Origin of the sequence: Alteraquisediminimonas sediminicola (assembly GCF_019740335.1) — a bacterium.
Taxonomy (GTDB): domain Bacteria; phylum Pseudomonadota; class Alphaproteobacteria; order Sphingomonadales; family Sphingomonadaceae; genus Alteraquisediminimonas; species Alteraquisediminimonas sediminicola.
In genome coordinates this window covers 1-57,286 of record NZ_JAHXZS010000006.1, presented here as the reverse complement: position 1 = coordinate 57,286, position 57,286 = coordinate 1, and the positions used below count along the sequence as shown (strand labels likewise).

Sequence of the window (57,286 nt, the reverse complement as noted above, 5' to 3'; positions counted from 1 at the left end):
CATTATTGCCGCTGTTGCCGCTGCTGCTGCCTATTTTGTTGGCGGGGCTATGTGTGGCATCGCCCGTTTGGGCAGCATCCCCCGCGCCGGAGCCGACATTGGGCGGCGCGCTTGCATCGCTATCGGGCGATGGCAAGCCGTTGAGCCTGTCGCTGCAATTGCTGTTGCTGATGGGGTTGCTCACGATCCTGCCGTCATTATTGCTGATGATGACGAGCTTCACCCGCATCCTTATCGTGCTGTCGATATTGCGTCAGGCCTTGGGCCTGCAACAGACGCCACCCAATCAGGTGTTGGTCGGCCTGTCGTTGTTTCTGTCGATGTTCGTGATGCAGCCGGTTATTTCCCGCATCAATATGCAGGCGCTGGGACCATATCAGGCGCAGCAAATCGGGATCGATAAGGCGGTGGCCGTGACGGGCCATGAATTGCACGGTTTCATGATGGCGCAGACGCGCCGGACAGATCTTGGGATGTTCGCCAAGATCGCCCATGCACAGCCCTTCGCATCGCCACAGGATGTGCCGTTTTCGATCCTCGTTCCGGCCTTTGTGACGAGCGAGTTGAAGACCGCCTTTCAGATCGGCTTTCTAATCTTTCTGCCGTTTCTGATTATCGATCTGGTGGTGGCGACAGCGCTGATGTCGCTCGGCATGATGATGTTGTCGCCGACGATCATTTCCATGCCGTTCAAGCTGCTGTTGTTCGTGCTGGTCGATGGCTGGGCGCTGACCATGGGGTCGCTCGCTGGCTCGTTTCAGGTGAGCTGAGATGGACACCGATTATTTCATCGGCATCGCGCAGCAGGCCTTATGGGTGCTGGCCTTGGCCTCTGTCCCGATCCTGTTGCCCGCGCTGATCGCGGGGGTGGTGCTGGGCATGGTTCAGGCAGCGACCTCGATCAACGAGACGACCCTGTCCTTTGTCCCCAAGCTGATTATCGTGGCCCTGTGCCTCGCCATTTTCGGGGGCAGCATTTTGGTGTTGTTGATGGATTTCACGCGGGAAATGTTCGACCGGATACCGGATCTGGCGCGTTGATCCCGCATAGCCTTGCCGCGTTGGAACCGATGCTATTGTCGCTGATGCTCGCATTGCTGCGGCCCGGCGCGGCGTTTCTGGCGGCACCTGTATTCGGCATGCCCGCCGTGCCGGTGGTGTTGCGCCTTGTCATTGCGGTGGCGCTTGGTCTGCCCGGCATGACATTGGCCGGTGTCGCGCCGCCCGCTGCCGGGATCGTGTCGGTCGCGGGGCTATTGTTCATCATGGGCGAGGTGGTCTGCGGCCTTGCCTTTGGCTTTGCCGTGCAGATCGGCTTTGCCGCTGCCCTGTTGGGGGGCGAGCTTGTCAGTAACAATATGGGGCTTGGCTTTGCATCGATGCATGATCCGATTGCGGGCCATTCCAGCCCGGCGGTCGCCCAGTTGATGACGATCCTTGCGACCTTTCTCTTTTTCGCGACCGATGGCCATCTCCAATTCGCGCGGATCATCACTGAGAGCTATCAAGCGGTGCCGCCGGGCGGCGCATGGCCCTCGCGCGATGCCTTGATGGGGCTGGTGCAATTTGGCGGGCTGGTGTTTTCGGCGGGCCTGTCGATTGCGTTGCCGGTCGGCTTTGCGTTGGTGCTGGTGCAGGTTATCATGGGGATTATTGGCCGGTCCGCCCCTTCGCTGAACCTGTTTGCCGTCGGCATGCCGGTGGCGTTGATCGCCGGGATCGTGCTGATGGCGGCGACATTGCCCGCGATGGCCGAAGGCATTTCCCGCACATTGACGGCGGCGCTTGAATTCGCCGCTCGCTTGGCGCGGGGCTGAATATGTCGGACGCGCCGGATAAGGATCAGCAAAGCGAAGCCCCTACCCAAAAACGCCGCGACGAGGCGGCGAAAGAGGGCGATGTCTTACAATCGAAAGAGCTTGGCATTGCCTTGGTGATGGCGGCGGCGGCGGGCTGGCTGGTGTTGCTGGGACCGGCTTTTGTCGATGCCTGCGCCCAATTGTTGCGTCAGGGCCTGTCGGTGCGGGCGGGGGATATTGCCCATTTCGCTCCCGGCACGCGGTTATTGCGGCTGGTTGGCCCGGTGATCTGGCCGTTGTTCGGATTGTTTTTGATGGCGCTGCTCGCGACGATTGCTGGCCCGCTATTGCTCGGTTCGGCTGGGTTTCGCGGTTCGGCCATTGGTTTCAAGGCCAGCCGGATAAACCCGATGAGCGGGCTGAAGCGCATGTTCGGCATGCATGGCCTGATGGAATTGGGCAAGGCTTTGGCCAAGACGCTGTTGCTGGGGGCCATTGGCTGGTGGTTCGTGTCGGATGCGATGCGGATGCTTCCCGCACTTGCGATGCAGGATTTGTCCGGCGCGATCCGGGTGATGGGGCAGATGCTGGCGCAGGTGGTGATGGCGCTGGTGATCGGCATCGTCCTGATCGCAGGCGTGGATGTCCCGATACAGATATTCCAGCGCATGGGCCGTTTGCGGATGTCGCGCGAACAGGTGAAGCAGGAAATGCGCGAAAGCGAGGGCGCGCCCGAATTGAAACAGGCGCAACGCCAACGCCAGCACGCGTTGTTGGCGGGATCGGCCCGTAAGGCGGTGGCTGAGGCGTCGGTCGTGCTGACCAACCCGACCCATTTCGCGGTGGCGCTGCGCTATCGCCCCGGCATTGATGCGGCCCCGGTCGTGGTCGCGCGCGGGCGGGGCGAGGTGGCGCTCGCCATCCGCGAACTGGCGCGCAAGGATCATATTCCGACGCTTGAATATCCGCAGCTCACCCGCGCCATTTATTTCACATCGCGCGCGGGACAGGTGATTTCGGAAGATTTGTTCCTCGCGGTGGCGACGATTTTGTCGTTCGTGTTCCGGCTGGATGCGGCGATGGGCGGCCCGATGCCGATGCCACAGGTCAATGTCCCCTCGGCCAAGCACTTCGACGAACATGGCCGGCCACAGGCCGGACGCTAAATCACGGCACGGCCTTGCTTGAATCGTTGACATCGCGCGCGACTTGGCTCATTGGACCGGCACACCATGCCATGCCGCATGCATGCGAGGCCCGATGGCGGAGTGGTGACGTAGCGGACTGCAAATCCGCGCACGCCGGTTCGATTCCGGCTCGGGCCTCCAGACACATTCTCCTTTTATATCAATAACTTGCGGCATGGAAACTTATCCCGGAGTTTCCGGCGCTTGCGCCGTTATCAGGCGGCTAATTTCCTCTCAAGAGGCTGAAAATATTGTAGAAATATGCACTTAAATGAGGTGGTTTCAGCCAGAGTCTCTGCGGCGAATTCTGCATCGACGGATTCGAATTCGAGCGGGGTGGTGGCGCGTAGTTAGACTGCCCCGAACCGACAGGCAGCGCTAACATAGTGGCCGTTCCCATACCTTAATTCAGTCCGTCGAATGCTGCTGAGCACGGAATCGCTCTCCCATTCAGAGGCTCAACCTAACAACTGCCATGCATTTAAATCTTGGCGCGATCACTGCGGGTCGCAGCATGGCGTCCAGCGCGATAGGCAAAGACCATTGCTGGCCCCAGCGTACCGCCACCGCCGCCATAGGTCATGCCCATCGGCGATGCCATTGTGTTGCCTACGGCATACAAGCCGGTCATCGGCTCCATGTCGACGCTGAGCACTTGCGCGTCGATGTCGGTCAGCGGGCCGCCCTTGGTCCCCAGAGCACCGCTCTTCACCTCGACGGCGATGTAAGGTCCCTCGCCGATAGCGCCCAGCGTGGCCTCCACCTTGCCCCTGAGATTGGGATCACCCCACCAGCGATCATAATAGCTCGCCCCGCGATGGAAATCGGGATCATGCCCAGCGGCCACGTTGCGGTTCCATGTCGCGACTGTCTCTTCCAGCGCATCAGCGGGTATCCCAAGCCGTTCCGACAATTCGGCCAGCGTATCGGCGCTCATCAACCAGTCGGGAATGCCGGCTGTGCCTTCAAGCGTATCGCCATAGCCGCCGGCGAAACCATATTTGCGGTAGAAATCGACATTGAAAATCACCCAGCACGGCAGGTTGGCGAAGCTGCAACTGCCGGTATCCTGCACGTGAAACGCCGCACCAAAGGCATTGTAGTTTGCCGCCTCATTCGTGAAGCGCTTGCCCGCGCGGTTGATCATGATCGATCCAGGGAATGTTCGCTCGGCGGTGAAGAGCTGTATGCCCACCGGCGTTGTCGGCACTTCCACAACGGGCATCCACCATGCCTCGCGCATATTTCCCAGCATCGCGCCGGCGCGCATGCACATCCTTAAGCCGTCGCCAGTATTTGTAGGCACGCTCACACTGATATTCAGGGGACCGCGCAGGAACGACCTGACAAGCTGGGTATCATTCTCAAAACCACCGGTAGCCAAGATGACGTTGCGCGTGGAGATGGTCCGGTGCTCGCCTTGCGTCTCGACGACGACGCCGCTCACCGCGCCATCGGTCATCACTAGCTCCACCGCCCGTGTGCTAACCACCGGCTCGATGCCGCGATCGAGACAGCCGCGCAGCAGGCGCCCGACGAGCGCCTGACCAAGGCCGCGCTCGTCATTGTCGATACGATGCTGGCGCAAGTCCATGTCCAGCGGTTGCGGTACCGCCTGACACAAAGTCGTCTCGCCCACAGTGATGTAATTATCCGGCCAATAGGGCGACACTGTCACTTTGTCCTTCCACCCGCCCAGTTCGCCATAGGGGAATGGCGGACATTCGAGCGTGCGCCCTCCCTCCCGGCTCGCGCCGGGCTGTTCGGGATGATAGTCGGGGAAATCGGGTACGCTGATGAAACGGACGGGCGAGCGTTGCTCCATAAACGCCACCATTTCAGGCCCCGTTTCAATGAAAGCCCGCGCCATTACAGGATCAATCAGCCCGTTCGACATCGACATCAGATAGGTGAACGCCGCTTCGGCGCTGTCGATCTTGCCAAGTTCGGCCATTTGCCGGTTGTTCGGAATCCAGATCTGGCCGCCTGACCACGCCGATGTGCCGCCTACCAGCTCAGACTTCTCAATGATGGATACCCGCGCACCGCATTCATGCGCGGTGATGGCGGCCGTCAACCCGGCAGCGCCGGTGCCCAGCACGACGATATCATATTCTTCCATGTGCTTATCCCTGTAGGAGATGGGGTGAGACGGTCCGAACGGACGGCTGTCGGCGGATGATCAGTGGATTGAAATTTGTCATACGGCGGCCATGCGCCGTGATACGCTTCTCAGGCGCGATGCGTTCCTGTGGCGGTCCGGCGAAGGTCATTCCTCTTTCCTCGACATTGATGGCTCACACCATCAAGACAATCGGACCGGCCGGGCTTATGCCCTATATCCGAATCTGTATTCGGATTGTTATCTGTTTGCTGAGAGGATCATAGCCTGATGGTTTGGATAGGGCGGTTGCAGCAAGCCCTTGCCCCAAGACGGAATTTGCTATGCAAGATCAGGCGATGGGATCATCCTTAGTCGCCTATTTCGGAAGCGCGCTTCAATCATGTCGACTGACCTCCGCCGGAAGCCCGGCACGAAAGCCCCCCACCTGCTGCCAGCAGAGGTAATCCTTTGGTCGCAGGCATCTGATTGGCTGTTGGCACCGCAACAGGACCGAAGTCGCCGGACCCTGAGCAAGATCTTGGAAGCGGCGATCACCCTGTTTTGTAATAAGGGCTTCACGCAGGCGACCATCGCTGCCATTTCCGAGGCATCGGGCGTATCGATAGGCACGATCTATGGCAGGTTCGAAGATAAGCAGGCGATCTTGCAGGCGATCCTGGCCGCATATTATCGCAGCCGCCGCGAACAATTTGACGACATGTTCTCCGAGGAATCGTGCCAAGGCTCTAGCCTTGAACAGGTGGTTGTATTTTACACCGATCTCATCTTTTCGGCGTTCAGGCAGGATGCCGCACTTATTCTTCTTGCTGACGCGGCGCGATCGAACAACGCGCAAATCGCGCAACAGGTCGGTGATCTCAACCGCCATGCGGCGATACGATTTGGCGATGTCCTACAGGCGCACGCGGATCAAATTCGGCAACCAGACATTCGGGCGGCGGCGATGCTCTATCATGACCTGATCAGTTGCCTTGCCCGCGTATCAATCCAACCAACCGGTCCGGTCGCATCATCATTCATTCTTACCGACCCGGCAATCGAGCATAAGATGGTAACAATGTTCCTAAATCATTTGCGCACACCGGATGGATCGGCGCTGTCGTCCTGAGCGCGTGTTTTCTAAGGCTGGGATGATTGCTATGATAACCGCAGGTGCGGGTGACAAAGACGAAAGGTAGCGTCCTGCGTGGATGGTGGGCAGCCACCAGTACTAGCACAAGCTCAAAAGCAGCTTATTTCGGGCATAATCGGTCATTCGAGCGCGCATTTTTGTCATGTAAGTATCTGAACGGATAATATAATAACAATTCCAACAGCGCATGTTCGATTCCGACTTGCCCCTCCAGACACATTCTCCTTTTATAACAATAACTTGCGGTATGGAGACTTATCCCGGAGTTTCCGGCGCTTGCGCCATTATGAGGCACCTAATTTTCTCTTAAGAGACTGAAGATATTGCAGTAATATACGCTTAAATGAGGTGATTTCAGCCAGAGTCTCTGTGGCGAATTCTGCATCGACGGATTTGGAATCGGGCGGCTTGATAGCGAGAAGTTTGACGGGACTAGGTCAGGATTTATCCGCCCAATCGCGTGAGCACCTTAGCGGCCGCAATCAGGGTAGTCATGTTCTGGACTGCTGTGGCGAGTTGCTCAATATCCTGGAGCTTCGCGGCAGTCTCTGTTGTAGATGAAGAGACCGCCAGCAAATGGTGGTCTTCCATGATCATGCCCACGACAGTGCATAGTCGGTCAGCCATATCCAGTAGTTCGTTCTCGAAAGGTGTTTCGTGCATGGGACGACACATGCTCGTGTCTGTGCGGAAGTCCATATGCAGCTTTTCAACGGATCGACTTTCGCGACTGGACTTCCTGATTGCTGAGGCTGAGGGCAGTCCGACTGCATCCGGGCGCCCTCTTTATATTCAAGGGTTGTCTTCATCTTTGCGCGAGTATCAGCGGCTGATATCCGCGGAGATCAGCGTGGCACTGCAGTCACTGCTGTTGATCATGCCGATCGCCTGCTGGACATTCATGCCACCAAAGCCGTTGCGAGCGCGGTATTGCATGGCGATCGCATGGCTCCCGTTCCCGTCGAGCGGTCCGATGCGGGTGGCCGCATGTTCGAACGAGTCGGGGTCCCGCAGCACGGCCTTTACCTGCTCGATCAGACTCCTGTTGCCACCATTCCAATCATTCAGGCAGTGCTGACCAAGTCGACGATCCTCTGCCTGCCGGACGACCTGTGCCGGGTCAGGCTCCTTTTTGCTGTCCGGCACAAGGGTACAATATGCCAGTGGCAGCAGGATGAGCGCGACCATGATGCCGGTCTTCGTGTTCACCCGTCGTTTGCGGATCTCGATCTCGGCATCGCTGAACGCGTACTGACAGTGCGGACAGATGGCCGCTTCAGCCGCGATAACCTTCCTGCACTCGGGACAAGGTAAATCCCACATTCGTCATCCCCCTTGCATCTGGCGCCTGTTACGCCAGCATTCCTGTTCCATTGCCGAAGCGCCACCACGGGATGCCGAGCCCATGATGGATCGCCGCTCGATCCCGGATCAGCGATCCCATACGATGGTGTAATGGCCGCTCCTGATCACGACGAGCGCCGTGTCCGGTACTGGCCGATAGGTATAGGTAGCGCCTCTGCCGCCGGGATAGGCGAGGAAATCAGCCCGCTTAAACCGCAGCGTCTCCATGGTGCCGCGAACATCCTCATGGATGGACTGGATATTGCGGTTGGCAAAGAACAGTCCGCCAGTAAACCTGATGTTGCGGCTGCCGGGCCCGAAGCTGGACACACTGATATCCTCTGACCAGAGGCCCTTGCTGTACAGTTTGGCCTGCAGCGTCCTCACACGCGGCAATGCCTCTGCCTGAAGGGCACTTGCACGCCGGGCATATTCGGCACGCAGGGCCTTGTCCTCGTCCGTCAGCGTGAACAGCTCTCCTTGCTGGTATATCTCGCCAGTCGCGACAAAGAGAGCGGCCGCCAACTTCACCGCGGACTTCGGATCACCCGCCAGTTCCAGTCGACCATCACGCTTCAGGCTCGCCACCTCCCTCGCCAGCACCGCGCGATAATTGGCATGGGCCGGCGGCACGTCGGATTTCAGGACCGCTGTACTGGACTGAGCAGGGATCGACTTACGCTGTGTTTGCCACGCCGGCGGCATGGTTGCGCCCGCACGAGGTGCCGGACTGCGACCCTGCATCACGACAAGTCCAATCACCGCGAGGATCAGCCATGCAAATCCCAGCAATCGGATGGCGACACTATAGGGCTTCGACAACAGCACCCACACGAACAGGAACGGGAAGACGGCAATGGCCATGACCAGCCATATATCGACCCGGGCGATCTCCTGGCCACCTTCCGACTGTTCATGGTCCATGCGCTTGATCCGATCAATTGTAGACAATAAGTAACAGGCATTGCGCTCGATACGGGTGCACAAGTCAAGTCAATTGTCACTTATCGTCTGTAGATTGATTGTCGACATCCACGCACTCCTCAGGCGTGGATATCAGACTTCGTCTTGCCGCCAATCTCAGGCGCCTTCGTCACCAGAAGGAATGGAGTCAGGAGCATCTGGCGTTCGAGGCCGGCATCCATCGCACCTATATCAGCGACCTCGAGCGCGGTGCCCGCAACCCGACAATCACCATTGTGGAAAAGCTTGCTACCTGCCTGCAGACATCCGCAGGGGAACTGCTGGACTGAGGAAGGATTAGGCAAGCATAAAGGTTGCCTGTTACTCCCGACCTGGTTCGGCCCCCCGACCGTATCGACTGGGCTCGCAACAAAGCCGCCGTTCACGACCCCAACTCGGCCCGTCGGAACCGGCCATTCGTTCACCAAGTTTTAGCGCGTCTGAGAGACCGACTGAGGTCGCCAGCAGTGGGGCAGCTCCCATTGGCCAGAAACAGGAACGCCTAACTCGTCAGTACAATCGCCAAGGGGGATTGTACGCCCTACCCACTTGAGGTGCATCACTTCCAAATATCAACTGTCGAACTGCTCTGCCCACACTGCACCAATAAGGCCGCCGACATCATGCCGCAAAAATAACTGAAGTCTCACTACCTCGCTTTGCCTGGCTCGTTACTGGGAGAACGGATATGAGATCTGTATGTACGTGTTTGTCGATGAATCCGGAAATACCGGTGCCCATCTTTTTGATGAGGCGCAGCCAGTCTTCCTGACGGTTGCGCTGATGACGCGTACCGACTTCGACGCTATCTACTCCAAGCCGATCGCCGACCTCTCGCGCAAAGTTGGGGATACCCAGCTCCACGCCGCCAAGCTCGGCGTGACGCGGATCGAAGAAATTGCCCGGCCACTCCACAAACTGCTGCAGCGCGCCGATCCGCGCTTCTTCGTCTCGCGAGTTGAAAAGCGCTACATCATCGCCACAAAGATGTTCGATCTGCTGTTCGATCCTGGCGAGAACCGCGCCGCGTCGCCGCATATCTATTTCATGCGCCCGCTCAGGATCACGTTCGCGGTAAAGTTCGCCGGGATCGTGACTAAAGTCATGGCGCGAGCTTTTTGGGCGTCGATGATGGAGACCAACGCCGACCGCGCGCGCGACGGCATGACCCAGTTCTGCGATGATGTTCTGGCGCTCCTACCCGGCGTCCAGGATAAAGGCTTCGTCGAGCGCATCAGCCCCGCCATCGAATGGGCTAGGGAAAACCCGGAAGCGATCTACTTCCATTCGGACGGTCGCATCGCTCGGCAGGGCCATCTGCCCAATCTCGTCGGGTTCGGCTATCTGATGGACGGTGTGGAGGCGCAGTCGCAGGCTTGGCGCCGGCCGGTGCGGCGCATTCGGCATGATCGACAGAGCGAGTTCGAAGCGGCGCTGCGCTGGTGGCATGATCTCTACGCCAATGCGTCGCCCGAGCGCGTGCCCTTGATGATGGGCGAGCTGTTCAAGGCGCAGCGCGCCGGCGGCAGTACCTTCGAGATATCGACCGCCGAAGCCAGTCCGGGCATTCAGGTCACCGACGTCGTCATGTGGCTGTTCAACCGGCTCCATCGCGAGAAGGAGATCGGCGCGGACTCCTTGCGTCTGATGCAATGGGTGTTTCGCCGCGCCCGCCAGAACGATTTCTCATTCGACGGTGTGCTCGGCGCGCTCGATGCGCGATACGTCCACATTATGACGGAGCCGATGGAAGAAGCTCGCCTCGACGCCGCGCGTGAGCAATTAGCGATAATCGATGCAACGACGAAGGGACGGGTCGAAGCCTATCGGGTCGAGAAGGCCGCGAGGCAGATCGAGGGCGACCAAGCCTGATCAGTACGGGAGGACGATGAAGCCGCTCGCGAGCGCAATCAACGCCCCGCGATCACCAGCCAAGCCAACCAGCGGCCCAGCTCCTCTAGGAACGCCCCGGTGAAGTGGTTGAAGGGTTTGTTGGTTCCGGCCATCAATCAAGCCCCTCGAAATAGTCGGCGAGCATCTGCTGCTCATCGAACTTGGCGTCTGCCCACAGCGTCGTGATCTTGCTCGCCGCGGGATTGCGGCGCCGCGAGCGGATCGCGATGACGGCGATCGTGATCGGCTCGCCGCCCTTCGTGGGCTCGGCGGTATAGGTGCCGGTGAGCACAACCGCGGCGTGGGTGCGCTCGAGCCTCTCGACGCAATCGAGCACGTCGCGCCACAGCCGACGCACCCGGAAATCACGATCGGGTTTCGGGCCGATCACCCCCTCACGCTCGGCCTGAACGACGCTCGCCAGATCGAGCCACTCACGCAGCTCGACGACATCGTCGGCTGCGTCGTCATCGAGATCGGAAGCGAACAGAAGGCTGAAGGTGGCGAGCGTCGTGCGCAGCTGCAGCTCGCTCTTGAACGGGGCGACTTTGACGGGGACGCGGTCCTCGGTCCAGGCGAATATCTCGACGAGGTTGGCGGCAGCCTCTTCTTGCGAGGGGCAGACGCGCTCGCGCAGAAACTCGTTTTCGGGCTTCCCCAGAGCGCGCGCCAGCTTGCGCAACTGCGCCGGCCGCACCTTCAGACCACGCTCTACTCGGGACACCGTGGCGAGCGACACGCCCGCCTCGGCGGCAAGCATATCCTACTTCCAGCCGTATAAGGCCCTTTGCAACTTCACGAAGTTCGCGATGGCGGCTTCGTCGAGGACGAAAGTTTCGCGGGAATCAACCGTATCCATGTCCTCAATATGATGGAAGCTCTGTACAAATTAGAGGGCGTTTCGCACGTCAGTTCGACGACATCGCCCCCGCCTTATAGATATTATACGCCTTGATCGGGCAGGTCGGCCAAGACGTCCTCGCGTGGACGCGAAGGTGGCGCGGCAACACTGCGTGCCAGCACACGCTCGGTGGCCGAGTGGCCCTTATGCTTGTCGGGCTTCGGCCGCATCCACTTCTTGTGATCCATCTCGAGCCCCATCGTCGCGAACAAAGCCGTCGCTCCACTAACCCACGCCGACGCCTCAAAACAGGCCTTAGGTTCAGGCCCCATCCCTAGCCGCAGAACGGCTGGTTTTGGACTCTATTCCTCGCGAGCACACAAGCGGCTATATAAGACTAGGCGTTATGGGTTAGTGGCGCGACCCGCGGCGGCCAAGCATTGGCTGCAGCTTACCAGCAAGCCAGTCCTCGACCGCTAGAACGATACGTCGCGCTGCCGCGTCCCCCGCATCTCCGGCAACTGCGGGAGGGTACTGCCATGCTCTCACTATGAGTCCGCCCTTCAGATGCAATGACCACTTGGCCAACGATAAGGCGTATGTACCAGTTGGTGCGCAGATAAGATGTTGCCTGAGACGATTGCGCAGCGTGCGCTTACGTTTGCTTGTTGCACAGGAACTTCCCACATAAAGCACGCACGAAACATGATTGTTATCCTGGGGGAGCTTGAGATCAGTGCGTTGTCTCGCATCATTGAATGCGCGTTTGAACGCCTCGGGATCAGCCTCCTCATCGAGGGCGAAGAGGTAGAGACACCGGTCTCGATCAATCCGACCGTCTGAGGCCAGTCTGTCGATTGCATCTTCTGCCTCGTCGGCGAGAGTTGCGAAACGAACACGTTCCTCGCCCAGATATCCGGGAATTGGTGCTGCAGCAATGAAGTCTGCAACCCTTCGCAATTCGGATGCAGTCTCATCTGCCCAGCATGCAATGTCAGGTATCACTGCCACGACGGACCCTCTTGCCAACCATGCTAGCCTTATGCTGGCAGGAGCCAACAGGGTGAATACATGTGCCTACAGTGAGAGTTGTAGCTGAGTTGCAGACGTTTATGCAGCGTTTTCCATTCGGCACCGGATTTAATCGCGAACATAGTCACTGTTGGAGGAAGATTTGGAACTCCCTAGAACCTGTCATGCATTTATGAGAAAACATCGGCGACCTCCACCACGGCGAATACCATGGCGCCGATTGCGGGGGACCATGGTAGTTTCAACGATCCGATTATCCCCGGTACGTTCATTTCGGCATCCGGCAAAAAATCGTGGACCAAGCTCGGTTGGAAAATGGGCCTCGACTATAAGCCTGTCGATAGCACCATGTTATATGGCTATTATGCGCGCGGCTTTAAATCCGGGGGCTTCACCGGTCGCATTGCGATTGCAGAGGATATTGGGCCGTTCAACCCTGAGACGCTGGATACGTTCGAAATTGGTCTCAAGACAGATCTGCTCGACCGTCGTCTGCGCGTGAATCTGGCGGGTTTCTATAACCTGTACAGTGATATGCAGGTGACGCAGAATATCACCTTTCCAAGCGGCGCGAACAGCGCGACGATTGTCAACGCAGGCAAGGCGAAGACAAAGGGCATCGAACTTGAAGTCACCGCTCTCCCCGTCGATAATCTGACTCTCACCGGGTCAATCGCATATCTCGACGCGAAATATACGAAATACGATACGCGTATCCTGGGTCCGTCCGGCTTGGTGGCAGTCAGCTATGCTGGCAATCGCCTGATGAACGCCCCTGAATGGAGTGGGGCTGCCAGCCTTAATTATGTGGTGCCGGTTGCAGGTGGCAATGCCGCCTTCTTCATTCAGGACACGTACGCCAGTTCGAAATACACCAACTTTACTGCCCTGCCGCAGGAAAAGGTGGGCAAGATCAATCTGGTCAACGCCAATATCTCTTGGACGCCAGCAGACGAGCAATGGTCTGTGAATGTCTATGGCCGCAATCTTTTCGACAAGAAATATTATGGTCAGAAGAGCTATTTCGCGCCTGCTTATGCCACGGCGGGCATGGGCAACCCCTTCGAATATGGGGTGACGTTCAAGTTTAACTGGTGATTTTCGACAAGGAGCGAGGGGGCGTCTGCGTCGCCTCGCTCCTTACGCGCAAGTGCTGGCCGAACTATTCAAAAAGGAGCAGGAACATGATCCGTCACGTCGTGATGATAAAATTCAAGAAGGACGCGAAGAAGGAAGACATCGCCACTTTCCTTGAGGAAGTGAAGAAACTCCCGCACCTGAATAAGGAAATCCGCGATTACAGCCACGGCATGTGCGTCCGTGAACCGCGCTACCATAGTGGCGACTTCGATTTCGCCAACTGCTGCGACATTGATAATTATGAAGCGATGGAGCGCTACATGTCGCATTGGGCGCATCTCCGCATGACCCCATTTCTGCCAGACATTCTGGAAAACATGATCTCGTTTGACTGGGAGATCGACTATTGGGGACCAGCATTTGACGAGGTAGCGGCCAAAGAAGAGGCCATCAAGGAAACGGCGCGGGTCCTGCCGATCCATAACGATGCGACCAAGGCCTATGTCCCGGAACTCCGCGGTCGCACCAAGGCGCAGGCACGCGACATGCTGGCCAAGGTCGGGCTCGAACTCGGTGAAGTCGAAGACATCATCGGCTCGGTCTGGGCGCCGGATCGCATCATGTTTGTGGCCCCGGATGTGAACACCGAAGTCGCCAAAGGTACCAAGGTCGACATCAAAATCACCGGCGACTGGCTGACTGGCCCCGCTGTGCCTGCAGATAAAACGGCCTGGTAATCACAATTTACATCATAGGAGAACCAAGATGAATGCACTAGAAAAACGCGTTAGAATGCTGGAAGATCGCGCGGCGCTTGAGGGTGTTCTGCTGCAATATTATTATGCCGTCGATACCTTGTCCGATGTGGATAGTCTGGTCGACTGCTTCACCCCGGATGCTATTTTCGATATCGAAGATCTGGGCCTCAAAGTCTATCATGGGCATTCTGAAATACGCACCTTCTTCGAAGGCGTCTTCGCGACAACACCTTATCATTGTCATCATGTGTCGAACTTCGACGTGACACGGCTTGAGGAAAATGAGGCATCTGCGCGTGGCTATGTCATCGGCAAGGCTGAGGGCGACAACGGCGTGAAGGTCCTCGTTCATTGCTGCTATAACATTGAATATGTGCGCACTGACGCTGGCTGGAAAATGCGCTTGTTCGACGAAGACTCTCTGGTGCCGATCGGGGATGAAGTGCGCGATCTTCACGGATAATTGTGATCTATTAGAGCGCGCTGCGTTGGCTTTAACGTAGCGCGCTCTGGTTTTTTGGTGTCGCGTCGATGATTACGCCGCGTTCAATCGCTGGCGGAAGGCGGCGGCGTAAAAGGGGATCATTTCGTCAACAATCATCTGGAGATCGCTTGATTTGCAGATGCCGCCGGATTGGCGATCAAGCATACCTGATTCCACCAGCACGCTGAGGATGCTCGAGTTCAGAAAGAAAACAGCCAATTGTAAACGGCGTTCGTCGGCATTGGGGAAAATCTTCCGGCACTCTTCGACAAACGCATATTGTACCCGATCATACACATCGATCATCGGTTTCAAGAAGTCATCATATTGGCTGTTGAACATCGCCAAGCCCATGAGCTTGGCGTAATTTTTCCAACCTAGGCCGCCGTGTATGGACTTGAGGACCATTGGCTCCATATAGCAGCGGATCAGGGTTTCGAGCGGCACCGGCGTATCGTTCGCGGCGATCTGGGCCTTGGCAATATCGTCAAGCGTGGTGGCGACCTGATCGTGAATTCGCCGGTCGATCACTTGACGAAACAATTCTTCCTTCGTGCCGAAATGATGCGTGATGAGGCTGACCGGTGCTTCCGCAGCCCGTGCGATATCGCGCATGCTTGCGCCCGCATATCCGCGTTCGGCAAACAGCATCTCCGACGCATTCAGAATGCGATCTGTGGAGGTTTGGTTTGCATCCGGATTTACTGATGTCGCCTTGACAACCATGCTCACTAACTGTCCGTTCATATCACGCAAGACCTAGCAACTGAGGCCAAATGCTGCAATCGCGTTATCAAGAACCTAGACAACTGCAATGCCGCACCGCTTCAGTAGCAGGTGTTTGCCTCAGGTCTGTTGCCAAAGATCCAGCTCGGCCGCAAAGAAGGCGGCGTGCAGCATTTCGATCACAAGCTCGCCCCCGCCCGCCCGTGCTTCACTTGAAGAGACCATGTAAGGCTAGAATGCCGGCGTAACCGCAGGCTCGGACCTCATGCCATATTATGATTTTATATCAATAACTTGATTCGTGGAAACTTATCCCGGAGTTTCCGGCGCTTGCGCCATTATGAGGTGCCTAATTTTCCCTCAAGTTACTGAAAATATTGTTGAAATACGGGCCTATTGACCGTATATTTGCGATCGCGGCTGACGATGCGCCGCTGCGTATCAAAATCCGCGCCGCCATCAATTTGCTGCTTTCGCAGTCGTCTGACGCGACCCTCAAACTCTTCCCGCATCAGTAAGCGATTCATCTAGCCTATTAGCTAGGCTGGCCACGGCCGCTCCGATGATAGCTTTCTGATTGATAGTTAGACTGCCGAATAACTGCAGCTGACATATGTATGCCCAAACGGGCAACATAGAATAGGAGAAGATGCATGTCTGATGCGATCAGGAGTTTCCGCCGAGAGGAACTTTCGCCCAAGCTCCAGCAGGACTGGGATTTTGTCTATAAACTTACCGGTCAGGCAGGATTCATCGAAAAGGGCGCTCATGCCCCTGAACTTCTTGATTTCACGATGGTAGATTTCTACGAGAAGATTTTCTACGCTGGTCGCGTTGACGTCAAGCTTAAGAATCTCGCACGATTGCGCATGAGCCTTGGACACGGTTGCCGTAGCTGCAACCTTGGCAATACCATCGGCGCCAAGGAAGCCGGGTACAGTGAGGAGGAGTTGAACGCTATCGAGGGCGATCGATCGATCTTCAGCGATATCGAAAACGCTGTTCTCGAATTGGCAGACGAATTTTTGATGACCAACATCCAGGGACATCTCGAGCCCGAGCTGTATGCCAAGCTGCACACATACTTCGATGATGCGCAAATCCTCGAGCTCGGCACTGTGATGAGCTATCTTGGCGGTCTGGCCAAAATGCTGTTTGTCTTCGACATGGCTGAAAAGGAAGATAGCTGCCCCTTCCGTCCGGCGGCGAGCAAGTTGGCCGAAGCCGCCGAATAATTTCTTTGGCAGTCATCCGGCGTGTCATGGTCGAAGCCTTGAATAGCGGCGGTGACACGTCCACGCGCACGCCTCGCGCACGCTTTTACACGGATATGGTGGATCGATGCGCCTATTTGAAGACCAGATCGTCCTCGTAACCGGCGCAGCTTCGGGGCTCGGTCTCGAGACGGCGTTGGCTTTCGCTCGCGAAGGCGCAGAAGTCGTCGTAAGCGATATCTCACAGGTGGGCATTGAGCGCGCTGCGGCCCACATCCAGGCGCAGGGTGGCCGTGCGACCGCCTGCGCCGCTGATGTTTCAGCCGCCAGTGAAGTTGATGCGTTGTTCAAGCTGATTTCGGAGAAATTCGGTCGACTCGACGTAGCTGTCAACGGAGCTGGTATAGGAGGCACGCCTAGCTCGATCCTCGAAGCGAACGAGGCAGAGTTCGACCGGGTCATCTCGGTCAACCTCAAGGGAGTTTGGCTGTGCATGCGAGGCGAGATACCGCTGATGCTGAGACAGGGGCGTGGGGTCATCATTAATATTGCATCGGCGCTGGGCCTGACCGCACTACCCAATAGCGGCGCATACGCAGCGGCCAAGCACGGCGTGGTAGGCCTGACTAAGGTGGCTGCGCTCGAAACAGCCGATAAAAGCATACGCATCAATGCCATCTGTCCAGGTGTGATCGACACGCCGATGAACAAATTTATTTTGGATGATGCCGAACTGTTGGCGCAGATGGAGCGCTTGCATCCGGTTGGACGTCTGGGGCGGCCGGAAGAGATCGCAACCGCCATCCTTTGGTTGTCGGACCCTCGCTCCACCTTCATCACGGGGGCTGCGATCCCGGTGGATGGAGGTTGGACCGCGCGCGGATAATGATTGCTCTAACGCTGAATCGCTAATTGCGCCCACCCTCAATGCACGCGGCTAGCGTCCTGCGTGGATGGTGGGCAGCCACCAGTACCAGCACAACCTCAAAAGCAGCTTATTTCGGGCATAATCATCCATTCGAGCGCGCATTTTTGTCATGTAAGTATCTGAACGGATAATATAATAACAATTTCAATTGCGCCGGTTTGTTTCCGGTTTGCTCATCCAAACATCTTATCCATTTATATCAAATGCTTGCGGCATGGAATTTTATCCTGGAGTTTCAGGCATTTGTGCCATTGTGAGTTGACTAATTCTATCTCAAGAGACTGATGGTATTGTAGGAATATGCGCTTAAATGAGGTGGCTTCGGCCAGAGTCTCTGTGCCGCATTCTGCATCGACGGATTCGAAGTCGGGCGGCTTGATGGCGCGCATTTATCCGCAAGGTATTTCAAGCGTGCAGTCCCGATTGCAGCGAGACTCACGCTCATGTCGCCAATGTGCTATCATGCCAAGATGAGTGCGTGCCCAACAGTTCAGGAGTATGCGCGATGGCCTATTGGAATTTGAAGGGGCGGGAGTTCGCCAATTGCAATTGCGATTACGGCTGCAACTGCCAGTTTGGCGGCCTGCCGGATAAGGGCAGATGCCAAGCCGTCTTTGGCATGGTTATCGATGAAGGTTTTCATGGCGAAACCGATCTGTCCGGCCTGAAAATCGCCGCTGTGTTCAGTTGGCCTGGGGCGATCCACGAGGGCAAGGGCGAATGTGCCGCTTTCGTGGATGAACAGGCGAATGAAGCGCAACGTCAATCGCTGCTGACGATCATGACCGGCGGTGATACGGACCCGATGGCGACAGTATTTGCAGTATTCGCATCGACGATCGAGACGATGCATGCACCGCAATTCACCCCGATCGAATTTGACGTTGATGTCGAGGGTCGCAAGGGCCATCTGCACATTGCCGATCATGTGGAGATGTCAGGTGAACCCATTCGGAGCCTGATTGATGGGTCTGAAGTGCGTGCGCAGATCCGACTGCCCGATGGCTTTGAATATGAAGTGGCTGAGGTCGGATCGGGCACCAGCAGATCGATTGCCCCGATGCAGCTTGAGCATAAGGCGAGCTATGGCCAGTTCGCACATTTGCATCTCGACAGTCACGGGGTCGTGAGAGGCTAATGCCTGCCGCGTTTGAGACTGCGCTCGGTCGGCATCGGGCGTGGTCGATCGCCGCAATGGCACTCCTGACGATTCTGGCATGGGTCTGGTTGATTGATGGTGCCGGGATGCGGATGAATTCCTTCGTTCCGCTTTTGCCGCCACCCAACCACCAAGCCACAATGCCGGGCATGGTGATGGCAGGTGCCGAAGCATGGACGGTTGGGCGCTTTGCACTGACCTTCTCGATGTGGTGGACCATGATGGTCGCGATGATGCTGCCCTCCGCCGCGCCGACGATCCTACTTTATGCCCGCGCGGCTAGGCATGGGAATGCAGAGATGCGGCCTGCCTCCTCAAGTTTTCTAGTCGGCTATTTCACTGCATGGGGCGCATTTTCGCTGTTGGCGACAAGCCTGCAAGCGATATTCGAACATGTCGGCTTGATCGACGCGATGCAGATGGCGTCGCAGAGTCGTTGGCTTTCCGCAACGATCCTGATCTCTGCCGGTGTGTACCAGATCAGTTCGATCAAAGATGTGTGTTTGCGCCATTGCCGTAATCCCGCCCAGTTTCTGAGCCGCCACTATCGTTCGGGACGGGTCGGCGCGGTGCTGATGGGAATGCTTCATGGAACTTATTGTATCGGCTGCTGTTGGCTATTGATGGCGCTGCTCTTTGTCGGTGGGGTGATGAATCTGGCGTGGATCGCGCTGCTCACGCTGATGGTAGCCGCTGAGAAGTTGCTGCCTCAAGGCCGTTTGGTAGCGCTAGCGGCCGGTTGGGCGTGCATGGCGTTGGGCGTAGCAATCCTGCTTAGTTGAATAAATCGTGAGATGAGTGCGTTTGTCGCAAGCTTGTCGATTAAGTCGCCTCTAGTCAGATTTGATGGAGCACGCTGGATATACCTGTGTCAGGCCGGATGCTTGCTCAGCAAGCATCAAACCGGACTATGGCCAGGCCTTCGCACACACCGCGATTTTCTGCAGATAAATCTCTTTTGCCGCGTTCAGACGAAAACCCTGACATTTCCCAACACGGTCGGGCGGCTATTCCGGGATATTATCCCTGTCCATGCGGTCATCCAGTTAATCGTCGTTATTTGCTTTATCTGGCCTATGAACAGGCCGTTCTCAGTGCGGCAACTTCCATTAGGGGTGGCCTATGACAACTGCGACATTGCACAAAGCTACTTGCGATTGTGGCTGGCGATGCTCCTCTGAGTATCAAATCATCACCTCCAGCATTTTGATATTTAGTTCTCGACTATCCGCAGGCGCAGGTCTCAAAGTCGAAAGGTAACGTCCTGCGTGTATGGTGGACCGCCACCAGTACTGGCTCAAGTTCAAAAGCCGCTTACTTCGGGTATAATCATCCATTCGAGCGCGCATTTGTGTCTTGTAAACTTGTCCCGGTGTTTCCGGCTATTGCGCCATTATGAGGCGGCTAATTGTCTATCAAGATACTGTAAATAATTTATAAATGATGGGGCCTCAGCCAGAGTCTCTGGGCGGCCTGATGGTTTGTAGTCGGTCAAACCCAATCCCAACTGCGCGTTGATCACTAAGATCTTAAACTGAGTGCGCGGTCGGAAATAGGATGGGGGGATTTCCAGGTGTCCAAGGTGCATGCCGGACCATGATCGTCGCAAACAGGTCCGAAGCGAGATGACGTTCTAGCCACAACTTTAGATGGGGCAGCGGTTGCGCGTCAAACCACGCATGATCCACAGCCGAAAACTGTCGAACGAAGGGGGCAAGCGCAAGGTCCGTCAACCCCCGTTTCGGTCCGCATAATTGGCCTGCACTAGCGATGCGTGCGTCAAGTTCATGCAGGAAAATGAGGGCTGCGTTCTTGTGCTGATCGGGGTCAGAGTCATGACGTTCAGGATATTTGTACCGGTCAAGATGATGCTTGAACGCGCTGTCGTTGGTATTGATCAACTCCGGATCATTCCGATCCAGCCAATTTTCCGGATCGTGCTGCGCAAGCGCCCAGCGCATAATATCGATACTCTGGTCGATCACCCGGCCGCTCGGGAGGACGAGCACTGGCACTGTGCCCTTGGGCGATGCCGCCAACATGGCCTCTGGCTTGTCCGAGAGCTTTATCTCTCGCAGTTCGCATTGAGTCCCGCTGATTGCCAAAGCAAGCCGCGCGCGCATCGCATAAGGACAGCGCCGGAAGCTATAGAGGATAGGGGGAGAATCACTGATCATGGCATGTTGAATTCGGACCAAATAGCATTTTTGCTGCTAAATCTCTCTATTCTTTCAGCGGGGATATGCCGCAAACATGCAGATCATGGACGTGATGATCCTAGCCTATGCGGAGGCAGCACGAGAAACATGCAACTGAACAGGCGGATGAACCCAATAGCGGCATAAACGAAACCTTCCGTGTGGACCGTCTTGTCGCGATCGCTGCTGCAATCTCGGCGTGCGCGCCAGATCGCTATGTTACCGTGCGTTGCCGCCAAATATACGAATTATAAGGGTTTCAGTTTTTGCCGGATTACCGTCGGCCGGTGTCTGGTGCGCCCACCGCATTCCGGCAACACGCAATTTACGCAAACGATTGTTGCAATCGATTGTTGTTGGTGCTAGTTGAAAATTGCAGACCCATCCAAGTCGAGTCGGGCTGTTCTTCAGGGAGGGGAGTTAAGCTATGCGCTTTCGCAATATTCTTATATGTTCAACCGCTGCAGCGGCGCTTTTGAGCGGATTTCCGGTTTTGGCTCAGGATGCGACGGATGGCAGCCAGTCGATCGCATCCCCGGACGCGGGAGAGATTGTCGTCACCGGCATTCGCGCCAGCATCGAGCGGGCGCAGGCCGTCAAGCAGAACAGCCTCAGCGTGGTCGAAGCGCTGTCGGCTGAAGACATTGGTAAGTTGCCGCAATCGAGCGTTGCCGATTCACTTGGCCGCCTGGCAGGTCTTGCCGGTGAGCGTCGCGCCGGTCGTGTCAGCGGCATTTCAGTGCGTGGCTTCCGCGAAGATTTTGTCGGCACGACGCTGAATGGTCGCGAACTGATCGGGATCGGCGACAACCGTGGCGTCGAATATGATCTTTATCCGTCGGAAATCATCGACAGTGCTGTGGTGTATAAGACGCCGAGCGCTGATCTGAGCGCCATGGGTGTCGGCGGCACGGTTGACATTCGCACTGTGCGTCCGCTCAGCCGCAAGCCCTCGCTGGTCGTCAATGGCAGCTTCGAGAAGAACGGTCAGAAGTCCAAGAACCCGGATTTCAAGGATCGCGGCTATCGCGCTGCGCTGTCGTTCACCGATCGCCTCGCAGACGATACGATCGGCGTGGCGCTGACGGCGGCCACCACTTCGTCGCCAACGCAGGACAAATTCTTCAGCGTCTGGGGCTATGACAAGGGTGCAATCTCATCAGGCCCGGATGCAGGCAAATATGCGCCGTCCGGTATCGACATCTCGTCGCGATCACGCGTGCTCAAGCGCACGACCGTTGCGGGCGTACTCGAATTCAAGCCGTCCGATCAGTTTAGCGTGTCTTTCGACGGCCTCTATATCGACTTTTCGGACAAGGGCATTTCGCGCGGCTTCATCGAAGCGTTGCCCATCGCGGCTGATGGCAGCACCGTGCTTGCCTCAAACGGCAATGCGGTGACTTCGGCCCGCACGACCGGCTTCAACTCGGTGCTACGCACGGACCCGCTCGACAAGACCGGCAAGCTCAAAACCTATGGCGCGAATCTGAAATATGATCCGACGGACAGCTTCCACTTAGTCCTCGACGCATCGCATGCGGACAGCCGCAAGCGTGACACCCGCGGCGAAAGCTATGCAGGTCTTGGACGCGCCGGCCTGCCCACACAGGGTGCGAATAACCTGCGCACCTATAATTACACCCCGAATGGGTTGGTCTTCTCCAACAGCTCGCAGTCCTACAGCGACTTTAACACCGTGCGTCTCGCTGGCCCGCAGTCATGGGGCGGCAGCCTTTCGCCGATCACCCAGTTGAATCAGACTGATGTGCTCGGCGTGAGCGGGGACCCGATCGGCTTTGCCCAGGCGCAAGACGGTTTCGTCAATACCGGCATTTTCGACGAGAAGCTGAACGCGCTCCGGTTCGAAGTCCAGAAGGACTTTGACACGGGCTTCGTGCGCCACATCAATGTCGGTGTGCGCTATTCCGACCATAAGAAGTCGAAGGTCAATCAGGGCTATTTCCTGACCGCGCAGACCTATCCGTTGGATGGGCCGGTGCCTGAAGATGCGCGTCGCGGCGTGGCCGATCTGGGTTGGGCTGGGCTGGGCAATGTCATTGCTTATGACGCGCTTGGCCTGATCAACAGTGGCTTTTACACCCGCTATGATGCGGCCAGCCTCGAACCCGATCGTCTGGGCGATACTTATGCGATCTCTGAAAAGATTTGGCAGCCCTTCGTGAAGGTGGATTTCGAAACCCAGCTTGGGGGCGTCCGCGTGTTCGGTAACGCTGGTCTGCAGGGTGTGTTCACCAAGCAGCAAGGGTCGGGCTTCAACTCGGTCATCGGTTCGAGCCAGCGTACGATCGCTGTGCCGATCACCGACGGCGCGAGCTATGGCAAGGCCTTGCCGAGCCTGAATCTCAACTTTGACCTCGACAACGGGCATACGGTGCGCCTTGCTGCGTCAAAGGTGATCAGCCGTCCGCGTATCGACTATCTCAATCCCGGCTCGTCGGTGAAGTTCCGCAACAATGTGGCCAATGTCACCAACACCGATCCGGAGCTTGGCCCATGGGTATCGACCTCGGGCAATGCGCGCCTGCGTCCTTATGAAGCAAATCAGGTCGACCTGTCGTATGAATTCTACTTTGCATCCGACGGGTTCCTCTCGGTTACCGGCTTCTACAAGGATCTGGTGAACTGGAACGTCGCTGCCACCACCATCCGCGACTTCACGCAGTTCTACATTCCGGGCTATCATCAGGCCGTCAGCAGCGACAGCACGACGACCTATACGCCGGCCACCTTCCAAGGCGTCAACACGACGTTCAGCGGCGGTCTGAAGGGCAGCGTGAAGGGTGTCGAACTGCAGGCCAGCCTGCCGTTCGGGCGGTTCGTGCCGGCACTGGAGGGCTTCGGCCTGCTCGGGTCCGCCGCGTTCACCGATGGGAAGCTTGATGACGATTCCGATATTCCGGGTCTGTCGAAGAAAGTCTACCAGCTGACCGGATATTTCGAGAAGAGTGGCTTTTCGGCGCGTGCATCTTTGAACAAGCGTTCGAAATGGGAGTCGGAAGATCGTGGCGGCAGCAACTCGATCGCGCCGGTCAATCGTGCCGGACAGACTCTCGTTGATGCGCAGATCGGTTATGATTTCAAGGATGCCGGCATCGACTTCCTGAGCGGGATGCGCATTTCGATCCAAGGCCAGAACCTGACCAACCAGAAGGACAAATACACCGACACCGAAAGCGGGCTGGTGACAAGGGTCGAGACGTTCGGGCGCAACTTCATGCTCAACGTGACATATTCGTTCTTTTAAGACCGCAACAACGTATAATAAGTTCCCCGCCGTCGGTGGCGGCGGGGAACAATAAAATATGATGGAGGGGCGTTCGATGAGACCGATCCATAAGGTCGTGATCCTTGGCGGAGGAACGGCAGGATGGATGTCGGCTGCCCTGATCTCCAAGGTGCTCGGCAGGCAGGTCGCCATCGAATTGGTCGAATCCGACGAGATCGGAATCATCGGCGTCGGCGAAGCCACAATTCCCCCGATCCAGCAAGTCAATGCCGTGCTTGGCATCGACGAGGCGGATTTTCTCCGCGAAACAAAAGCCACGATCAAGCTGGCTATCAGGTTCGAAAACTGGGGCCAGATCGGCGAATCCTATTATCACACGTTCGGCACTGCCGGACGGAACCTCGGTTTCTGCTCATTTCATCATTTCTGGACGCGCGCCCAGAAGCTGGGAATCCCGGGCAGCTATTGGGACTTCGACCTCAATTACCTCTGCGCGAAAAGCAATAAATTTGCGCCGACCAACGGCAATGACCCGATTTGGGATTTGCCATATGCCTATCATTTCGATTCAGGCCTTTATGGACAGTTCTTGCGCCGCTACGCCGAAAATCTCGGCGTCGTGCGCACGGAGGGCAAGGTGGCAGACGTGCAACGCGCCGCCAGCAACGGCGATATCATGGCGCTGGTTCTAGAGGATGGCCGTGTCGTTGCGGGCGATCTTTTCATCGATTGCTCGGGGGGGCGCGGTGTCCTGATCCAGCAGCACCTCGGTACCGGATTCGAGGATTGGGGACATTGGCTTCCCTGTGACCGCGCGATGGCCGTGCCATCGGCGCGATTTGAAAGCACGCTGCCGTTCACGCGCTCGATCGCGCATGGCGCGGGCTGGCAATGGCGTATCCCATTGCAGCATCGCAACGGGAATGGTTTGGTCTATAGCAGCCAGCATTATAGCGACGAGCAGGCGGCCGACATTCTGCTTGGCAATCTCGATTCACCGGCGCTTGATGCGCCCAAGATCATCCCCTTTCGCACCGGACGGGTGCGGCAACAGTGGAACTGCAACGTTGTGGCTGTTGGCCTGTCGAGCGGTTTTCTGGAGCCTTTGGAATCGACCAGCATCTATTTGATCCAGTCGGCCATCACCCGGCTTTTGCACCTGTTCCCGCACGCCGGTATTACGTCGGAACTGGTGGCGGAATATAACCGCCAGTCGCAGCTTGAGATGGAACTGGTCCGCGATTTCATTATCCTGCATTACCACGCCAATCAGCGGCAGGATTCAACCTTCTGGCGCGACCTTCGGCACATGGATGTCCCCGACAGGCTTGCCCGCAAGATCGCGCTGTTTCGCCATAATGGCGCATTGGTGCAGGATCAGTACGACATCTTCATGGAGCCATCCTGGGTACAGGTCATGATGGGCCAGGGCATCATGCCCGAGGATTACCATCCCATCGCCGATGGACCGTCCGATGACGAGCTCCGCACCCAGCTTGCACAATTGGCTGAACTGAAGGCGCGGCCCCTGTCACAATTGCCTGCCCATGATCGGTATATCGACATGCAAGTGGCGCGAAGGTCGTGACGCTTCCCTTGCGCATCGTCATCGCGGGGGGCGGCACGGCGGGTTGGATGACCGCCAACCTGCTTGCGCACCGCTGGCACGATGGCCAAGTGGAGGTTGCGCTGATCGAAGCGCCCGACATCGGTATCATCGGTGTCGGCGAAGGCTCCACCCCGTCGCTCAAGCGTTTTTTCGAGGTGCTCGGCATCGGCGATGACGAATGGATGCCGGCCTGCAACGCGACGTACAAGGCCAGCATCCGCTTTCATGGATGGAGCCCGGCTTCGGGCGTGGCCGACTATAGCCATCCCTTTCTGAGCCAAGTCGACATCCACACCGAGGACGCCTTCACGCTGAATTGCAGGAACCGGCGGCTCGGTTATGATGTGCATAGCCGACCGGACGATTTCTTGCTGAACGGCGTGCTTGCGGCCAAGGGCAAGGTGCCGATCGCGCCTGACAATTTCCCGTTTCGCATGGAATATGGCTATCATTTCGATTCCGCGCTGCTTGGCGCATTTCTGCGGGATCGCGCGGTGGCACGCGGCGTCGATCACATCGCCCAACGGATCGTCAAGACGGTGCAGCGCGAAGATGGCGAGGTGGCGGCGTTGGTGTTGGCATCGGGGGCGCGGATCGAAGGTGACATTTTCATCGATTGCAGCGGTTTCGCGGGGTTATTGATGCGGCAGGCGCTGGGCGTGCCGTTCCGCAGCTTCAAGGAAAATCTGTTTAACGATGCCGCGGTCGTGATCCCGACGCCGCCGCTGCCGACCGATATTCTCAAGCCGGAAACGACCTCCACCGCCCTTTCGAATGGCTGGTTTTGGTCGATCCCGCTGACCAGTCGCATCGGTAATGGCTATGTCTTCAGTTCGGATTTCATTTCGGCCGATGCGGCTGAAATCGAGCTGCGCACGGCACTCGGACTGGGTGACGACCCGATCGAAGCGCGGCACCTGAAATTCGAAACTGGCCAGTTGGCGCGCCATTGGGATCGCAACTGCGTCGCGGTCGGCCTTGCGCAAGGCTTTATCGAACCTCTTGAGGCGACCGCGCTGCATCTGGTGCTGAACACCGTCGAACTGTTCATGGACAGCCTTGATAAGGGCGCGTTCAGCGCGCGTTATCGCGACGAATTTAACGCATCCATCTCTGGCCGGATCGAGCGAGTCCGTGATTACATCGTCGCGCATTACAAGCTGAACACCCGCACCGACAGCGACTATTGGCGCGCAAATCGCGACAATATGGCGCTGTCGGACGCGTTGTTGCAGATTCTCGATTGCTGGTTTCGCCGGGGCGACCTTGCCGCGCAGCTGGAGGATCAGCGTGACCTGAGCCATTTTGGCAGCGCGTCATGGCATTGCCTGCTGGCCGGATATGGCGCTTTTCCCCCGCTCGCGACGCAGCAGCGCGACGATGTGGACTTTTATCGGGACCGCAGCATCCGCCAGTTTCTCGACGGCTGCGCCCTCAATTTTCCTGATCACGCGGCAGCAATAGCGCAGATGGGCGATCCGGCTTGTTTCCATATTCAATGATAAACTTTGGAGAGATGAAATGATGAAGGCACTGGTAAATAGCAGGATGACGCTGCGCAGTCTTGTTGCTGCATCACTCGCTTTCGGCCTTGGATCCGTCTCGGTGGCGCATGCGGATGGTGCGAAGGCCCCGCGTGCGCACAAGGCCAGCCCCAAGACTGTCAAGCGTGCCCAGCCATGGTGGACGAATGCGGTGATCTACGAGATCTATCCGCGTTCCTTTCAGGACACCAATGGTGACGGCATCGGCGATCTCAAGGGCGTGACCCAAAGGCTCGATTACCTCAAGGGTCTTGGCGTCGATGCGATCTGGCTGACCCCGTTCTTCCCCTCGCCCAATGCCGATTTCGGCTATGACGTGGCCGATTACACCAATGTTGCGCCCGAATATGGCACGATGGCCGATTGGGACGAACTGGCCCGCGAGGCGCGCAAGCGCGGCATCCGCATCTTGGTGGATTTCGTGCTCAACCATTCGTCCGACCAGCATGCATGGTTCAAGGAGTCACGCGCTTCGCGCGATAATCCCAAGCGCGACTGGTATGTCTGGCGCGACGCCAAGCCCGACGGCAGCCCGCCGAGCAATTGGGAAAGCATCTTTGGCGGCTCGACCTGGCAATGGGACGAGAAGACGAAGCAATATTATTATCACATCTTCCTGAAGGAACAGCCGGATGTGAACTGGGCCAATCCGGACCTCAAAAATGCCATGTATGACGTGCTCCGCTTCTGGCTGAAGCGCGGCGCCAGCGGTTTCCGGCTGGATGCCACCCCTTATCTGTTCGAGGACCAGTCCTATCCCGAGGACCCGGATGTGAAGGGCGGCCCGCCGGTCTGGCTCAAGCCCTATAATGCCGAACTTCCGGCGGGGAATGGCATCCTGCGCGACATGCGCAAGATCGTCGATGGATTTGCCGGCGATAATATTCTGCTGGGCGAATCCTCGACCGCCAGCATCGAGGGCCTGCGCAAGATCTATGGCAAGAATGCCGACGAGATCCATCTGCCGATGAATTTCCTATACGGTAACCTCACGAAACTTGATGCAGCCGTGTTCAAGAAGCAGATCGACGACATGCATTTCAAGCTCGACGGCCTGCCCCCGGTTACTTTCTTCAGCAGCCACGACCATTCGCGCCAATGGACCAGCTTTGGCGATGGCGTGCACAATGATCGCATCGCGCGCATCACCGCAGCAATGACGCTGACCCTGCGTGGCACGGCACTGATGTATTATGGCGAAGAAATCGGCATGGCCGACCTGACGCCTGGTGAACTCCAGCACTTCCCGCTCAGCATGATCCGCAAAGTGGCAGACAAGCGCGACCCCGAGCGTTCGCCGATGCAATGGTCGGGCGCGGCGGATGCGGGTTTCAGCACGAGCGCCTCTTGGTTGCCGGTAGCCAAGGCTACGGCGACGACGAATGTCGAGGCGCAGCTGCGCGATCCGGGCTCCATGTACAATTGGTACGCCAGACTGCTGGACCTGCGAAAATCCAATGCGGCGCTGCGGGATGGGGAATATGTCTCGCTTGAATCAGGCAATCCTAAGGTGCTCGCTTATGCGCGCAAGGACAAGCGCGGCAATGGCGTGCTGGTGTTATTGAACATGAGCGATGCCCCGCAGCGCGTGGCCGTGTCCGGATGGTCCGGCACGCCGCCGAAGGTCGCAAGCGTACTCATGGCCAGCCCCGCTGTCACGACGGCAAATCTGTCCCCGTCCGTGCTGGAGCCTTACGCCGCACAGCTTTTGACCTTCACTGCCCGCTGAGGCGCAGACCGGGAAGACAATATATGCGCAGACTCGCTCTATCCTTTCTCGCGCCGTTGTTGCTGGCATCATCACTGGCGATTGCAGGCGAAGCATCGGTGGCACGGCTGCCATTGACCGAAGGCAAAAGTGAGGTCCGGCATCCCGACTGGACCCGGCAGGCCAATATTTATGAGGTCAATATAAGGCAATATACGCCGGAAGGCACTTTCCGTGCGTTCGAGAAGCATCTGCCGCGTATTCGCAAGATGGGCGTGGATATTCTCTGGATCATGCCGATCAATCCTATTGCCCAAAAGGAACGCAAGGGCACGCTCGGCAGCTATTACGCCGTCAGCGATTATACTGCGATCAATCCCGAATATGGCACGCTCGCCGATTTCCAGCATTTGGTGAACGCCGCCCATGCGCAGGGCTTCAAGGTCATCATCGATTGGGTGGCGAACCACACGGGTTGGGACCATGTTTGGACTAAGCAACACCCCGGCTGGTACAAGCGCAATACCAATGGCGAGCTGGAGGGTTATCATTACCGCGACCTCAGCACCGGCAAGGAGGAAATCTGGTCAGACGTGATCGGACTGGACTATGCCAATCCTGAAGTGCGCGAAGCGATGATCGAGGCGATGAGCTATTGGCTCCGGACCGCGAATATCGACGGATTTCGTTGCGATGTCGCCTGGACCTTGCCGGTGGACTTTTGGGAGCAGGCGCGCGCCCGCCTTGATGCCATCAAGCCGGTATTCATGCTGGCTGAAGCCGACACGCCCGAAATGCAGCATCGCGCCTTTGACATGACCTATGATTGGGTGCTGGGCCGCACGCTCGTCAAGGTCGCGCGCGGCGAGGGTGACGCCAGCGATCTGGCCGCGCTCTATACCAACCCTGTTCGCCGTTATCCGGCGGACTCATATCGCATGACGTTCACCAGCAACCATGACGAGAATTCGTGGAACGGCACCGACCGTGAGCTTTATGGTGAAGGTGCGGCCGCCATGGCGGTTTTGGCGGCGACGCTGCCCGGAATGCCCTTGATCTATGGCGGGCAGGAAGGCGGCCTAGATAAGCGGCTCAAATTCTTCGACCGCGATACGATCGTCTGGCGCAATAGCCCGCGTGCCGCGCTCTATCGACAATTGTTGAAGCTGAAGCACGATCATCCGGCGCTTGCCAATGGCATGGAGTCGGGCAATCTGGAGATCGTCGATGTCGGCAATCCCGACATATTCGCATTCGTGCGCAAGGCGGGGGCGGACCGGGTCAGCATCGCCGTCAATCTTCGGGGCAAGAATTCCCGCTACGCTTGGCCGGGCGAGCGCCCCAAGGTGCTGCGGAACTGGGGTTGGTCGATAGAGACCGCCCGGCATTGATTCAGCGACGAACAACATAAGAAGTCACCGACATTGAGGAGATAGTGATGGCCGGGAATATATTGGGACCGCAGGAAGGTGACGCCGGAGAGAGCGTAGACGCGCCGCATCTGCAGGCTTTCGTGATGGGGCTATTTTTTATCTTCGGTGGGATCACATCGCTGAACGACGTGATCATTCCCAAGCTGAAGGAGCTGTTCACGCTCAACTACACGCAGGCGATGCTGGTGCAGTTCTGCTTCTTCACCGCTTATGCCGTCATCGGCATTCCGGCGGCGCGTCTGGTCAAGAGGCTCGGCTATATGCGCGGCGCGGTCGCGGGCCTGCTGACCATGTTGGCGGGTTGCCTGTTGTTCATCCCGGCGAGCCAGACCGCAATATATGGCGTGTTCCTGCTTGCGCTGTTCGTGCTGGCGAGCGGCGTCGTCATCGTGCAGGTCGTCGCCAATCCGTTGATCTCGATGCTCGGCAAGCCCGCGACCACGCATAGCCGTCTGACCTTTGCACAGGCATTCAACTCGCTGGGCACCACGATCTTTCCCTATGTTGGTTCGCTCCTTATCCTCGGCGGCCTTGCCACAGTGAAAGTGGACACGCTTTCGGGTGCCGAACTTGATGCCTATCGCACTGCCGAAAGTCAGGCGATCGTCCATGGCTATTTGGGTCTGGCTGTCGTGCTGGCGCTCGTTGCGGGCGCGGTGTGGATGTTTCGCAACGCTCTGCCAGCTGAGAAGCATGAAGAAAGCACCGGTCTGGCCGGGCTGGACTTATTGAAACGCCCGCGCTTCGGTCTCGGCGCATTGTGCATCTTTCTCTATGTCGGCGCGGAAGTTGCGATTGGCTCGTTGATCGTCAGCTATCTGCGCCAGCCACATGTGATGGGCCTGGATGAACTGGCGGCGGGCAAGATGATCACCCTCTATTGGGGTGGCGCCATGGTCGGCCGGTTCATCGGGTCAGTGATACTGCGCATCGTCAGCCCCGGTAAAGTGCTCGCCGGGGTTGCAATGGGCGCTATTGTCCTGCTTGGCCTATCGACCGCGACTACCGGCACGGTCGCTGGCTATAGCCTGTTGGCAATTGGCTTGATGAATTCGATCATGTTCCCGACGGTCTTCAGCCTTGCCTGCGAGAGACTGGGTTCGCGGGCGGCGGACGGTTCGGGAATCATCAACGTGGCCATTTGCGGCGGTGCCGTTGTGCCACTGCTTACCGGCATGATCGCGGATGCAACCGGCAGCCTCGCAACTGGCTTGATTCTTCCGGCGGCCTGCTATGCCGTTATTGCGTATTTCGGATGGTTTGCACGAAAACCAGCCTAGTGGTGAGCGTTAGGTCCGGGCGATTATCCGCCAAGTATGCGGGGTGGGCGAAACCCACCCCGCGCATGTCACAGACCGTCAAGGCCCTTGCCGACCAAGATATCCCATGAAACGCGGCGGTTCTGTGCCTTGCCTCCCGCAGGTCTGCTGAAGATGATGGATGATGCGACCGGCGCTACACAGGCGCGGGTTACTGCATTGCGTGTATAAAGGCCAAGTCAGCGGTTAAAATGCGGGCTAGAATTTCTCATTTGCGCATCTGGTCGATAGTTGGCTGTGGCAATGCTGATAGCACCGCTATAGGTGCGGCAGCATAACCGGTGGCAATTCAGGCAGAACCATGGCCCGCAAACATTCAAGACATGATCCCTATGGAGACTCGCATCGCGAGGAGGATGCGCCGGCTGTTGCGGTGCCATGCTGGTTATGCGGTCGACCGACGGGCCAGATCATTGTCTGGCACCATCCCATACCCAAGAGCCGGGGCGGGCGCGATGTTGTGCCCATGCACCCCATTTGCCAGCAGACGCTGATCACGAATTTTACCAATTCGGAATTGCAGCGCTATGGGATGGATGTGGAGGGCTTGCTGGCGAACCCTGTCATTCGCAAATTTGTCGATTGGGTGGCGAAAAAGGACCCCGATTTCACAGCGAATATGGTCAAGAAGCAGCGCTGACGGGTGGTGATATTTTCAGCATAGCCATTGGCGGGTTGCGCTGGACAGTAAAGTGGGCGCTATTGGGGGCTTTGGTCTGCTGACACCTCAAGGGAAACGGGTCTGGTGTCCACCAAGAAAGGCGTATGACGGGTCCGCATTATCTCGGCTGGCGGGGTAAAGCGGCGCATCCGGGTTGTGTGGCTCCAGCGTAGTGGCGCTATCGGCCATGGTCGCTTTGACCGGATCGACCCGATCCCAATCATGTACCGAACGGCGGTGCACGATGGCCCATTGCCCTTCGCGGCATTCAAGATAATCGAGATAGCGGCCACCGCCGACAATGTCTGTCAGGCCGTTCTCATCCTGCACGCGCAGGCGCACGTCCCAATAGCTCTCGCTCCAGGCACGATCGCCCGCTATCTCAATCTGGATATTCGACAGGCAGTGGCGCGTGCCGATCATCGGGGCGTGCAATTGCCATACCCAGTCGATGAACCCTTCGGCGCTACCGGCGAACAGCGGGGTGTGCTCGTCAGTGCCATCGGCGTGCCAGCATGAAAGCGCCAATGGCCGGTCCATACGGTCCATGGCGCGGCAATACCGATGCAGTACATCGGTGATCGCCATGCGCGCCGCAATGTCCGCAATCGTCGGGGGATGAACTGACATGAATATGTTCCTCTCGTGCCCCCGCATTTCGCTTTCCGGGTGGCTGGCACCTTGCTGCCTGAATTCATGACGACCAGCAATCCGATGTCGGCCTAGCCTTTTGCGCAGTGGTTGGCCGTCCGTTTAAGCCTGCTTATGTCGTGATAAACAATGTGCCCAAACAAAGGGGTGTGCAGGAGAGGGGACACGATCCATGCCGTTGCTATCGGCACCGCTGAGCGTGCAGCATCTGCTGGACCGCGCGGCGATCGCAGATCTCAAATATGCCTATGCTTATGGCGTCGACCAGCGCGACTGGGCGCTGTATCGCTCTATCTTCACCGACCGCATCGAGATCGATTTTTTCGACTGGGCCGGCATTCGCGATGTGTGGGACGCGGATCAATGGGTGGCGACCGTCAAGGAGACGCTGGCCCCGTTCGATGCCACCCAGCACGTCTTCAGCAATCCCCTGATCACGCTGAATGGTGACAGCGCCATCTGTGTGACCACGATGACCGCGCGGCATGTGCTGGGGGAGGAAGCGCAAATTCTTGGCGGCTATTATACCGAACGGATGGACCGCACCGAGGCGGGCTGGAAGATCGCCGCCTGTAGCCTGAAGATCACATGGGAAGAGGGCGACCGCGACCTCTTTGCCCGTGCCGCCGCCCTTGGCCCCCGTCCGCGCCGCGATGTCGGCGCGCAGGGCATTTAACTCTTACCCCGCAGGATACGCTTTATGACCGAACCGCTCGATACCCTGTTCAGCCCCTTGCGCATCGGCGATCTCACCCTGCGCAACCGCATCGTCATGGCACCGATGACCCGCCATCGCGCCACGCTGGATGGCGTGCCGACCGATCTGATGGTCGAACATTATCGCCAGCGTGCCGGTGCGGGCCTGATATTGTCGGAAGGGATTTATCCAGCCTTTAACGGGCGCGGCTATCTGTTCACGCCGGGCCTGCATAACGAGGCACAGGCTGCCGGGTGGCGGCGCGTGACCGATGCCGTCCATGGCGAAGGCGGCGCGATCTTTGCCCAGATCATGCATGTAGGTCGGCTGTCGGACCCGCTGATGCTCGACGGGGCACAGCCGATTGCGCCCTCGGCGGTGCAGCCCGATCCGGTTGCGCGTCACTATACGATCAACTGCCCGCGGCCCAAGCGGCCCTATCCACAGCCGCGCGCGATGACACATGCCGAAGTGCTGGGGGTGATCGACGACTATCGCAATTGTGCGGTGCTGGCCCAAAAGGCAGGTTTTGACGGGGTCGAGATCCATGCCGCCTCGGGCTATCTGCCGATGCAGTTCCTGTCCACCAACACCAATTTGCGCGAGGACGCATGGGGCGGGTCAGTGGAGAAGCGCGCGGCCTTTCTGCTGGCCTGTGTCGATGCGATCAGCGCGGCCACCAGCCCCGGCTTCGTCGCGGTCAAGTTTTCGCCCGGCTGGACCTTTCACAATGTCTTCGACGATGATCCTGTCGCGACCTACAGCTATGCGGTGCGGGCATTGTCGCGGCGCGGCATCGCCTTTCTCGAACTCGGCAATTACGGGATGGACTGGGATGTCTATGGCGTGTTGCGGCCATTGTTCGATGGCCCGGCCATGTTCGTCGCAGGCTATACCCGGCAGAGCGCCGCTGCCACGCTGAATCGGGGCGAGGCGGACATGATCGGTTTCGGGCAGGCCTTTATCTCGAACCCGGATCTTGCGGAGAGATATCGTCTTGGTCAGGACCTGACCCGCCCTGACATTGAAACCTATTACACCCAGGGCGCAGAAGGTTACACCGACTATCCGGTGTTTGCCGATACCGATCCCTCCCGGTTGCAACCTGTCGATGCGGCGCCCACCCCGATCGCGCCGGAAACAACCGGTTAGGCTGGTCATGCAGTCCGATCCGGACGCGCCCGGCGTTAGGGCGCTTTGCTTAGGCTGATATCGACGCCGTTCACGAAATCGGCCTTGGCATTGATCGTCACCTCTGGCGCGCGATCCGCGATGAGCTTGAGGCCGGTCAATTGTTCCGGCGCGATCCGCAGTTGATAGCGGCCCGGTTTGACATTGGGCATGATGTAATAGCCATCGCTGGCGCTCAAAGTTTCGCCGATGATCTTGCCATTGGCATCGACCAATTGGAGCTTGGCATTGCCGATGCCGCGGCGATTGCCATCAAGGGTAAGATAGATCGTGCCATCGATTTCCGCCGTCAGTACGACCGGGAAGTCGATGGTCTGCACCTTACCGGGGCGGGGCAGGATGCGGACGCCGGGCCGGGTCGGTTGCCATTGGGCATCATCCAGCGTGCCGAGATCAAGCGCGACATCCGCAAAGGCTTTGGGCTGCAAGCGCGGCAATAATGCCTCGCCCTTGGCATCGGTGCGGATCGCCTGACGGCCACTGCCATTGACGGTGAAGCCCGCGCCCTCGACCATTTCCTCATCTTCGTCGAACCGGCCATTGAGATTGCCGTCGACGAATATCTTGGCCGCGACCGCGCCCATGCCTGCCATCGGCTGCCAATCGCGCATGATCCGGCCATTGCGGGGATTACGGCCCAATGCGGTGAAAATCTGGATGCCTGCGCCTAAATTTTTCGATCCGCCGTACATCCCGCTGAAGCCCACGCCAAAGGCCCCGAAATTGCGCGTCCAGCCTGCCGTCATCACCGTGTCGCTTGGCCCGAATGTCTGGAGAATGCCGAGGTTGACGCGGTTATGTTCGCCCAAGGTCTTGTCGAACGACAGGGCAAGGCTGTTGAGCTTGCTATGGGGTTGCAGGCTATAGCTGATCTGGCTGCTCACCCCCACGCCCGCCACGCGGCGGCTGGCCTGCAAGGTGCCGGTGAACGTGTCCTGGCTGGGGGTAATCTGATAGTTCAGCGCTTGGGTGAAGCTGGTGCCGAGCACATTAACCGACAGGCGCGGCTGGATGTTGTAGCTATGCACGCCCGCCGCGCTTTCTTCATGTTTGAAGTCCAGCGCATAGGGCAGGCGGAATTTGGGCGAGAGGCGCAATGCCCCCGTCAGGCGCAACTGATCACGGAATTTCAGCGGATCGCCGCTGTTGCTATAGACATCGCTGGTGAAGTCATTGACCCAAGTGCGCGACGCATCGAACGATATTTTCCACAACGCCGTGCGTAGGCCCAATTCGGTGACGCTGCCGCCGCGCATGTCTTGGCTATGGTCGAGATTGACCAGCGAACCCAATACCGATGCCCGCAGCCCGGCGTTGACATAATTGCGGGCGCGGGTGCCGTCATCCTTGTCGATATGGACCGAACCAGCGGTCACCGCCAAGCCCTTGGCGATGCCGACATCCATTTGCAGGCTGGACCGGATCGCGCCGTCATTGTCCCGTTTTGCGCCTGCAGTGTAATAAAATTCGCCCGGCTTGGTCACGGTCTGGTCGAAGATATAGACCTGCGTTTCGACGCGCCGCTGGCCGAGCGGGCCATTGAACACGAGGCGGAATTCATTGCGGCCAAAGACCAAGGGCTGGTCCGGAAATTCATACAGGCCGTCGCCGCGCGATTGGGCAAAGGCGATCAGCGCTTCGTTGAAATAGAGGGTAACATCCCAGCCCGTCGGCAGTTCGCCGCGCAGCGTCTGCAAGCCATAGCTGCTGGATTGATTGAGGGGCCGGTTGCCGAAGATCGACCCCCAGCCCACGCCCCCACCCGACAGTATATTTTTCAGTGCGGGCAGACCGATATTGCCAAGCTGCACTTGGGTGGCATCCAATGGCCCCAACAGCCCGCCATCCGGATTGTTGCGCGACAAGGTCGCGCGCGCGGTGGGGGTCGTGTTGTCCTTGCTGATCGTCGCATAGGCCGTGGCTTCCATCCCCAGCACATCGCCCGAAAAGACGCCCGAATAGCTGGCGGCGGTCGTGGTCTGGCTACCCTTGTGGTTGACCCCAAGGCCAATCGTGCTGTCGAGCACTGGCACACTCAACAGGCGATAGGGGTTTTTGAGGCGTGGATAGCCGGGGTCTTGATAGCCTGCGCCCCTCTGGCCCAGCCGCGATGCCGCCTTTTCGCGCTCCAGCCGCAATTGGATCGGCAGCTTTTCGCGCGGCATCGCCTGCAGGCTGAGCGCCGCCATGTTGAGCTTGAAATCCACCGGCCACCAGCGCGCCAGCAACCGGCTGGCGACATAGAGATCGCCATCGATCCAGCGCACCAGCCGGGGATCGAAATCCTCCTGATGATCGGGCAGGGTCACCTTGCCGGTCGCGGGATCGATCCGAAAGCCCAGCCCCTCCTTGAGGAGAAAGCCCGATGCGACATGGCTGACCGGATCGACCGTCACGCCAAGGGTCAATTGCCGCGCCAATTCCCCGACCGGCAGCATGACGTCATTATCGATTTCATACAGATAAAGCGTATCGGACAGTTGATCCCCGTCCAGCATCAAATTGGAAATCAGCAGGTTGAGCGCCTGATCGCTGCTATTCGCACCGGCCAGCACAACAGGCGCCGCTGCCACCGCAGCGGGCATCGCAGCAGTTCCCGAGACAATCGCCGCCATCGCCCCGAGACATAGCACGGGGGGGCATTTCGGCTTGTTGTTACCCATCAGGCTGGTGGTGCGACCCTTTTATCTGCTTATTTCACGGTAGGATGATATTGGCTTCGGCCATCAACTTGCCACCCGCATCGGCGCGTTCATGATAACGCAGCGTCAGGCTGCCGCCCTGCAAGGCCATGCCCTTGGGCAGGGTCAGCGGGATTTGCGCCTTGCGGATGTCGTTGGGGACATAGACGGCCACGCCCGCGACCTTGCCGACGTCCACGGCCTTGCCCTTGGTCGGGGCAAAAGTGACGGTTACATCGCCATAGACCGATTGATTGCCCTTGCGATGAAAGGCAAAGCCGAGCGCAGGCGGGGTATCGCCCTTGGCCGGGATGACGGCGAGTTCTCCCAATGTCACGGTGGCCGAGGTCTGCCCCTGACGTATAATCACCGGGATGGAGGCACCGATCAACGCCTGCAACACGATGGCGACCTGACCCTTTTCGGGCTTGGCCGTGGCTTCAAGGTCACTGGCCGCTGTGGCATCGGCGACGCGGTCGAATTGGAGATGCGAGCGATATTCGCCCTCCGCCAAGCCCGCAGGCTTGCGTACCGATACCCGCACGGTCTGCGACTGGCCGGGCTGGAGCGTGACCTGACGCGGGGTATAGACCACCATATTATCGGCGAATAGCTCGCCTGCTTCGGTCTTGTCGGCGGTCACGATTTCGCCGGTTTCGCTCATCCGCCGATTGACGATGTTGATGCGATAGGTTTCGGGCTTGTCGCCCCGGTTGACGATTTCCACCTGCGCGCTGCGCTGGTTGCCGGTCATCACCACGCGGGTGGGATAGAGCATCAGATCGGCATAAGCGAAGGACGGCATCAGCAGGGCAAGGCCCGTGATGGCCCCGATGGCGCTACGTGCCACCTGACTTCTGGTCGTGGTGAAAGTCCGAAAGGTCATGCGCTTGTTTCCCTGCCCGTTGATGTTATTGCATAGCATACAAGATTTCATGGACTATAATTAACTGTGACCGGAATGCTGCCGTTCACATATGGCCCCGGGGTTTGTGTCGCCCCGACCGCGATCGTGGCCCCCACTTGAAAGCTGGCCGTTCCATCACCATCAAGCGTCCCTTGATACACGTCATTCACCAGTGGCAGCGAGGTCGTGAAGCCGGAAAGCTCCATGCCGCTGCTGTTCGGCCCAGCTAAGGGCGTCGGCGTACCAAATGTCACTTCATAACCCGCCAAAGGCGTACCGGTGACGGTGAAGGTCGCCGCTTGTGTCGTGCCGCCCGAGATCAAGATTGCGCCGATTGCGGTGCGGGTGCCGGTTGGGCTGATCGTGACGGAAGCGCCGCCCGCGCCCGCCGCGATCTTGCCGAACTCCAGACCGCCATTATTCTGCACGGTCTGCGCCGTTACGGGCGTGACAGCCGTCATCAGCCATATCGCCAGACCGACCAGAAAAGTCATAACACGCATCGTGAACGCCCTTTCTGTTCCCGGTTAATCGAAGGTGATGGTCGCCTTGAGCGAACCACTGCCATCGGCGCTTTGCACGGCGTTCAGTACGACAATCTGCACCCCTTGGCCGTTGATGAAGCCGCTGACGGTCAGGCCGGTGGACAGCGAACCGCTCAGATTGCCGCTATTCACCATCGTCATCAATTGCGACATCACGGCGGCGTTCGCGCTCGATGCCTCAAAGGTGAAAGCCCCCGTCGCCGCATCGACGCCGGTGGCCGTCAAATCCATCGTGGATGACCCCGAACCGCCCGGAATGGTGATTTGCAACACCCCGGGGGTAGGGCTGAACAGCAATTGGGTTGCTTGTTCGGTCGAGATTTCGGCGGGGGCGATGATCTCAGCTGATGCGCTGGCAGTCGCGTTGGCAGACGCCTGCTGGGCAAAGGCTGGATCAACGCCCGCTAATCTTGCTATCAAGGCCATGCCTATTAGGGCAATGGAGATGCGCATTTAGATATGGCCTTGATGAGCAGGGATTAATTATAAGCGACCGTTGCGACGAAGGTGCCGGAGTAGGTGCCATTTGCCTGATTTGCACCAACGGTCAATGTGCCGCCGACATAAATATCTTCCGATCCCGCACTGCCAAGACCAGCAGGTGTGCTGTTGGTAAGGGTGGCAGACATTGTATTACCAGTTCCACCCGCACCTCGCGCCAAAGTGACAGTTTCAGGCACCGAAAATGAATAGGTATTATATGCACCACCAGTGACGGTGAACTTCGCCGAGGTTTGCGTGCCTGACGAAACGACAGATGTATCGGTGACCACTGTTGTGCTGACCGCCGTAAGGGCAACAGTGCCACCTTCAGCAACAGTTGCAATTGAACCGAATGCCAGATCACGAGAATTGGATACGGCAATTGGATTTACGATGGTGGCTGATGCAGTACCATTCGCCGTAGCAGCCCAAGCACCCTGCGCACCCATGGCCAGCGTCATGACGGCAGCGGCGGCGAAAAATTTCATGTTGGTTTTCATCATCCAATTTCCTCAAACTTTGCCCAGCGGCATATATTGTCATGTTAAACGCGAAGGCCCGGCGCATGTCGCAGGCCGGTGGGGCCGCGCTGTCTGCTGGGTTGATGTGCAACTGAAACGCCGGAAATACGCACGATGCGGACGCATTTCCTATAGGGCGCCAATGTAAATATGAACCAACTATAATATTTGACCTGAATCAATAAAATGTCATTTCAAATAAAAAACGATTTTTATCCGACTGATGTTAATTGATTTTATCAAATATCGCGCCCAATTATCCGTGAAAGACTTAGTGGATTTAAGAAATTCACTTAGACATTGGAAAGATATTTACAAAAGCCCCCTCACCGCAATGATAACTATTGCGGCGCACACCACGCTTAAAACAAGCATGTTTTCTACCAGATAGGGGAGGGCCACTATATTGGCGGCAAACCTTAATTGATCCTAGGTCCGGACCTAAGGCGCATCTAAGATATTGACTGATGGGGGCGCTTATTGATGGGAATGCACCCATTGCGACGCGAAATGGACAAGGGCGGGGGCGCTGGGCAGCCGGAGTTTGAGCCGGATATTGTTGCGATGCGCCTCGACCGTTTTCTGGCTGCGCCGCTGTTTGTCGGCGATTTCCTTCATGCTGAGGCCCGCGCCGATCATTTGCAGCACCGCCAGCTCGCTCGCGGTCAATTGACTGACGTCATCGGTGGCCCCGACCTGCGTGCCGCCCGCAAGACTGCGCAGCAATTGCGAGCGCATCTTGTCGCTGACATACAGGTCGCCCTTCATCACCGTCTGAACGGCATCCCGCAGGGTTTCGATCCCGGCGCCTTTCATGATATAGCCATGCGCGCCCGCCTGTATCACGCGCGGGGCGTAGATGGCCTCATCATGCATGGATAAAGCGAGAATTCGCAGGTCGGGCTTGAACTGCAACAATCTGCGGAACAAGGGCAGCGCCGATTCCTTGCCCAGCATCAGATCGACAATCGCAAGGTCTGGGGCCTTTTCCTGCGCCGCGCACACCGCCTGCTCCGCATCCTCGCATTCCGCGCAGATGAAAATACCGGGTTCGCGTGAAATAATGGCGGCCAGCCCGGCGCGCACGATCGAATGATCATCGACGATCATGACATTTACGGCGTGGAGTACCGTGCTCATCATGCTGCTCCAGTGTCGAGGGTGCGTCGGCGGGCAACGCGCGTGCCGCCTTTGGCATCGGGTGTCGACATGTTCACATCGGATATTAATCTGATTCTAATTGGCGTCAATGCACGCAAATGGGCGCTCAATCCGCGCTGCGTTTCGGCTTGCAGCCGGACGGGCGTCCGAGGGCTAGTGATGCCCATCACCCTTTTCAGGCCGTTTGATTGCTTGCCTAAGGGCGCAATGGCGTGGTTTTCGGCCAGAATCATTCTATGGCCTATAGGCTGTCCATCTGTGCGGCAGAATGTACAACCTATATCAATGCGACCTATATTATCACCATTATGATGACAATATAGGTCGCATCGCTTCGATATGGGCGCGGCTCAACTGCCAGCCCCATGATTGTTTGAGGAAAAATTCACGTTTTGAGAATGACCTATTCCAGATAATGCGCGCGCAAGGTCGCGATATCGGCGGTGGTGACGCCTGCTTCCTTTGCCAGATAGGCATCGACCGAACCCCATTTGGTTTCGATCTCTTCAAATGCGTCGGTCAGATATGCCTTGTGATCGGCGCTATACAGCGGCTTGGGCTGGGCAGCTGCGGGGTCTTGCTGATATTTGGCGAAGAACAAAGCGACCGGATTATTGGCATGCGCCACTAAGTCAATTTTCGGCATCTCATTTGCCGGACGGCGATAGCTGGTCGACAAATGATAATCCTGAAGGATCGTCTCGCGCGGAACGCCCAAGGCGCTCAAAATCATCGCGGTGGCAAAGCCGGTGCGATCCTGTCCGGCGGAGCAATTATAGGCGAGCGGCGCATCGGCGCGGGCGAGCAATTTGCCAAACAACAGGCGCATTTGCGGGGCGAGCAGGGTCGGGAAATTGCGATAGATCGCGCCACCATTCTGGATCTGGGTGCTGTTGCTCTGGCTGCCGTTGATCGCGGCCATTGAATAGCCGATGGCGCTATAGGGAATACCGTCCAGCCGGGTTGGCGCAATGACGCGTTCTTCGCTGGACCGCAGATCGACCAGATTACGCAGGCCAAGGGCGCGGACTTCTTGCACATCGGCATCGGTCAGCAACGGCGTGCCGCCAGAGCGATAGATCATCCCCCAGCGCACATGCTTGTTATCCGCGCCTGCATAGCCGCCGATGTCGCGGAAATTTGAGCCTTTTTCCAATGGAACCAATCGTTCCGCGACCCGGACGACGCCGCCATCCCGCACATCGCGCAGCAGGAAATAGCGGCGGCTGGTATCGAGCGCCACAACATGACGCCCGTCCTTGTCTTTCCCGGAAATGAGCGTCGCCGATGCAATATCGGCATCCGCCCGATCCGCCATGAAGACATCGACCGCATCCTTGTCGGTCCAGCTGATGGTCACATTGCTGCGATCATCACGGCTGACAACGGCATCGCCGATGGTGCCTGCCTGCGCTGCCGGGACATTGGCAAGGCTGGCGAGGCATAAGGCGAGGAGGAGGTGCTGCTGCTTCATGGCGGTACTTTCTATGTTACGTGCGGGCGGTTGAGGGTGGTCGCGTCAGAAACGGATGGTCGCGTCCACGCCATAGGTGCGGGGTTCATTGAAGATGCCGACCTGCCCTGCCACGGTGGCACCGCTGCGATAGCCGGTGCTGTTGAGCAGGAAGGTGTGTTCTTCGTCGAACATGTTCCGGCTCCACAATGACAATTGGAGATTGGTGCTGTTGGTCAGGTCGATATCGCCGATGGAGATGCGGCCATTGACGATGAACGACTTGTCCGTCTTTACCGGGTCATTCGACAGGGCGTGATAGCCCGTCGCGCCATTGGCGTCGAGATGCATCCGGAATGTGCCAAAGCCAAGCGGCTGTTCAAAGTCGAGCGACGTGCTGAACGCATGCTTTGGGGTATAGACCAGATAAATCTGCTCCGGCGTCGGGACGGCGGCGAACGGGTTGGTCACTTTCGGCAGCTTGGAATCGGTATAAGCATAACTGGCCGACAGCGTCACGCCGGGCAGGGGGTTGAGGCTGGCATCAACTTCGATCCCCTTGATCTTGGCGGTCGTCGGGGTGTTGACCGTTTCGATGGTGGTGCGATTGCTGCCCACGAGCGTGGCGTTGAAATCGACCTGCATGTTTTTGTAGCGGGTTTCATAGGCCGCCAGATTGATCCGGGCGTGATCATCGAAAAATTCGGTTTTCAGGCCGGCTTCGATCGTCTGCACCTTTTCCGGGTCGAAGGCGCGATAGGTCAGCGAACGCGAATTCGCGCCGCCTGCACGATAGGCCTGACCCCATTTCGCATAGGCATGGATGTCATCCGTTGCGTCGAAGGCGAGGGTGAACGCCGGATCGACGCGCGACGAGGAGAAGCTGAACGGCACAACGCCCTCGCCAATCACGGGCCGGATCGGCAGTGCGCCGCTGACCTGCAGCAACACACCGCTCTTCTTGTCATGGGTATAGCGTGCGCCAACGGTCAGATGCAGGGCATCGTTCAATACGGGCGGTGTCCATGTCGCCTGACCAAAGGCGGCAAAGGACTTGGCCTTGGCGGTGCTCAGGCGATCCGGAAAAGCAGTCGCCGCGCCAGCCGACAGCGAGGGCAGGACGCTATAGCCGGTGTTCGGATCGGCATTCCATTTCAGCGTATCCGGCGCCCATGCTGAATCCTCGCCTTTTTCATGATAATAATAAAGGCCGGCGACATAGGTCAGCTGCGGCAGGGAACCGAGCAGCTGAAGTTCCTGACTATATTGTTCCTGCGCCAGATCCGCGAGGCTGTACCGGCTGAACGTCTTGCCGCCGACGGCGGGCTTGCTGTGCGCCCCTGCGCCATTGTCCCATTGCGACTGGGTCAGCTTGCGATAGGACGAGATCGAGCGCACTTCCAACGATTCAAGCGGGTTCCAGTCGAGTTGCAGCATATGCCCATGGGTCTTGCCGATGCTTTCCTGCTGCAACGTGCCGATATCGGCGATTTTGGTGCGGGTAGGCTGGACCTGCGCCAGGGTCGACCCCGTGCTGAAGCCCGGTTTCAGGGACAATAGCTGCACATAATATGGCGTCGTCGCATCATAAGAGATGTCAAAGCCATAGTCCGCGCTGAAATTATCAGTCGGCTCCCACAGGGCGCGCACGTGCAGACCGCGACGATCATAGCTGTTGAAATCGTCTTCGCCCGCCATCGGGTTGTTGATGGTGCCATCGCGCTTGGTCACGATGCCGTCGAACTTCAGGCTGAGATTGGCGAATTTCGGCAGGTCGATATGGGTTTCGGAGGTGTAGCCATCATAATTGCGCAGGCCGACCGTCTGCCGGAACTTCAATTCGCCCGATGGCTTGCGCGTCACGATGCTGACCGCGCCGCCGGTCGCATTGCGGCCAAACAAGGTGCCTTGCGGCCCTTTCAAGACTTCGATGCGCTCAATGTCATATAATGCGGCGCCCAGACCCTGCGAACGACCAAGATAGACGCCGTCGATATAGACACCGACGCCGGAATCACGGCTTGGCTGGTTGGCGTCGAATGGCACGATGCCGCGAATGCCGACCGTGATGGCTGAACTGCGCGAATAAAAAGGCGCAATACGCAGCGATGGGATCGCGCCATCGGCGAGATCGGCGATGCTCTGGACGCTACGGTTCTGCAAATCGACTGCGCCCACCACCGACATGGCGATTGGCGTCTTTTGCAAATTGCTTTCCTGCTTTTGCGCCGTCACCGTGATTTCAACGAGACCCCCGGCCTCTGCCGTTTCCATGGCTGTCTCGGCATGTGCGTTGGCGGATGCAAGTGCGACAGCGAGCGCCAGCATGGCGGCAGTGTTGCGGAGCGTGGGCGTGTTGGAACGAAGCATGATGATTAAATTTCCCCATTTGATTGGCGGGGCTGTGGCTATCGGCGCTTGATGACGCATTGATGATAAAACCAAGTCTGATTTATTGCCGCCAGACGACAATTTTGTTGCAATGCACAAATGAGGGGCCGGTCAGGTGCAAAGTTCAAGGATTGACCGAAAACTGTCATTTTCCTGCAATCACTGCGTCACACATAACTGCGAGGGCATCATGGCGTAGCTGGTAATTGCACATGAGAGGGGGACTGATGTCCGATACGCGTTTGCGGCCGCCTGCTATGGCCTTTGGGCGGGAACCAGACTGGTTCAACGAACCTGAACCACGTAGTTTCAAACCGAAGCTGAAATTCCGGACGGTCTGGATTTCGGACACGCATCTCGGCACCAGCGGGTGCAATGCGGCGATGCTGAATGATTTTCTGGCCTCTATCGAATGCGAGACGCTGTATCTTGTCGGCGACATCATCGACGGCTGGCGGCTGAAAAAGGGCTGGTACTGGCCTACGCCGCATAATGATGTGATCCGCCGCATTTTGAAGCTGGCGCGCAAAGGGACGCGGGTCGTTTATATTCCCGGCAATCATGATGAGATGTTCCGCGACTATATCGGCATGACCTTTGGCGGCGTCGAATTATTGGACGAGGCCATTCATGAAACCGCCGATGGGCGGTTGCTGCTGGTCACTCATGGCGACATGTTCGACGGGGTCGTGCTCTATGCGCGTTGGCTCGCCTTTCTTGGCGATCAGGCCTATTCGATGCTGCTGAGTTTCAACCGCCTGTTCAATGCGGTGCGGCGCCGGTTGAAAATGCCTTATTGGTCCTTGTCGTCGCATCTGAAAAAGAAGGTCAAGAACGCGGTGCAATATATTTGCGCGTTCGAGGATGTCGTCGCGCGCGAAGCTGAACATCGCCATGTCGACGGGGTCGTGTGCGGTCATATTCATAGCGCGGAAATTCGCCAGTTCGGCGATGTGACCTATTATAATGACGGTGATTGGGTCGAAAGCTGCACGGCCTTGGTTGAAGATTTCCAAGGCGACATCACGATCCTCGATTGGGCGGCGCATGTCCGTAATCGGGCCAATAAGTCCGCTGAAAGGCAGTTCGCATGAAGATCGTGATCGCCACCGATGCGTGGTTGCCGCAGGTCAATGGCGTGGTGCGGACGCTGACTGAAACGATTGATCGTCTCCGTCAGCGCGGCCATGACGTGCAGGTGATTTCGCCGGACCAGTTCCGGACGATGCCCTGCCCTGGCTATGGCGAGATCAGGCTGGCGATTGCGCCGCGTTTCGGGGTACGCAGGCAATTGCATGCGTATCAGCCGGACATTGTGCATATCGCCACTGAAGGCCCGATCGGTTGGAGCGCGCGGGGTTGGTGCCTGTCGCATGGCGTGCAGTTCACCACCGCATTTCATACGCGTTTTCCGGATTATGCGGCGCTGCGCACCGGGCTGTCGCCTGATCGGTTTTGGCCATTGATGCGCCGCTTTCATGCCCCGGCGGGGGCCGTGCTGGCGGCTACAACGAGTCTGAGAGACGAACTGGCGGGCCGGGGGATCGCGCATACCCATTTGTGGTCACGCGGGATCGACCTTGACCTGTTTCGCCCGGATGCCGCACCGCATCCCCGCCTAGCCCAATTGCCGGGGCCGATCCTGTTGTCGGTCGGACGCGTGGCGATAGAGAAGAATTTGCAGGCCTTTCTCGAATGCGATGCGCCCGGCACCAAGGTCGTGGTCGGCGATGGTCCGGCCTTGGCGATGTTGCAGCGGCGTTACTCTGAAGCGGTATTTACCGGCGCGATGAAGGGGGCGGAACTGGCGAGCGCCTATGCCGCAGCTGATGTGTTTGTCTTCCCGAGCCGGACCGACACGTTCGGGCTGGTGATGATCGAGGCTTTGGCCTGTGGGGTACCGGTGGCGGGCTATCGCGTGCCGGGGCCGCTTGATGTGGTGGGCAAAAATGGCTGTGGGCCATTCGATACGTTGGCGCGGCCCATTGGCGCGGTGGACGATGAACTGTCAAAGGCGATTGGCAAGGCGCTCACATTGCGGCGCGACGATGCTGCACATTATGGCCGGAGCTTTGATTGGGATCGCAGCACGGACCAGTTTTTTGCAGCGCTCGAATGGGCCTTGGGTCAGGCACGCCAGCATGCGGCCTAAATGACATAAGGTGTGACGATCCGGCTTGTCGCGCTGTTGGTGTTTTTGCGTATAGAGATCAGACTATTGGTCGCGGATGAAGATTCGGGGGTGCGCCTGCGCTGCCGCCGAATGTGATTTGGAGCCACTATATGTCTCTCATCTCGAAATTTCTCCATAAGGTCATTCGTCAGGGCGTGCTGACCATCGTCTATCCCGATGGCACGCAGGAACAATTTGGCACGCACAAGGCCGACTGGCCGGAAGCCATGTTACGTTTCCACCATCGCCGCGCCTATGCCGGGATCTTGAGGGACCCGGCCTTGGGGCTGGCAGAAGCCTATATGAATGGCGATGTCAGCATCGATCATGACCGCGTGCTGGATGTTATTTCGCTCTATCGCCGCAATACGCCTTGGGAGGCGCGTGGGGGGACTGCGCCGTCAACGGTCAAGCGGCTGATGACGACCATGCGCCGCAAGCTGCAACAGGGCAATGATCCCTCAAAGTCCAAGGCTAATGTCGCCCATCATTATGATCTGTCGAATGATTTTTACCGGCTCTGGCTTGATCCGGATATGCAATATAGCTGCGCCTATTGGCCGGATGCGACGCTGCAACCCAATGGATCGCCGGGCTCAGCATGGACGCTGGAGGCGGCGCAGATCGCCAAAAAGGCGCATATTGCGGCCAAGCTTGATCTGAAGCCCGGTCAGCGCGTGTTGGAGATTGGCTGTGGCTGGGGCGGCATGGCCTTATATCTTAACCGGGTGGCGGATGTGGATGTGCTCGGCATCACCTTGAGCGAGGAGCAATTGAAGCTGGCGCGGGCGCGGGCGGACGAGGCCGGGGTATCAGATCGGGTCAAGTTTGAACTGATTGATTATCGTGATCTGGCGGCGCGGGAGCCGGGGCAATTCGACCGGATCGTATCGGTCGGCATGTTCGAACATGTCGGGGTGCCGCAGTTCAAGACGTTTTTCCGCTGCGCCGCCAATTTAATGAACGCGCAAGGGGTGATGCTGCTCCATACGATAGGCCGGATGGGCGGGCCGGGCCTGACCGACGCCTTTACCCGCAAATATATCTTCCCCGGCGGTTATATTCCAGCGCTGAGCGAAACCTTGGCGGCGAGCGAACCCTTTCGATTGATCGCGGCGGATGTCGAAAATCTGCGGCTGCATTATGGGTTGACCCTGTGGCATTGGTATCAACGCGTTGAAGCGCAAAAGGCGCAGATCGTCGCCATGTATGATGAAAAATTTTACCGATTATGGTTATTCTATCTCGCCGGGGCGATGACGTCATTTGAGGCGGGGTCGATGTGCAATTACCAGATTCAATATGTGCGTGACCGCCGCGCCTTGCCGATGACGCGCGATTATATCGCGGCGCGCGAGGCGGCCTATATGCAGATCGACGGGCTGGGGGATCATCATGAAGCGGGATGAATTGCTGGATTTCGTGCGGGCGGCGCTGGCCGCAGGGGAAAGCCGGGCGCGCATCGCCTCGGCCTTGCAGCAGGCGGGCTGGGATGAGGGCGAGGTGCGGGTGGCGCTCGACAGCTTTGCCGAGGTGGACTTCGCGATCCCGGTACCGCGGCCCTTGTCGCGGCCATCGGCCCGGGAATCCTTTTTATATCTGTTGCTGTTTTCCGCCTTTTACATGGTCGCGATTGCCTTGGGGCGGATCTTGTATCAGCTGATCGACCTTGCTCTGCCCGATCCGCAGGCCAGCCGCTATATGGCGCAGGGAATTGAGGAAGGTCTGCGCTGGGGCGCGGCGATGCTGGTCGTTTTCCTGCCCGTCTATCTGATGATCGACCGCAAGATCGAAGGGCTGAAACGCACCGATCCCGCGCATGGGCGATCGGGCGTGCGGCGCTGGCTGACATCGCTGACCCTTTATGTGGCGGCGCTGATCTTGCTCTCGGATGCGGGCTTTCTGCTCTATGCCCTATTGAACGGCGAACTGGTGTTGCGGGTCTTGTTGAAGGGGCTGGTGATTGGCGGCATCGCGGCCTTTGCCCTGACGCGCTATCTTGGCGAGATGCGGGCCGATGAGACTGCCGAGGGTGCGGGGGCAATAAGGCAATGAAGGTGCGGGGCTGGACGACGGCGGCGTTCGCGCTGGTTGCAGGATTGGCGGTAGTGGCGGCGTTGATGCATGTCGATAGCCCATGGCAAGAACGCCGTCAGCGCGTCGATCAGGCGCGTGAGCAGGATTTGCAGCAGATCGATGCGGCGATCCTGAGCTATCACGGTAATCACGATGCGGTGCCGGCCTCGCTCGATGAACTGAGCCGCTACACCCATATTTCATATCCGCGCGACCCGGAAACGAATGCGTCTTATCGTTATGAGGTGGTGGGCCGGTCGAGCTATCGACTGTGTTCGACCTTTTATGACGCGGGCACAGCATCGCCGCAAGATTATGGCGCCGCCGCCTTTGCCACCCATCTGGCGGGGGACTATTGCTTTGCATTGGTCGCGCCGCCACGGGTTGCACCACGGGCTGCGGGGTGAGACGGCAATATTGGCTTGCCTGCCGGTATAAATCGGCCTGATAGTGTCACCTGTGCGTTATAGTTTGTGTTGCTGTTCACCATCAGGGAAGGGCCGGGACTATCCCATCAGACGCGCAGGACATTGATGCCAGCACAGGCCATCCGCTGCCCCCGATATTATACCGGGTGGAAGGGCTGACCAAAATCTATGGCGCGGGTGTAAGTGCGGTGCAGGCGCTGCGCGGGGTCGATCTGGAGATCAGATCGGGCGAATTGATCGTGCTGCTTGGCCCGTCTGGATCGGGCAAATCGACGATCCTCAATATTCTCGGCGGGCTGGATGAACCGACGGCGGGCCATGTCTGGTTCGAGGGGCAGGATCTGACCGCGCTCGATGGATCGGCGCTGACGGAATATCGCCGCCAGCATGTGGGGTTCGTGTTTCAATTCTATAATCTCGTCGCGTCATTGACCGCGCGGGAGAATGTGGCGCTGATCACCGACATCGCCGATGACGCCATGATGCCGCAAGAGGCGCTCGCGATGGTCGGGTTGACGGACCGGCTCGATCATTTTCCGGCGCAATTATCTGGTGGCGAACAGCAGCGCGTGGCCATTGCCCGCGCCATTGCCAAGCGTCCGCGCGTCTTGTTTTGCGATGAGCCGACCGGCGCGCTGGATAGCCAGACCGGGATCATGGTGCTGGAGGCAATCCAGCGGATCAATCGCGAGCTTGGTACGACGACATTGATCATCACCCATAATGCGGTGATCGCGGGCATTGCCGATGTCGTCTGGCAATTTGCCGATGGCATGCTGGCCCAAAGCACGCGCAACCCGGTGCGGGTGGCGGCGTCCGAGTTGCGCTGGTGACAATTGCGATGCGCCTGGGCTGGTTGCCGGTGCTGGATCGGAAATTATTGCGCGAATTATGGCGGCTGCGCGGGCCTGCGTTGGCGATTGCCTTGGTCATCGCGGCGGGCGTGGGCATGGTGATGATGTCGGTCGGGATGATGCGTTCGCTGGAGGCGACACGCGATGCTTATTATGATCGCTATCGCTTTGCCGATGTCTTTGCCCCGGCCAAGCGCGTGCCGGTGGCGTTGCTGCCGGAACTCGCGCATCTGCCGGGAGTGAGGACATCGGAAGGGCGGATCACCATGTCGGCCCTCATTGACCTGCCTTATGTATTCGATCCGATCAATGCACGGCTGCATTCCCTGCCCGCCAAGGGCCGCCCGCATATCAATGATCTGGTGTTGCGGGCGGGGCGCTGGCCGGACCCGGCGCGGCCTGATGAGCTGCTGGCGAATGAAGCTTTTTTAAAGGCGGCGAAGCTCGGGCTGGGGGATGAAATCACCGTCATCCTGAACGGCAAGCGTCGTGCGTTTCGCATTGTCGGCGCAGTGCTGTCGCCCGAATATGTCTATGCCATTCCGCCCGGCCAGATTTTTCCCGACAATGCGCGCTTTGGCGTGTTGTGGCTGCATGAAGAGGTGCTGGCCGGGGCATTTGACCTGCGTCAGGCGTTTAACGAACTGTTGGTGCGGGTCGATCCCGGCACCAATGTCGTGGATGTGATCCGGCGGATCGACGATCGCTTGCAGCCCTTTGGCGGGATTGGCGGCTATGCGCGCGACCAGCAGATTTCCGACCGTTTCGTGACCAATGAGCTGAATGAACTGCGCAACATGACGCGCATCCTACCGCCGGTATTTTTGCTGGTGGCGGCGTTTCTCACCCATCTCGTGTTGAGCCGGTTGATCGATACCGAGCGCGAAGTCATCGGCTTGCTCAAGGCCTTTGGCTTTCGCAATCGCGTGATTATCGGCCATTATCTCAAGCTCGCTATTTTGCTGTCATTGGGCGGACTGATATTGGGGGCGACGCTGGGCATCTGGCTGGGGCGGGGGCTGGCGCGATTATATCAGCAGTTTTTCGTATTCCCGTTCCTGCAATTCCATGTCGATGCGGATCTGTTTCTGATGGCGTTGCTGGCGGCGTTGTTTCCGGTGCTGACGGGGTGTTTCATCGCGATCCGCCGGGCGGCAGCACTGACCCCGGCAGAGGCGATGAGCCCGCCATTGCCGACCAATTATGGCGGGCGGCTGACCGGCGCATTGACGCAATTTCGGTCGCTCGATCAATTGACGCGGATCATTCTGCGCGGGCTGGCGCGGCGGCCCGTCCGTACCTTGTTGACGGCGATCGGGATCGGGGCGGCGCTCGCGCTCTATATTGCGTCGGCCAGTTCGCGGGACAATGTCGAGGAAATGATCCGCATCACCTTCAATCAGGCCGAGCGTGAGGACCTGCTCGTGACCTTTACCGAACCGCGCGGGCGCGATGCGTTGACGGCGCTCGCCCGCCTGCCCGGTATTCGTCGGGTGGAGCCGGTGCGCGCGGTGAGCGTCGTCCTGACCCATCAAGGCATCAGCCGACGTGAAGCGATCACCGCAACCGATACGGGGGCGGATCTCAGCCGGTTGATCGATATTGACGGGACGGTGATTGAGCCGCCGAAACAGGGCCTTGTCCTGTCGGCCTCGCTGGCGCGGCAATTACGGGTCGGGCGGGGCGATGCCGTCGAGATAGAGGTGACGCAGGGGCGGCGACCGCGCTGGCAATCTCATGTTGTGGCGGTGGTGGAGAGCGCCATCGGTTCGCCTGCCTATATGCGGCTGGATGAACTGGACCGGCGCATGATGGAGGGGCCGCGCATCTCCGGGGCGTTTCTCGCGATTGATACGGATGCGCGGACCGCCATCCTCAAGGCTCTGCGCGAAACGCCCGCCATTGCCGGGATTTCCGAGGTGGAGGCCAGCCGCCGCGCATTACGCAATACGATTGCCGAGACGATGGGCATCATCACCTTGTTCAACACTGGCTTTGCCGGGCTGATTGTCTTTGGCGTGATTTATAATCATGCGCGGGTCGCGCTGGCGGAACGGGCGCGCGATCTGGCGTCGTTGCGGGTATTGGGATTTCGCACCACGGAAGTGGCCTATCTGTTGATCGGCGAATTGATGTTGTTGACGCTGATCGCGTTGCCATTGGGGATCGCGATGGGGATAGGCTTGGCGCATTATATCGTGTCGGCCTTTGGCGGCGATTTGTTCACCATCCCATATGCGCTATCAATCGGCACGATGGCGCGGGCGGTATTGGTGGTGATGGCGGCGGCCGGGGCCACGGCCTATCTTGTCAGCAGGCGACTGGGTCAGCTTGATCTGGTGGCCGTGTTGAAGACGAGGGATTGAAGATGACGGCGACGACAGGCGGCAAGCGGCGCGGCGGACAATATACGATCCTGATCCTGATGATCGCGGTGATTGCGGGCGCGATTTATCTGGCGCTGCGCAAGCCTGTGTTGCTGGTGGATGCCGCCCCGGTGACGCGCGGGGCGATGGCCGTGACAATCGATGATGAGGGCGAGACGCGGGTGCATGATGTGTTCACCGTCGCTGCGCCCTTGAGTGGCCGGTTGTTGCGGATCACGCTCGAACCCGGCGATAAGGTATTGCGGGGTAAGACGGTCGTGGCGCGGATCGTCCCGGCGGTGCCGTCCTTTCTCGATCAACGCAGCGAGGCCGTGGGGCAGGCGCAGGAACGGGCGTCGCTCGCCAATGTCGCATCCAGCCGGGCGCGAGCGGCAGAGGCCCGCGCCGAACGCGCATTGGCGGATCGTGACCTGCGGCGGATACAGGCGTTGAACGAACAGGGCTTCACCACACAGGCCGCGTTGGATGCGGCGCGGATGCGCCATGATCGGGCCGAGGCGGCGCTGGTGGAAGCGAATAGCGCGGTGGTCGCCGCCCAGCATCAATTGACGGCGGCGCGCGCGGCCTTGGTGCCGCCGAGCGAGGGCGGGGAGGCTGGCGCTGGCGGCGTTGCCGTCATGGCGCCTGTCAGCGGCGATGTGTTGCGGGTGGTGCAAAAGAGCGAGACCTTTGTGCCGAGCGGCACAGCCTTGGTCGAGATTGGCGATCCCGAAAAATTGGAGGTCGTCACCGATTATCTGTCCAGCGATGCCGTCAATATCGCGATTGGCGCGGATGTGGATATTGACCGCTGGGGCGGCAACCGTCCGTTACGCGGCAAGGTACGGCGGATCGACCCCTCCGGCTTCATGAAGATTTCGGCGCTGGGGGTGGAAGAGCAACGGGTGAATGTCACCATCGATATTGTCGAGCCCTATGCGGTGTGGCAACGGCTGGGCCATGGCTTTCGCGTGATTACCAGAATTCGGGCGTGGAGCAGCGCCGATGCGTTGCGGGTGCCGGTGTCGGCTTTGTTCCGGCAACAGGGCAATGGCGCCGAGGGCAGTTGGGCAGTGTATGCGATCCGCAAGGGTCGGGCCGTGTTGACGATAGTGACGTTGGGGCGGGTCAATGACGAGGTTGCCGAAGTCCGCGCGGGCTTGCAGGCGGGCGACCGGGTGATCCTCCATCCCGGCGATACCCTCAGCGATGGGCGGCGGGTGCGGGAACGCACCTGAGAAACCACTGCGTCCCCTTTGGCCCACCACCTTTATTTCAGGCCTTGTCCGGGGTATTGATGTCCCCTCATGTATGAAGAGGTGGTCGCGGTGAGTTCGATGCGGGAAAAACTGGATGAATATCTCGCCACCCGGCGTGGCCGCGTTACGGGGCGCGAGCGCGATTTCTTCAACGCAGGCTGGGAAGCCGCGCGCAAGGCCTCATTCGATGCCTTGTCCGAACCATCATTGATCGAGATCGGCGCCAAGGCCGCGTTGCGCGATGAGCTTGGTCCCGACAAGGATGTGGAACAGGTCTGGCAATTGGAGGCGGCGATTTACATGCGTAATGCCCGGGCCTGTCTCATGGCGGTGATCCAGCGGGTGCGCGGTACCTGAACCGGGCTTCAGGCTTTTGCTTTCCCCGCCGCCGCCGCCGCCGCCGCCGCTTCCTTTGCCCGTTCCTCGGCCACCAGTTCTTTTTTCGATAATTTGCCGATCAGCGTTTTGGGCAGGGCGGTGCGAAATTCGAACTCGCGCGGCATTTCGATCTTTGACAGGCGCTGGGCGAGGAAGTCGTGCAATATTTCTGCGGTGATGTTGCTGCCCAGTCGGGTGGCGACGAACGCCTTGGGCGCTTGGCCGCGATAGCTGTCCGGCACGGCGATCACCACGGCCTCGGTCACATCGGGATGGTCGTATAAGGCGTCCTCGATGATGCGTGGATATACATTATAGCCGCTGCACAGGATCACATCCTTGATCCGGTCGACGAGGAACAGATAGTTATCCGCATCCATATAGCCGACATCGCCGGTGCGGAGCAGACCATCGATAAAGACTTCCGCCGTATCTTCCGGGCGGCCCCAATAGCCTTTCATCACCTGTGGTCCACGCACGCAGACTTCGCCGCGTTCGCCGGTGGCAAGCACGCGGTGCGGATCGGCAAGATCCCGGATTTCGATCACGGTGCCGCGTACGGGGGTGCCGCAGCTATTGTCCTTCACCACGCCCTGCGCCGGGTTGCAGGTGATGATCGGTGAGGCCTCGGACAGGCCATAGCCCTCGACCACCCGACAGCCGGTCAATTGTTCGAACCGCTGGCGCGTATCGAGCGGGAGCGGCGCACCACCCGATATGCAGAATTGGAGCGAACTGAAATCCATCGTCGCCTGTTCGCCCGCCTCGACAATCGCGCTGAAGATCGTCGGCACGGCGGGGAGCCATGTCGGCTGGGTGCGCTGGATCGTCTTGAGCAATTGCGGCAGCTCGAAACGCGGCAGCAGGACCATCTCCGCCCCGGTATCGACCGAGAAGTTCAATACGGTGGTGAGGGCAAAGACATGGAACAACGGCAATACGCCGAGCATCCGCTGCTGACGATCGGGGGGGCCGCCGATGTGCAGCACCATCTGGCGACTGTTGCCGGACAAATTGGCATGGCTCAGCATCGCCCCTTTGGGCGTGCCGGTCGTGCCGCCGGTATATTGCAGCACCGCGACATCGTCCGGGTCGACCAGCACCGGATGCGGTTCCCCCTGATTGTCGATCAGCTCGTCATAATCGATGTGCAGATCATCATGCGGAACCACCGCCCGGTCGGCGGATCGCAACAGCCGGAAACCGAGGGACTGCGTCCAGGGCAATATCCCCGACATCGGGCAGACGATGATCTTCTTGAGGCCGGTCGTTGCCGCCACCGCCAGTACCTTATCATGCACCATGCGCAGATCCGGCACGACCATGACGCTGGTGCCGCTGTCCTTGATCTGATGTTCCAGCTCGCGTTCGACATAGAGCGGGTTGAAATTGACGATGGTCGCGCCGATTTGCAGCGCCGCGAAATAGAAGATCACGAAGTAAGGCGTATTGGGCAGGCACAACCCCACCCGAGTGCCGGGACCGACGTTAATGTCCTGCAAGCCTTGGGCCGCGCATTGGACCAGTTCGCCCAGCCGGGCATAGCTCCATTTGCGTCCCAGAAAGTCAATCGCCGGTCGGTCGGGATAATGGGCGACGGCATGATCAAGCAGATCATTCAGTAGTCGGGCAGGGATATGCGTTTCATGGTCGCTCGGTCCCGTGACGCTCATCTCTCCGACTCCTTATCGCCAGCTATCAGGACGATTGATACTTGCCCTGCCGATACTCTGCCACGCGTCGGGCGCGGGGGCTAGCGCATCATCAATCGATATGTGGTGCGATGCGCATTTTCGCCAGTCCCAAAGCCTGCGAAAAGGTGATGGTGGTCACCGATATTATCGGATAGCCTCCCCTCACATATAGATAGCCCGGGGGAGCGGATCGATGAGGATCGAAGCGAAGCGGAAATTTCTTGTGTCCGGTAATGGCTGGAAGGCGTCGGTCGCCAAGGCGATCCATTTGCGTGACGGGCTGGTGATGCATGCGCCGGGGACCAAGCTACGGGTGCGGCGTGAACCGAACCGGGCGTTTCTCACCTATAAGGGGCCGCGATCCGCAGGGGCGCGGCGTGAGTTCAATTATGAAATCCCCTGCAATGATGCCGACATCCTGCTCAGCGATCACTGCGAGGGGGTATTAGTCGAACGGACTCGCCATATGCTCCACCATGATGGGCTGGTGTGGATGGTGGATGTGTATGAAGGTGCGCTGGAGGGGACAGTGACGGCGGAGGTCGAACTTGATTATCCCCATCAGGACATATCGCTGCCCGGCTGGGTCGGGGCGGAGGTGACGGGCAATCCCGAATATCTCCACGCGACCATGCTGAACGGGCGCTGATATTACGCCTTGGGCGCTGACGACTCATTCCCGGACAACAGCTGCTGGCAGGTAGTGGGGGTGAGTCTTGGGTGATTTTCCGATTCTATCGGCGTCTGATGGGTGGGGAATGATTGGATTCGGGGTGTTTTGGCGTGTTTTGGTTGTTGATGTGGTGGCGGTTGCGGTGTCGTGAAAAGTCGTGGAACATTTTATCTCATTGTTTTCGTGTAATTTTGTCAATTCTCGTCAAAAATATGCAACAAAGAGGTTGACCCGAATCGAGGGTGGTCTTAGAGGCCTGTTCACCGCAGCGACGGACTGCACGGAACGGCCCACGGATCGGCAACGAAACGACGGGAAAC

General features: G+C 58.4%; 53 protein-coding genes and 1 tRNA gene (1 of these 54 cut by a window edge). 35 read left to right on the top strand and 19 right to left on the bottom strand.

Annotated elements, in window-relative coordinates:
• From fliP to K6117_RS11685, 5 genes are all read left to right on the top strand, one after another.
• Positions 1–770: the 3' portion of a flagellar type III secretion system pore protein FliP gene (fliP, locus tag K6117_RS11705; RefSeq protein WP_221795236.1), read on the top strand. The gene continues 13 nt to the left of window position 1, outside the view; only the last 770 of its 783 coding nucleotides appear in the window; the start codon falls outside the window, past its left edge; its stop codon occupies positions 768–770.
• A 1-nt stretch (position 771) separates the two neighbouring features.
• Positions 772–1,041 carry a flagellar biosynthesis protein FliQ gene (fliQ, locus tag K6117_RS11700; protein WP_221795234.1) on the top strand — a complete coding sequence of 90 codons (270 nt, stop codon included), beginning with the start codon at positions 772–774 and terminating at the stop codon, positions 1,039–1,041.
• Entirely contained in the window at positions 1,038–1,817 is a 780-nt protein-coding gene (fliR, locus tag K6117_RS11695; protein WP_425514713.1) for a flagellar biosynthetic protein FliR, read from the top strand. Before fliQ ends, fliR begins: the two co-directional genes overlap by 4 nt.
• A gap of 2 nt (positions 1,818–1,819) precedes the next feature.
• Entirely contained in the window at positions 1,820–2,965 is a 1,146-nt protein-coding gene (locus tag K6117_RS11690; RefSeq protein WP_221795231.1) for an EscU/YscU/HrcU family type III secretion system export apparatus switch protein, read from the top strand.
• A gap of 88 nt (positions 2,966–3,053) precedes the next feature.
• A tRNA-Cys gene (locus K6117_RS11685) sits at positions 3,054–3,127 on the top strand.
• Positions 3,128–3,467: 340 nt separating this feature from the next.
• Here K6117_RS11685 and K6117_RS11680 read toward each other — a convergent pair.
• The gene (locus K6117_RS11680) at positions 3,468–5,108 is read right to left on the bottom strand and encodes an FAD-dependent oxidoreductase (RefSeq protein ID WP_221795229.1); all 1,641 of its coding nucleotides are present in this window, start codon (positions 5,106–5,108) and stop codon (positions 3,468–3,470) included.
• Positions 5,109–5,490: 382 nt separating this feature from the next.
• On the opposite strand from K6117_RS11680, the gene K6117_RS11675 reads away from it, so the two are divergent.
• Positions 5,491–6,219 (top strand): TetR/AcrR family transcriptional regulator, encoded by a 729-nt coding sequence (locus tag K6117_RS11675; RefSeq protein WP_221795227.1) that lies wholly within the window; start codon positions 5,491–5,493, stop codon positions 6,217–6,219.
• Positions 6,220–6,687: 468 nt separating this feature from the next.
• On the opposite strand, the gene K6117_RS11670 is transcribed toward K6117_RS11675, so the two are convergent.
• The 3 genes from K6117_RS11670 to K6117_RS11660 form a co-directional block, all read right to left on the bottom strand.
• Positions 6,688–6,840 carry a hypothetical protein gene (locus K6117_RS11670; RefSeq protein WP_221795224.1) on the bottom strand — a complete coding sequence of 51 codons (153 nt, stop codon included), beginning with the start codon at positions 6,838–6,840 and terminating at the stop codon, positions 6,688–6,690.
• Positions 6,841–7,065: 225 nt separating this feature from the next.
• Positions 7,066–7,566 (bottom strand): zinc ribbon domain-containing protein, encoded by a 501-nt coding sequence (locus K6117_RS11665; RefSeq protein WP_221795222.1) that lies wholly within the window; start codon positions 7,564–7,566, stop codon positions 7,066–7,068.
• Positions 7,567–7,674: 108 nt separating this feature from the next.
• A complete protein-coding gene (locus K6117_RS11660; RefSeq protein WP_221795221.1) occupies positions 7,675–8,511 on the bottom strand; it encodes a hypothetical protein in 837 nt (278 codons plus the stop codon).
• Between the two features lie 125 nt (positions 8,512–8,636).
• On the opposite strand from K6117_RS11660, the gene K6117_RS11655 reads away from it, so the two are divergent.
• Together K6117_RS11655 and K6117_RS11650 are read left to right on the top strand one after the other, a co-directional pair.
• Positions 8,637–8,840: a helix-turn-helix domain-containing protein gene (locus K6117_RS11655; protein ID WP_221795087.1), complete on the top strand. Its 204-nt coding sequence runs from the start codon at positions 8,637–8,639 to the stop codon at positions 8,838–8,840.
• A gap of 409 nt (positions 8,841–9,249) precedes the next feature.
• Positions 9,250–10,422 carry a DUF3800 domain-containing protein gene (locus K6117_RS11650; protein WP_221795219.1) on the top strand — a complete coding sequence of 391 codons (1,173 nt, stop codon included), beginning with the start codon at positions 9,250–9,252 and terminating at the stop codon, positions 10,420–10,422.
• Positions 10,423–10,555: 133 nt separating this feature from the next.
• Here the strand turns inward: K6117_RS11650 and K6117_RS11645 are convergent, their stop codons facing one another.
• A complete protein-coding gene (locus K6117_RS11645) occupies positions 10,556–11,203 on the bottom strand; it encodes a helix-turn-helix domain-containing protein (protein WP_221795217.1) in 648 nt (215 codons plus the stop codon).
• Between the two features lie 182 nt (positions 11,204–11,385).
• On the bottom strand, positions 11,386–11,556 hold the full coding sequence (locus K6117_RS11640) for a hypothetical protein (RefSeq protein WP_221795215.1): 171 nt from the start codon (positions 11,554–11,556) through the stop codon (positions 11,386–11,388).
• Between the two features lie 433 nt (positions 11,557–11,989).
• On the opposite strand from K6117_RS11640, the gene K6117_RS11635 reads away from it, so the two are divergent.
• From K6117_RS11635 to K6117_RS11620, 4 genes are all read left to right on the top strand, one after another.
• On the top strand, positions 11,990–12,127 hold the full coding sequence (locus tag K6117_RS11635) for a hypothetical protein (RefSeq protein ID WP_221795213.1): 138 nt from the start codon (positions 11,990–11,992) through the stop codon (positions 12,125–12,127).
• A gap of 399 nt (positions 12,128–12,526) precedes the next feature.
• Complete coding sequence (locus K6117_RS11630) at positions 12,527–13,414, top strand: TonB-dependent receptor (RefSeq protein WP_221795211.1); 888 nt, start codon at positions 12,527–12,529, stop codon at positions 13,412–13,414.
• Positions 13,415–13,500: 86 nt separating this feature from the next.
• Positions 13,501–14,133: a Dabb family protein gene (locus tag K6117_RS11625; RefSeq protein WP_221795209.1), complete on the top strand. Its 633-nt coding sequence runs from the start codon at positions 13,501–13,503 to the stop codon at positions 14,131–14,133.
• A gap of 28 nt (positions 14,134–14,161) precedes the next feature.
• Positions 14,162–14,617 carry a nuclear transport factor 2 family protein gene (locus tag K6117_RS11620; protein ID WP_246605059.1) on the top strand — a complete coding sequence of 152 codons (456 nt, stop codon included), beginning with the start codon at positions 14,162–14,164 and terminating at the stop codon, positions 14,615–14,617.
• A 72-nt stretch (positions 14,618–14,689) separates the two neighbouring features.
• Here the strand turns inward: K6117_RS11620 and K6117_RS11615 are convergent, their stop codons facing one another.
• Positions 14,690–15,364, bottom strand: a complete 675-nt coding sequence (locus K6117_RS11615) for a TetR/AcrR family transcriptional regulator (RefSeq protein WP_281422145.1) — start codon at positions 15,362–15,364, stop codon at positions 14,690–14,692.
• A 365-nt stretch (positions 15,365–15,729) separates the two neighbouring features.
• Positions 15,730–15,891, bottom strand: a complete 162-nt coding sequence (locus K6117_RS11610; protein ID WP_221795204.1) for a hypothetical protein — start codon at positions 15,889–15,891, stop codon at positions 15,730–15,732.
• A gap of 126 nt (positions 15,892–16,017) precedes the next feature.
• Between K6117_RS11610 and K6117_RS11605 the strand changes: the two genes are divergently transcribed.
• From K6117_RS11605 to K6117_RS11590, 4 genes are all read left to right on the top strand, one after another.
• Positions 16,018–16,599, top strand: a complete 582-nt coding sequence (locus tag K6117_RS11605) for a carboxymuconolactone decarboxylase family protein (RefSeq protein WP_221795202.1) — start codon at positions 16,018–16,020, stop codon at positions 16,597–16,599.
• A 106-nt stretch (positions 16,600–16,705) separates the two neighbouring features.
• On the top strand, positions 16,706–17,464 hold the full coding sequence (locus K6117_RS11600) for an SDR family NAD(P)-dependent oxidoreductase (RefSeq protein WP_221795200.1): 759 nt from the start codon (positions 16,706–16,708) through the stop codon (positions 17,462–17,464).
• Positions 17,465–18,011: 547 nt separating this feature from the next.
• A complete protein-coding gene (locus K6117_RS11595; protein ID WP_221795198.1) occupies positions 18,012–18,644 on the top strand; it encodes a DUF1326 domain-containing protein in 633 nt (210 codons plus the stop codon).
• 56 nt (positions 18,645–18,700) lie between these two features.
• Positions 18,701–19,447: a DUF2182 domain-containing protein gene (locus K6117_RS11590; RefSeq protein ID WP_246605057.1), complete on the top strand. Its 747-nt coding sequence runs from the start codon at positions 18,701–18,703 to the stop codon at positions 19,445–19,447.
• A gap of 747 nt (positions 19,448–20,194) precedes the next feature.
• Here the strand turns inward: K6117_RS11590 and K6117_RS11585 are convergent.
• Entirely contained in the window at positions 20,195–20,842 is a 648-nt protein-coding gene (locus K6117_RS11585) for a glutathione S-transferase (RefSeq protein WP_221795193.1), read from the bottom strand.
• Between the two features lie 448 nt (positions 20,843–21,290).
• On the opposite strand from K6117_RS11585, the gene K6117_RS11580 reads away from it, so the two are divergent.
• From K6117_RS11580 to K6117_RS11550, 7 genes are all read left to right on the top strand, one after another.
• Positions 21,291–24,128 (top strand): TonB-dependent receptor, encoded by a 2,838-nt coding sequence (locus K6117_RS11580; protein WP_221795191.1) that lies wholly within the window; start codon positions 21,291–21,293, stop codon positions 24,126–24,128.
• A 76-nt stretch (positions 24,129–24,204) separates the two neighbouring features.
• Positions 24,205–25,698 carry a tryptophan halogenase family protein gene (locus K6117_RS11575; RefSeq protein ID WP_246605056.1) on the top strand — a complete coding sequence of 498 codons (1,494 nt, stop codon included), beginning with the start codon at positions 24,205–24,207 and terminating at the stop codon, positions 25,696–25,698.
• Positions 25,695–27,221 (top strand): tryptophan halogenase family protein, encoded by a 1,527-nt coding sequence (locus K6117_RS11570; protein ID WP_343211780.1) that lies wholly within the window; start codon positions 25,695–25,697, stop codon positions 27,219–27,221. The genes K6117_RS11575 and K6117_RS11570 overlap by 4 nt, the downstream gene beginning before the upstream one ends.
• 19 nt (positions 27,222–27,240) lie before the next feature.
• Positions 27,241–28,992: a glycoside hydrolase family 13 protein gene (locus tag K6117_RS11565; RefSeq protein ID WP_221795188.1), complete on the top strand. Its 1,752-nt coding sequence runs from the start codon at positions 27,241–27,243 to the stop codon at positions 28,990–28,992.
• A gap of 23 nt (positions 28,993–29,015) precedes the next feature.
• Positions 29,016–30,362, top strand: a complete 1,347-nt coding sequence (locus K6117_RS11560; RefSeq protein WP_221795185.1) for an alpha-amylase family glycosyl hydrolase — start codon at positions 29,016–29,018, stop codon at positions 30,360–30,362.
• 47 nt (positions 30,363–30,409) lie between these two features.
• The gene (locus K6117_RS11555) at positions 30,410–31,684 is read left to right on the top strand and encodes a sugar MFS transporter (RefSeq protein ID WP_221795183.1); all 1,275 of its coding nucleotides are present in this window, start codon (positions 30,410–30,412) and stop codon (positions 31,682–31,684) included.
• A gap of 340 nt (positions 31,685–32,024) precedes the next feature.
• Positions 32,025–32,363 (top strand): hypothetical protein, encoded by a 339-nt coding sequence (locus K6117_RS11550; RefSeq protein WP_221795181.1) that lies wholly within the window; start codon positions 32,025–32,027, stop codon positions 32,361–32,363.
• A gap of 87 nt (positions 32,364–32,450) precedes the next feature.
• Here the strand turns inward: K6117_RS11550 and K6117_RS11545 are convergent, their stop codons facing one another.
• Positions 32,451–33,014: a nuclear transport factor 2 family protein gene (locus K6117_RS11545; protein WP_221795179.1), complete on the bottom strand. Its 564-nt coding sequence runs from the start codon at positions 33,012–33,014 to the stop codon at positions 32,451–32,453.
• 193 nt (positions 33,015–33,207) lie between these two features.
• On the opposite strand from K6117_RS11545, the gene K6117_RS11540 reads away from it, so the two are divergent.
• Both K6117_RS11540 and K6117_RS11535 read left to right on the top strand, forming a co-directional pair.
• On the top strand, positions 33,208–33,711 hold the full coding sequence (locus tag K6117_RS11540; RefSeq protein ID WP_221795177.1) for a nuclear transport factor 2 family protein: 504 nt from the start codon (positions 33,208–33,210) through the stop codon (positions 33,709–33,711).
• A gap of 24 nt (positions 33,712–33,735) precedes the next feature.
• Positions 33,736–34,884: an alkene reductase gene (locus K6117_RS11535; protein WP_221795175.1), complete on the top strand. Its 1,149-nt coding sequence runs from the start codon at positions 33,736–33,738 to the stop codon at positions 34,882–34,884.
• Between the two features lie 35 nt (positions 34,885–34,919).
• On the opposite strand, the gene K6117_RS11530 is transcribed toward K6117_RS11535, so the two are convergent.
• From K6117_RS11530 to K6117_RS11495, 8 genes are all read right to left on the bottom strand, one after another.
• On the bottom strand, positions 34,920–37,586 hold the full coding sequence (locus tag K6117_RS11530) for a carboxypeptidase-like regulatory domain-containing protein (RefSeq protein WP_221795173.1): 2,667 nt from the start codon (positions 37,584–37,586) through the stop codon (positions 34,920–34,922).
• Between the two features lie 34 nt (positions 37,587–37,620).
• On the bottom strand, positions 37,621–38,490 hold the full coding sequence (locus tag K6117_RS11525; protein WP_221795171.1) for a fimbrial biogenesis chaperone: 870 nt from the start codon (positions 38,488–38,490) through the stop codon (positions 37,621–37,623).
• A gap of 47 nt (positions 38,491–38,537) precedes the next feature.
• Positions 38,538–39,014, bottom strand: coding sequence for a DUF4402 domain-containing protein (locus K6117_RS11520; protein WP_221795169.1), 477 nt, complete (start codon positions 39,012–39,014; stop codon positions 38,538–38,540).
• 24 nt (positions 39,015–39,038) lie between these two features.
• The gene (locus tag K6117_RS11515) at positions 39,039–39,482 is read right to left on the bottom strand and encodes a hypothetical protein (RefSeq protein ID WP_221795167.1); all 444 of its coding nucleotides are present in this window, start codon (positions 39,480–39,482) and stop codon (positions 39,039–39,041) included.
• 53 nt (positions 39,483–39,535) lie between these two features.
• The gene (locus K6117_RS11510; RefSeq protein ID WP_221795165.1) at positions 39,536–40,042 is read right to left on the bottom strand and encodes a DUF4402 domain-containing protein; all 507 of its coding nucleotides are present in this window, start codon (positions 40,040–40,042) and stop codon (positions 39,536–39,538) included.
• A 495-nt stretch (positions 40,043–40,537) separates the two neighbouring features.
• A complete protein-coding gene (locus tag K6117_RS11505) occupies positions 40,538–41,203 on the bottom strand; it encodes a response regulator transcription factor (RefSeq protein WP_221795163.1) in 666 nt (221 codons plus the stop codon).
• 421 nt (positions 41,204–41,624) lie between these two features.
• Positions 41,625–42,695 carry a tyrosine-protein phosphatase gene (locus K6117_RS11500; RefSeq protein WP_221795162.1) on the bottom strand — a complete coding sequence of 357 codons (1,071 nt, stop codon included), beginning with the start codon at positions 42,693–42,695 and terminating at the stop codon, positions 41,625–41,627.
• A gap of 45 nt (positions 42,696–42,740) precedes the next feature.
• Complete coding sequence (locus K6117_RS11495; RefSeq protein WP_221795160.1) at positions 42,741–45,044, bottom strand: TonB-dependent receptor; 2,304 nt, start codon at positions 45,042–45,044, stop codon at positions 42,741–42,743.
• A gap of 278 nt (positions 45,045–45,322) precedes the next feature.
• Here K6117_RS11495 and K6117_RS11490 point away from each other — a divergent pair, with 278 nt between their 5' ends.
• The 9 genes from K6117_RS11490 (at position 45,323) to K6117_RS11450 (ending at position 54,578) form a co-directional block, all read left to right on the top strand.
• Positions 45,323–46,159, top strand: coding sequence for a UDP-2,3-diacylglucosamine diphosphatase (locus K6117_RS11490; RefSeq protein ID WP_425514715.1), 837 nt, complete (start codon positions 45,323–45,325; stop codon positions 46,157–46,159).
• Positions 46,156–47,217, top strand: coding sequence for a glycosyltransferase family 4 protein (locus tag K6117_RS11485; protein ID WP_221795156.1), 1,062 nt, complete (start codon positions 46,156–46,158; stop codon positions 47,215–47,217). Before K6117_RS11490 ends, K6117_RS11485 begins: the two co-directional genes overlap by 4 nt.
• 131 nt (positions 47,218–47,348) lie before the next feature.
• Complete coding sequence (locus K6117_RS11480; protein ID WP_221795154.1) at positions 47,349–48,647, top strand: SAM-dependent methyltransferase; 1,299 nt, start codon at positions 47,349–47,351, stop codon at positions 48,645–48,647.
• Positions 48,634–49,293 (top strand): DUF5671 domain-containing protein, encoded by a 660-nt coding sequence (locus K6117_RS11475; RefSeq protein WP_221795151.1) that lies wholly within the window; start codon positions 48,634–48,636, stop codon positions 49,291–49,293. The genes K6117_RS11480 and K6117_RS11475 overlap by 14 nt, the downstream gene beginning before the upstream one ends.
• Positions 49,290–49,721 (top strand): hypothetical protein, encoded by a 432-nt coding sequence (locus tag K6117_RS11470; RefSeq protein ID WP_221795149.1) that lies wholly within the window; start codon positions 49,290–49,292, stop codon positions 49,719–49,721. Before K6117_RS11475 ends, K6117_RS11470 begins: the two co-directional genes overlap by 4 nt.
• Before the next feature lie 167 nt (positions 49,722–49,888).
• Positions 49,889–50,575: an ABC transporter ATP-binding protein gene (locus K6117_RS11465; protein WP_343211779.1), complete on the top strand. Its 687-nt coding sequence runs from the start codon at positions 49,889–49,891 to the stop codon at positions 50,573–50,575.
• 8 nt (positions 50,576–50,583) lie between these two features.
• Positions 50,584–52,962 carry an ABC transporter permease gene (locus K6117_RS11460; RefSeq protein ID WP_221795147.1) on the top strand — a complete coding sequence of 793 codons (2,379 nt, stop codon included), beginning with the start codon at positions 50,584–50,586 and terminating at the stop codon, positions 52,960–52,962.
• 2 nt (positions 52,963–52,964) lie between these two features.
• Entirely contained in the window at positions 52,965–54,200 is a 1,236-nt protein-coding gene (locus K6117_RS11455) for an efflux RND transporter periplasmic adaptor subunit (RefSeq protein WP_221795145.1), read from the top strand.
• A 69-nt stretch (positions 54,201–54,269) separates the two neighbouring features.
• Positions 54,270–54,578, top strand: coding sequence for a hypothetical protein (locus tag K6117_RS11450; protein WP_221795143.1), 309 nt, complete (start codon positions 54,270–54,272; stop codon positions 54,576–54,578).
• Between the two features lie 8 nt (positions 54,579–54,586).
• Here K6117_RS11450 and K6117_RS11445 read toward each other — a convergent pair whose 3' ends face one another.
• Complete coding sequence (locus K6117_RS11445; RefSeq protein ID WP_221795141.1) at positions 54,587–56,272, bottom strand: long-chain-fatty-acid--CoA ligase; 1,686 nt, start codon at positions 56,270–56,272, stop codon at positions 54,587–54,589.
• A gap of 214 nt (positions 56,273–56,486) precedes the next feature.
• Between K6117_RS11445 and K6117_RS11440 the strand changes: the two genes are divergently transcribed.
• Positions 56,487–56,942 (top strand): CYTH domain-containing protein, encoded by a 456-nt coding sequence (locus K6117_RS11440; RefSeq protein WP_221795139.1) that lies wholly within the window; start codon positions 56,487–56,489, stop codon positions 56,940–56,942.
• Positions 56,943–57,286: the final 344 nt, after the last annotated feature.

Excerpts from the sequence above, each read along its gene's own strand:
- fliQ (WP_221795234.1), top strand. The coding sequence starts at position 772 with ATGGACACCGATTATTTCATCGGCATCGCGCAGCAGGCCTTATGGGTG.
- K6117_RS11690 (WP_221795231.1), top strand. The coding sequence starts at position 1,820 with ATGTCGGACGCGCCGGATAAGGATCAGCAAAGCGAAGCCCCTACCCAA.
- K6117_RS11680 (WP_221795229.1), bottom strand. The coding sequence starts at position 5,108 with ATGGAAGAATATGATATCGTCGTGCTGGGCACCGGCGCTGCCGGGTTG.
- K6117_RS11675 (WP_221795227.1), top strand. The coding sequence starts at position 5,491 with ATGTCGACTGACCTCCGCCGGAAGCCCGGCACGAAAGCCCCCCACCTG.
- K6117_RS11670 (WP_221795224.1), bottom strand. The coding sequence starts at position 6,840 with ATGATCATGGAAGACCACCATTTGCTGGCGGTCTCTTCATCTACAACA.
- K6117_RS11665 (WP_221795222.1), bottom strand. The coding sequence starts at position 7,566 with ATGTGGGATTTACCTTGTCCCGAGTGCAGGAAGGTTATCGCGGCTGAA.
- K6117_RS11660 (WP_221795221.1), bottom strand. The coding sequence starts at position 8,511 with ATGGACCATGAACAGTCGGAAGGTGGCCAGGAGATCGCCCGGGTCGAT.
- K6117_RS11650 (WP_221795219.1), top strand. The coding sequence starts at position 9,250 with ATGTACGTGTTTGTCGATGAATCCGGAAATACCGGTGCCCATCTTTTT.
- K6117_RS11645 (WP_221795217.1), bottom strand. The coding sequence starts at position 11,203 with ATGCTTGCCGCCGAGGCGGGCGTGTCGCTCGCCACGGTGTCCCGAGTA.
- K6117_RS11635 (WP_221795213.1), top strand. The coding sequence starts at position 11,990 with ATGATTGTTATCCTGGGGGAGCTTGAGATCAGTGCGTTGTCTCGCATC.
- K6117_RS11630 (WP_221795211.1), top strand. The coding sequence starts at position 12,527 with ATGGCGCCGATTGCGGGGGACCATGGTAGTTTCAACGATCCGATTATC.
- K6117_RS11625 (WP_221795209.1), top strand. The coding sequence starts at position 13,501 with ATGATCCGTCACGTCGTGATGATAAAATTCAAGAAGGACGCGAAGAAG.
- K6117_RS11620 (WP_246605059.1), top strand. The coding sequence starts at position 14,162 with ATGAATGCACTAGAAAAACGCGTTAGAATGCTGGAAGATCGCGCGGCG.
- K6117_RS11615 (WP_281422145.1), bottom strand. The coding sequence starts at position 15,364 with ATGGTTGTCAAGGCGACATCAGTAAATCCGGATGCAAACCAAACCTCC.
- K6117_RS11610 (WP_221795204.1), bottom strand. The coding sequence starts at position 15,891 with ATGAATCGCTTACTGATGCGGGAAGAGTTTGAGGGTCGCGTCAGACGA.
- K6117_RS11605 (WP_221795202.1), top strand. The coding sequence starts at position 16,018 with ATGTCTGATGCGATCAGGAGTTTCCGCCGAGAGGAACTTTCGCCCAAG.
- K6117_RS11600 (WP_221795200.1), top strand. The coding sequence starts at position 16,706 with ATGCGCCTATTTGAAGACCAGATCGTCCTCGTAACCGGCGCAGCTTCG.
- K6117_RS11595 (WP_221795198.1), top strand. The coding sequence starts at position 18,012 with ATGGCCTATTGGAATTTGAAGGGGCGGGAGTTCGCCAATTGCAATTGC.
- K6117_RS11590 (WP_246605057.1), top strand. The coding sequence starts at position 18,701 with ATGGCACTCCTGACGATTCTGGCATGGGTCTGGTTGATTGATGGTGCC.
- K6117_RS11585 (WP_221795193.1), bottom strand. The coding sequence starts at position 20,842 with ATGATCAGTGATTCTCCCCCTATCCTCTATAGCTTCCGGCGCTGTCCT.
- K6117_RS11580 (WP_221795191.1), top strand. The coding sequence starts at position 21,291 with ATGCGCTTTCGCAATATTCTTATATGTTCAACCGCTGCAGCGGCGCTT.
- K6117_RS11575 (WP_246605056.1), top strand. The coding sequence starts at position 24,205 with ATGAGACCGATCCATAAGGTCGTGATCCTTGGCGGAGGAACGGCAGGA.
- K6117_RS11565 (WP_221795188.1), top strand. The coding sequence starts at position 27,241 with ATGATGAAGGCACTGGTAAATAGCAGGATGACGCTGCGCAGTCTTGTT.
- K6117_RS11560 (WP_221795185.1), top strand. The coding sequence starts at position 29,016 with ATGCGCAGACTCGCTCTATCCTTTCTCGCGCCGTTGTTGCTGGCATCA.
- K6117_RS11555 (WP_221795183.1), top strand. The coding sequence starts at position 30,410 with ATGGCCGGGAATATATTGGGACCGCAGGAAGGTGACGCCGGAGAGAGC.
- K6117_RS11550 (WP_221795181.1), top strand. The coding sequence starts at position 32,025 with ATGGCCCGCAAACATTCAAGACATGATCCCTATGGAGACTCGCATCGC.
- K6117_RS11545 (WP_221795179.1), bottom strand. The coding sequence starts at position 33,014 with ATGTCAGTTCATCCCCCGACGATTGCGGACATTGCGGCGCGCATGGCG.
- K6117_RS11540 (WP_221795177.1), top strand. The coding sequence starts at position 33,208 with ATGCCGTTGCTATCGGCACCGCTGAGCGTGCAGCATCTGCTGGACCGC.
- K6117_RS11535 (WP_221795175.1), top strand. The coding sequence starts at position 33,736 with ATGACCGAACCGCTCGATACCCTGTTCAGCCCCTTGCGCATCGGCGAT.
- K6117_RS11530 (WP_221795173.1), bottom strand. The coding sequence starts at position 37,586 with ATGGGTAACAACAAGCCGAAATGCCCCCCCGTGCTATGTCTCGGGGCG.
- K6117_RS11525 (WP_221795171.1), bottom strand. The coding sequence starts at position 38,490 with ATGACCTTTCGGACTTTCACCACGACCAGAAGTCAGGTGGCACGTAGC.
- K6117_RS11520 (WP_221795169.1), bottom strand. The coding sequence starts at position 39,014 with ATGCGTGTTATGACTTTTCTGGTCGGTCTGGCGATATGGCTGATGACG.
- K6117_RS11515 (WP_221795167.1), bottom strand. The coding sequence starts at position 39,482 with ATGGCCTTGATAGCAAGATTAGCGGGCGTTGATCCAGCCTTTGCCCAG.
- K6117_RS11510 (WP_221795165.1), bottom strand. The coding sequence starts at position 40,042 with ATGATGAAAACCAACATGAAATTTTTCGCCGCCGCTGCCGTCATGACG.
- K6117_RS11505 (WP_221795163.1), bottom strand. The coding sequence starts at position 41,203 with ATGATGAGCACGGTACTCCACGCCGTAAATGTCATGATCGTCGATGAT.
- K6117_RS11500 (WP_221795162.1), bottom strand. The coding sequence starts at position 42,695 with ATGAAGCAGCAGCACCTCCTCCTCGCCTTATGCCTCGCCAGCCTTGCC.
- K6117_RS11495 (WP_221795160.1), bottom strand. The coding sequence starts at position 45,044 with ATGCTTCGTTCCAACACGCCCACGCTCCGCAACACTGCCGCCATGCTG.
- K6117_RS11490 (WP_425514715.1), top strand. The coding sequence starts at position 45,323 with ATGGCCTTTGGGCGGGAACCAGACTGGTTCAACGAACCTGAACCACGT.
- K6117_RS11485 (WP_221795156.1), top strand. The coding sequence starts at position 46,156 with ATGAAGATCGTGATCGCCACCGATGCGTGGTTGCCGCAGGTCAATGGC.
- K6117_RS11480 (WP_221795154.1), top strand. The coding sequence starts at position 47,349 with ATGTCTCTCATCTCGAAATTTCTCCATAAGGTCATTCGTCAGGGCGTG.
- K6117_RS11475 (WP_221795151.1), top strand. The coding sequence starts at position 48,634 with ATGAAGCGGGATGAATTGCTGGATTTCGTGCGGGCGGCGCTGGCCGCA.
- K6117_RS11470 (WP_221795149.1), top strand. The coding sequence starts at position 49,290 with ATGAAGGTGCGGGGCTGGACGACGGCGGCGTTCGCGCTGGTTGCAGGA.
- K6117_RS11460 (WP_221795147.1), top strand. The coding sequence starts at position 50,584 with ATGCGCCTGGGCTGGTTGCCGGTGCTGGATCGGAAATTATTGCGCGAA.
- K6117_RS11455 (WP_221795145.1), top strand. The coding sequence starts at position 52,965 with ATGACGGCGACGACAGGCGGCAAGCGGCGCGGCGGACAATATACGATC.
- K6117_RS11450 (WP_221795143.1), top strand. The coding sequence starts at position 54,270 with ATGTATGAAGAGGTGGTCGCGGTGAGTTCGATGCGGGAAAAACTGGAT.
- K6117_RS11445 (WP_221795141.1), bottom strand. The coding sequence starts at position 56,272 with ATGAGCGTCACGGGACCGAGCGACCATGAAACGCATATCCCTGCCCGA.
- K6117_RS11440 (WP_221795139.1), top strand. The coding sequence starts at position 56,487 with ATGAGGATCGAAGCGAAGCGGAAATTTCTTGTGTCCGGTAATGGCTGG.